57 protein-coding genes and 1 tRNA gene (2 of these 58 cut by a window edge) are annotated in these 57,671 nt (G+C 36.4%); 27 read left to right on the top strand and 31 right to left on the bottom strand.

The window, feature by feature from the left end:
* Positions 1-951, bottom strand: partial view of a ComEC/Rec2 family competence protein gene (locus tag IW15_RS18285; protein ID WP_034714325.1) — the 5' portion only. The gene continues 819 nt to the left of window position 1, outside the view; the window shows 951 of its 1,770 coding nt (coding positions 1-951); its start codon is at positions 949-951; its stop codon lies beyond the left edge, outside the window.
* A 134-nt stretch (positions 952-1,085) separates the two neighbouring features.
* Positions 1,086-2,189 carry a lipid-A-disaccharide synthase gene (gene lpxB, locus IW15_RS18280; RefSeq protein WP_034714323.1) on the bottom strand — a complete coding sequence of 368 codons (1,104 nt, stop codon included), beginning with the start codon at positions 2,187-2,189 and terminating at the stop codon, positions 1,086-1,088.
* A 79-nt stretch (positions 2,190-2,268) separates the two neighbouring features.
* On the opposite strand from lpxB, the gene IW15_RS18275 reads away from it, so the two are divergent.
* Positions 2,269-2,778 (top strand): DUF2480 family protein, encoded by a 510-nt coding sequence (locus IW15_RS18275; protein ID WP_034714321.1) that lies wholly within the window; start codon positions 2,269-2,271, stop codon positions 2,776-2,778.
* Between the two features lie 192 nt (positions 2,779-2,970).
* A complete protein-coding gene (locus tag IW15_RS18270; protein ID WP_034714319.1) occupies positions 2,971-3,627 on the top strand; it encodes a DUF937 domain-containing protein in 657 nt (218 codons plus the stop codon).
* Positions 3,628-3,687: 60 nt separating this feature from the next.
* On the opposite strand, the gene IW15_RS22390 is transcribed toward IW15_RS18270, so the two are convergent.
* Positions 3,688-3,804 carry a 30S ribosomal protein THX gene (locus IW15_RS22390; protein ID WP_084681486.1) on the bottom strand — a complete coding sequence of 39 codons (117 nt, stop codon included), beginning with the start codon at positions 3,802-3,804 and terminating at the stop codon, positions 3,688-3,690.
* 293 nt (positions 3,805-4,097) lie between these two features.
* Here IW15_RS22390 and IW15_RS18265 point away from each other — a divergent pair, with 293 nt between their 5' ends.
* The 3 genes from IW15_RS18265 to IW15_RS18255 all read left to right on the top strand — a co-directional run bounded on the left by IW15_RS18265 (position 4,098) and on the right by IW15_RS18255 (position 7,128).
* A complete protein-coding gene (locus IW15_RS18265) occupies positions 4,098-4,457 on the top strand; it encodes an ankyrin repeat domain-containing protein (RefSeq protein WP_034714317.1) in 360 nt (119 codons plus the stop codon).
* A gap of 141 nt (positions 4,458-4,598) precedes the next feature.
* On the top strand, positions 4,599-6,353 hold the full coding sequence (gene aspS, locus IW15_RS18260) for an aspartate--tRNA ligase (RefSeq protein WP_034714315.1): 1,755 nt from the start codon (positions 4,599-4,601) through the stop codon (positions 6,351-6,353).
* A 43-nt stretch (positions 6,354-6,396) separates the two neighbouring features.
* Positions 6,397-7,128 (top strand): carbon-nitrogen hydrolase family protein, encoded by a 732-nt coding sequence (locus IW15_RS18255; RefSeq protein ID WP_034714313.1) that lies wholly within the window; start codon positions 6,397-6,399, stop codon positions 7,126-7,128.
* A gap of 33 nt (positions 7,129-7,161) precedes the next feature.
* Here IW15_RS18255 and IW15_RS18250 read toward each other — a convergent pair whose 3' ends face one another.
* Together IW15_RS18250 and IW15_RS18245 are read right to left on the bottom strand one after the other, a co-directional pair.
* Positions 7,162-8,448, bottom strand: coding sequence for an adenylosuccinate synthase (locus IW15_RS18250; protein WP_034714312.1), 1,287 nt, complete (start codon positions 8,446-8,448; stop codon positions 7,162-7,164).
* Positions 8,449-8,519: 71 nt separating this feature from the next.
* Complete coding sequence (locus IW15_RS18245) at positions 8,520-9,089, bottom strand: Crp/Fnr family transcriptional regulator (RefSeq protein WP_034714392.1); 570 nt, start codon at positions 9,087-9,089, stop codon at positions 8,520-8,522.
* A 137-nt stretch (positions 9,090-9,226) separates the two neighbouring features.
* On the opposite strand from IW15_RS18245, the gene ku reads away from it, so the two are divergent.
* The 4 genes from ku to IW15_RS18225 all read left to right on the top strand — a co-directional run bounded on the left by ku (position 9,227) and on the right by IW15_RS18225 (position 13,113).
* Positions 9,227-10,012 (top strand): non-homologous end joining protein Ku, encoded by a 786-nt coding sequence (ku, locus tag IW15_RS18240; RefSeq protein ID WP_034714310.1) that lies wholly within the window; start codon positions 9,227-9,229, stop codon positions 10,010-10,012.
* Positions 10,012-10,614, top strand: a complete 603-nt coding sequence (locus IW15_RS18235; protein ID WP_034714308.1) for a DNA polymerase ligase N-terminal domain-containing protein — start codon at positions 10,012-10,014, stop codon at positions 10,612-10,614. Before ku ends, IW15_RS18235 begins: the two co-directional genes overlap by 1 nt.
* A 77-nt stretch (positions 10,615-10,691) precedes the next feature.
* A complete protein-coding gene (gene ligD, locus IW15_RS18230; protein ID WP_034714306.1) occupies positions 10,692-12,539 on the top strand; it encodes a DNA ligase D in 1,848 nt (615 codons plus the stop codon).
* A 34-nt stretch (positions 12,540-12,573) separates the two neighbouring features.
* Complete coding sequence (locus IW15_RS18225) at positions 12,574-13,113, top strand: hypothetical protein (protein ID WP_034714303.1); 540 nt, start codon at positions 12,574-12,576, stop codon at positions 13,111-13,113.
* Here the strand turns inward: IW15_RS18225 and IW15_RS18220 are convergent, their stop codons facing one another.
* The 4 genes from IW15_RS18220 to IW15_RS18205 form a co-directional block, all read right to left on the bottom strand.
* Positions 13,114-13,848: an SDR family NAD(P)-dependent oxidoreductase gene (locus tag IW15_RS18220; protein WP_034714301.1), complete on the bottom strand. Its 735-nt coding sequence runs from the start codon at positions 13,846-13,848 to the stop codon at positions 13,114-13,116.
* Positions 13,849-14,007: 159 nt separating this feature from the next.
* On the bottom strand, positions 14,008-14,376 hold the full coding sequence (gene yajC, locus IW15_RS18215; RefSeq protein WP_034714300.1) for a preprotein translocase subunit YajC: 369 nt from the start codon (positions 14,374-14,376) through the stop codon (positions 14,008-14,010).
* A gap of 10 nt (positions 14,377-14,386) precedes the next feature.
* Complete coding sequence (locus tag IW15_RS18210; RefSeq protein ID WP_034714299.1) at positions 14,387-14,899, bottom strand: DUF1573 domain-containing protein; 513 nt, start codon at positions 14,897-14,899, stop codon at positions 14,387-14,389.
* 1 nt (position 14,900) lies between these two features.
* Complete coding sequence (locus tag IW15_RS18205) at positions 14,901-15,806, bottom strand: transcription antitermination protein NusB (RefSeq protein WP_034714297.1); 906 nt, start codon at positions 15,804-15,806, stop codon at positions 14,901-14,903.
* Between the two features lie 91 nt (positions 15,807-15,897).
* Between IW15_RS18205 and IW15_RS18200 the strand changes: the two genes are divergently transcribed.
* Together IW15_RS18200 and IW15_RS18195 are read left to right on the top strand one after the other, a co-directional pair.
* Positions 15,898-17,559: an ABC transporter ATP-binding protein gene (locus IW15_RS18200; RefSeq protein ID WP_034714295.1), complete on the top strand. Its 1,662-nt coding sequence runs from the start codon at positions 15,898-15,900 to the stop codon at positions 17,557-17,559.
* 99 nt (positions 17,560-17,658) lie between these two features.
* On the top strand, positions 17,659-17,994 hold the full coding sequence (locus IW15_RS18195; RefSeq protein WP_034714292.1) for a DUF3276 family protein: 336 nt from the start codon (positions 17,659-17,661) through the stop codon (positions 17,992-17,994).
* A gap of 192 nt (positions 17,995-18,186) precedes the next feature.
* On the opposite strand, the gene IW15_RS22165 is transcribed toward IW15_RS18195, so the two are convergent.
* The 13 genes from IW15_RS22165 to IW15_RS18130 all read right to left on the bottom strand — a co-directional run bounded on the left by IW15_RS22165 (position 18,187) and on the right by IW15_RS18130 (position 34,723).
* Positions 18,187-23,223 carry a DUF4132 domain-containing protein gene (locus IW15_RS22165; protein WP_051882195.1) on the bottom strand — a complete coding sequence of 1,679 codons (5,037 nt, stop codon included), beginning with the start codon at positions 23,221-23,223 and terminating at the stop codon, positions 18,187-18,189.
* 26 nt (positions 23,224-23,249) lie between these two features.
* Positions 23,250-23,684, bottom strand: coding sequence for a hypothetical protein (locus tag IW15_RS22160; protein WP_051882194.1), 435 nt, complete (start codon positions 23,682-23,684; stop codon positions 23,250-23,252).
* A gap of 437 nt (positions 23,685-24,121) precedes the next feature.
* A tRNA-His gene (locus tag IW15_RS18180) sits at positions 24,122-24,197 on the bottom strand.
* 35 nt (positions 24,198-24,232) lie between these two features.
* Positions 24,233-24,952 carry a bacillithiol biosynthesis deacetylase BshB1 gene (gene bshB1, locus IW15_RS18175; protein ID WP_034714290.1) on the bottom strand — a complete coding sequence of 240 codons (720 nt, stop codon included), beginning with the start codon at positions 24,950-24,952 and terminating at the stop codon, positions 24,233-24,235.
* Positions 24,953-25,106: 154 nt separating this feature from the next.
* On the bottom strand, positions 25,107-26,756 hold the full coding sequence (locus tag IW15_RS18170; RefSeq protein ID WP_034714288.1) for a tetratricopeptide repeat protein: 1,650 nt from the start codon (positions 26,754-26,756) through the stop codon (positions 25,107-25,109).
* Between the two features lie 90 nt (positions 26,757-26,846).
* On the bottom strand, positions 26,847-27,719 hold the full coding sequence (locus tag IW15_RS18165) for a PstS family phosphate ABC transporter substrate-binding protein (RefSeq protein ID WP_034714286.1): 873 nt from the start codon (positions 27,717-27,719) through the stop codon (positions 26,847-26,849).
* A complete protein-coding gene (locus IW15_RS18160) occupies positions 27,709-27,906 on the bottom strand; it encodes a C4-dicarboxylate ABC transporter (RefSeq protein ID WP_228384396.1) in 198 nt (65 codons plus the stop codon). Before IW15_RS18160 ends, IW15_RS18165 begins: the two co-directional genes overlap by 11 nt.
* A gap of 75 nt (positions 27,907-27,981) precedes the next feature.
* The gene (locus tag IW15_RS18155) at positions 27,982-28,827 is read right to left on the bottom strand and encodes an energy transducer TonB (RefSeq protein WP_034714281.1); all 846 of its coding nucleotides are present in this window, start codon (positions 28,825-28,827) and stop codon (positions 27,982-27,984) included.
* A gap of 23 nt (positions 28,828-28,850) precedes the next feature.
* The gene (locus IW15_RS18150) at positions 28,851-29,423 is read right to left on the bottom strand and encodes an ExbD/TolR family protein (protein ID WP_034714279.1); all 573 of its coding nucleotides are present in this window, start codon (positions 29,421-29,423) and stop codon (positions 28,851-28,853) included.
* Positions 29,424-29,432: 9 nt separating this feature from the next.
* The gene (locus IW15_RS18145) at positions 29,433-30,038 is read right to left on the bottom strand and encodes an ExbD/TolR family protein (protein WP_034714277.1); all 606 of its coding nucleotides are present in this window, start codon (positions 30,036-30,038) and stop codon (positions 29,433-29,435) included.
* A 71-nt stretch (positions 30,039-30,109) separates the two neighbouring features.
* Complete coding sequence (locus IW15_RS18140; protein ID WP_034714275.1) at positions 30,110-30,973, bottom strand: MotA/TolQ/ExbB proton channel family protein; 864 nt, start codon at positions 30,971-30,973, stop codon at positions 30,110-30,112.
* Positions 30,974-31,213: 240 nt separating this feature from the next.
* The gene (gene leuS, locus IW15_RS18135; protein WP_034714273.1) at positions 31,214-34,060 is read right to left on the bottom strand and encodes a leucine--tRNA ligase; all 2,847 of its coding nucleotides are present in this window, start codon (positions 34,058-34,060) and stop codon (positions 31,214-31,216) included.
* A gap of 186 nt (positions 34,061-34,246) precedes the next feature.
* Positions 34,247-34,723: a lipocalin-like domain-containing protein gene (locus tag IW15_RS18130; protein ID WP_034714271.1), complete on the bottom strand. Its 477-nt coding sequence runs from the start codon at positions 34,721-34,723 to the stop codon at positions 34,247-34,249.
* Positions 34,724-34,927: 204 nt separating this feature from the next.
* Between IW15_RS18130 and IW15_RS18125 the strand changes: the two genes are divergently transcribed.
* From IW15_RS18125 to IW15_RS18115, 3 genes are read left to right on the top strand one after another with little or no spacing between them, the layout of a single operon-like run.
* Positions 34,928-35,905 (top strand): acyltransferase family protein, encoded by a 978-nt coding sequence (locus IW15_RS18125; RefSeq protein ID WP_051882192.1) that lies wholly within the window; start codon positions 34,928-34,930, stop codon positions 35,903-35,905.
* Positions 35,906-35,922: 17 nt separating this feature from the next.
* On the top strand, positions 35,923-36,678 hold the full coding sequence (locus IW15_RS18120) for a glycosyltransferase family 2 protein (RefSeq protein WP_034714269.1): 756 nt from the start codon (positions 35,923-35,925) through the stop codon (positions 36,676-36,678).
* A complete protein-coding gene (locus tag IW15_RS18115; protein WP_034714267.1) occupies positions 36,678-37,304 on the top strand; it encodes a hypothetical protein in 627 nt (208 codons plus the stop codon). Before IW15_RS18120 ends, IW15_RS18115 begins: the two co-directional genes overlap by 1 nt.
* Here the strand turns inward: IW15_RS18115 and IW15_RS18110 are convergent.
* The 5 genes from IW15_RS18110 to IW15_RS18090 form a co-directional block, all read right to left on the bottom strand.
* The gene (locus IW15_RS18110; RefSeq protein ID WP_051882190.1) at positions 37,296-38,528 is read right to left on the bottom strand and encodes a 3-deoxy-D-manno-octulosonic acid transferase; all 1,233 of its coding nucleotides are present in this window, start codon (positions 38,526-38,528) and stop codon (positions 37,296-37,298) included. The genes IW15_RS18115 and IW15_RS18110 overlap by 9 nt on opposite strands.
* A gap of 44 nt (positions 38,529-38,572) precedes the next feature.
* Complete coding sequence (locus IW15_RS18105) at positions 38,573-39,040, bottom strand: DUF1648 domain-containing protein (protein ID WP_034714263.1); 468 nt, start codon at positions 39,038-39,040, stop codon at positions 38,573-38,575.
* A gap of 17 nt (positions 39,041-39,057) precedes the next feature.
* Entirely contained in the window at positions 39,058-39,774 is a 717-nt protein-coding gene (locus IW15_RS18100; protein ID WP_034714261.1) for a C40 family peptidase, read from the bottom strand.
* Between the two features lie 66 nt (positions 39,775-39,840).
* Complete coding sequence (locus tag IW15_RS18095) at positions 39,841-40,488, bottom strand: O-methyltransferase (RefSeq protein WP_034714260.1); 648 nt, start codon at positions 40,486-40,488, stop codon at positions 39,841-39,843.
* A gap of 399 nt (positions 40,489-40,887) precedes the next feature.
* Positions 40,888-41,721 carry an OmpA family protein gene (locus tag IW15_RS18090; RefSeq protein ID WP_034714258.1) on the bottom strand — a complete coding sequence of 278 codons (834 nt, stop codon included), beginning with the start codon at positions 41,719-41,721 and terminating at the stop codon, positions 40,888-40,890.
* Positions 41,722-41,811: 90 nt separating this feature from the next.
* Between IW15_RS18090 and tilS the strand changes: the two genes are divergently transcribed.
* From tilS to IW15_RS18065, 5 genes are all read left to right on the top strand, one after another.
* Positions 41,812-43,143, top strand: a complete 1,332-nt coding sequence (tilS, locus tag IW15_RS18085) for a tRNA lysidine(34) synthetase TilS (protein ID WP_034714256.1) — start codon at positions 41,812-41,814, stop codon at positions 43,141-43,143.
* Between the two features lies 1 nt (position 43,144).
* Positions 43,145-45,217, top strand: coding sequence for a protein-disulfide reductase DsbD family protein (locus IW15_RS18080; protein WP_034714384.1), 2,073 nt, complete (start codon positions 43,145-43,147; stop codon positions 45,215-45,217).
* Between the two features lie 307 nt (positions 45,218-45,524).
* Entirely contained in the window at positions 45,525-46,037 is a 513-nt protein-coding gene (locus IW15_RS18075; protein WP_034714254.1) for an ExbD/TolR family protein, read from the top strand.
* An 84-nt stretch (positions 46,038-46,121) separates the two neighbouring features.
* On the top strand, positions 46,122-46,904 hold the full coding sequence (locus IW15_RS18070) for an alpha/beta fold hydrolase (protein ID WP_034714253.1): 783 nt from the start codon (positions 46,122-46,124) through the stop codon (positions 46,902-46,904).
* Between the two features lie 128 nt (positions 46,905-47,032).
* Positions 47,033-47,827, top strand: coding sequence for a patatin-like phospholipase family protein (locus IW15_RS18065; RefSeq protein WP_034714251.1), 795 nt, complete (start codon positions 47,033-47,035; stop codon positions 47,825-47,827).
* Positions 47,828-47,841: 14 nt separating this feature from the next.
* On the opposite strand, the gene IW15_RS18060 is transcribed toward IW15_RS18065, so the two are convergent.
* Positions 47,842-48,846 carry a DHH family phosphoesterase gene (locus tag IW15_RS18060; RefSeq protein ID WP_034714250.1) on the bottom strand — a complete coding sequence of 335 codons (1,005 nt, stop codon included), beginning with the start codon at positions 48,844-48,846 and terminating at the stop codon, positions 47,842-47,844.
* 226 nt (positions 48,847-49,072) lie between these two features.
* On the opposite strand from IW15_RS18060, the gene rpmH reads away from it, so the two are divergent.
* Together rpmH and IW15_RS18050 are read left to right on the top strand one after the other, a co-directional pair.
* Complete coding sequence (gene rpmH, locus IW15_RS18055) at positions 49,073-49,231, top strand: 50S ribosomal protein L34 (protein ID WP_034679005.1); 159 nt, start codon at positions 49,073-49,075, stop codon at positions 49,229-49,231.
* A 156-nt stretch (positions 49,232-49,387) separates the two neighbouring features.
* On the top strand, positions 49,388-50,098 hold the full coding sequence (locus tag IW15_RS18050; RefSeq protein WP_034714249.1) for a cell division ATP-binding protein FtsE: 711 nt from the start codon (positions 49,388-49,390) through the stop codon (positions 50,096-50,098).
* Here the strand turns inward: IW15_RS18050 and IW15_RS18045 are convergent, their stop codons facing one another.
* From IW15_RS18045 to IW15_RS18035, 3 genes are read right to left on the bottom strand one after another with little or no spacing between them, the layout of a single operon-like run.
* A complete protein-coding gene (locus tag IW15_RS18045; RefSeq protein WP_034714248.1) occupies positions 50,099-50,794 on the bottom strand; it encodes a tRNA1(Val) (adenine(37)-N6)-methyltransferase in 696 nt (231 codons plus the stop codon).
* Positions 50,794-52,248, bottom strand: a complete 1,455-nt coding sequence (locus IW15_RS18040) for a sensor histidine kinase (protein WP_034714245.1) — start codon at positions 52,246-52,248, stop codon at positions 50,794-50,796. The genes IW15_RS18045 and IW15_RS18040 overlap by 1 nt, the downstream gene beginning before the upstream one ends.
* The gene (locus IW15_RS18035) at positions 52,238-52,834 is read right to left on the bottom strand and encodes a riboflavin synthase (RefSeq protein WP_034714382.1); all 597 of its coding nucleotides are present in this window, start codon (positions 52,832-52,834) and stop codon (positions 52,238-52,240) included. Before IW15_RS18035 ends, IW15_RS18040 begins: the two co-directional genes overlap by 11 nt.
* A gap of 49 nt (positions 52,835-52,883) precedes the next feature.
* On the opposite strand from IW15_RS18035, the gene pdxA reads away from it, so the two are divergent.
* From pdxA to rocD, 6 genes are all read left to right on the top strand, one after another.
* Positions 52,884-53,975, top strand: coding sequence for a 4-hydroxythreonine-4-phosphate dehydrogenase PdxA (pdxA, locus tag IW15_RS18030; protein WP_034714243.1), 1,092 nt, complete (start codon positions 52,884-52,886; stop codon positions 53,973-53,975).
* 84 nt (positions 53,976-54,059) lie between these two features.
* Positions 54,060-54,590: a YceD family protein gene (locus IW15_RS18025; RefSeq protein WP_034714241.1), complete on the top strand. Its 531-nt coding sequence runs from the start codon at positions 54,060-54,062 to the stop codon at positions 54,588-54,590.
* A gap of 66 nt (positions 54,591-54,656) precedes the next feature.
* The gene (rpmF, locus tag IW15_RS18020; RefSeq protein ID WP_007843326.1) at positions 54,657-54,860 is read left to right on the top strand and encodes a 50S ribosomal protein L32; all 204 of its coding nucleotides are present in this window, start codon (positions 54,657-54,659) and stop codon (positions 54,858-54,860) included.
* 125 nt (positions 54,861-54,985) lie between these two features.
* On the top strand, positions 54,986-55,468 hold the full coding sequence (gene accB, locus IW15_RS18015; RefSeq protein ID WP_034714240.1) for an acetyl-CoA carboxylase biotin carboxyl carrier protein: 483 nt from the start codon (positions 54,986-54,988) through the stop codon (positions 55,466-55,468).
* A 95-nt stretch (positions 55,469-55,563) separates the two neighbouring features.
* Positions 55,564-56,919 carry an acetyl-CoA carboxylase biotin carboxylase subunit gene (gene accC / locus IW15_RS18010; RefSeq protein WP_034714238.1) on the top strand — a complete coding sequence of 452 codons (1,356 nt, stop codon included), beginning with the start codon at positions 55,564-55,566 and terminating at the stop codon, positions 56,917-56,919.
* A gap of 267 nt (positions 56,920-57,186) precedes the next feature.
* Positions 57,187-57,671: the beginning of an ornithine--oxo-acid transaminase gene (gene rocD / locus IW15_RS18005; protein ID WP_034714236.1), read on the top strand. It continues 763 nt past the right edge of the window; the window shows 485 of its 1,248 coding nt (coding positions 1-485); it begins with the start codon at positions 57,187-57,189; its stop codon lies beyond the right edge, outside the window.

Here is a 57,671-nt window from a genome sequence, read left to right as displayed (position 1 = left end):
GGAGTGAAGCAAATCCGGTTTACGCTGCAACAACTGGTACATAAAGTATACACTCAACATAATACAGGAACGCAATACGGAATTCCCCAACCCAATAAATAGAGTAAAAAGCCATATGAAAATGAGACTGGTAATGACCGCATATTTTCTGAACTTCAAAGGCAATATTTGAGTCAAAAGAAAGTAAAACAATCCGAAAATAACAACAATATGAGTTCCTGAAATCGCCAAAAAATGAACAAGACCTGATCTGTTAAAATCCTGTACGGTATTGCTGTCCATTTCGGTTCTGTCCGCCAGAATAATACCTTTTAAAAAATCCCGGCTTCGAATAGACATTTTCATAGCATCGATTTTCTGAAGCAGTTCCATCCTTTTTTGAGCCATCTTTTCACTTACATTCAAATCATTTCTTAGTGTAGAAGATAAGTCTCCACTGATATAATATTGAGAGTTTATGTGCTTACGCTGCAGATATTTGGCGTAATCAAACTGAAAATCATATTGGGGATGTTTGGGTATAGAAATGTAGGCTTCTGCCTTGTAATAATGATTAAAATCAAGCTCCTTACCATTCTTTGGAGTCTGTAAAATTGCATTCAAAGCTTCTTTCCCATCCTGAACAATTACTTCATATTTTTTATTTTTTTCAGTTGAATTTAATTTTTTTGAAATTTTAAAAATAATAATTTTCCGATCGGAAATCCGACTGTCTTTTGATGTAGAAATATTGAAAGAATGAAGTGTTATTCCGGCTCCAAAAAATAATATACCTAAGAGTACAGGTCTCAATCTAAATAAAAAATAAGAATGAAAAAAACTTGACAGGAGAATGAGCAAACAAAGCCCACAAATTATATAAATTGGGATATTACTCAATAAGAAATGATCCTGAAAGAAAATTCCAAGAATAAAACAGAGGGTCAGAATAAGAAGAGGCTGTTTACTCAACTGTAATTATTTTCTCCTCAAAATAATCAATTATCTGCTAACTGAATATCACTGAATTTGCAGGTTAAAAATAATTTTCACTGTAAACCAGATAATTGAACGCGTGATTTTTTCCTATAAAAATCGAATTCTCATTAAACTTTTAAAATCACCTCAGCAGCATGATCACTGGCTCCTTTTCCACCGAGTTTTTCTCTTAAAAGCTCATAATCCTTTAGTACCTGAGTTCTTTTCTCCCCTTTCAGTACTTTTTTAAGCTCTTCAACCAGGTTTTTAGTATTCAGGTCGTTCTGAATGAGTTCTTTCACCACTTCCCGATCCATGATCAGGTTGACCAATGAGATGTATTTGATATTTTTCACCAGCCTTTTTGCGATGGCATAAGAAACTTTGCTTCCGCGGTAGCAAACCACTTCTGGAATATCCAGCAATGCTGTTTCTAAGGTTGCCGTTCCAGAAGTCACTAAGGTAGCTTTTGAACACCTCAGCAGGTCATACGTTTTATTGGAAACGAAATGTACATTGTCGTCCACATATTTCTGGTAAAATTCTTTGGGAAGACTGGGTGCACCGGCAATCACAAATTGGTAATCTTTAAATTGCGGTCTCACTGAAAGCATAATTTCAAGCATTTTTTCCACTTCCTGTTTTCGGGAACCGGGTAAAAGCGCAATGATTTCTTTTTCGTTTAAACCATGTTCCTTTTTGAAGTTTTCAATGCTGATGTCCTGAAGATTTGAAATGGCATCAAGCAATGGATGACCCACAAAATGAGAATGCACACCATGCTTTTTATAGAACTCTTCCTCAAACGGAAGAATCACCATCATTTCATCTACATATTTTTTGATGATTTCGACCCTGCCCTCTTTCCAGGCCCAGAGTTGTGGGGAAATGTAGTAGACCACCTTAATCCCCAGTTCTTTCGCAAACTTGGCTATTCTCAGATTGAATCCCGGATAATCAACAAGAATTAAAACATCCGGTTTATTTTTTTTGATATCCTCTTTGCAGAATTTAATATTGTTCAATATCGTTTTTAAATTCATCGCAACCTCCAGAAATCCCATAAAAGCCAGATCACGGTAATGTTTTACCAATGTTCCTCCCTGCTGGGTCATAAGATCTCCACCCCAGAATCTAAACTCGGCAGCCGGATCTTTCTGTTGTAACGCTTTCATTAAATTGCTTCCGTGCAGATCTCCGGAAGCCTCTCCTGCAATAATGTAATACTTCATTTCTATGGTAAGGATAGAGAACAAATTAAGGCTTTATCGAATCTTAATTTGTAAATTTGTTCAAAGATAATGATAAAAAATGTCAGAAGAATTTGAAATCCGAAATAAAGTTGCGGAAAGCGGCCTGGTAAACTTTGACCTTTCAACACTTGTTCCTAAGGGAGTGAGAAAAGGCATTGACCTGAAAGATTTTCTGTTTCAGGAAATGATCCTGAAAGAAAAAGATTTCCGCGAAAAGGTAGAAGCGATTAACACTGAAGAATATGAGGGTGCCTATATTTACATCTACAATTCCGCAGATGCGATTGTTCCGCTGTGGGCTTATTTTGTATTGACTGCAAAACTTACAGATGTTGCCAAAAAAATTGTTTTCGGAAACCGTCAGGATCTGGAGGTTATTTTAATGCACAATGCCATCCAGACGTATGATTTTGATTTCATGAGAGGAAAAAGAGTTCTGGTAAAAGGCTGTACAGATAAAGACATTCCTGAAAATGCCTATATAGAATTGGTTGAACAGATTAAACCTATCGTAAAATCTCTGATGTTTGGGGAAGCATGTTCTAATGTGCCTATTATAAAGAATTAATACATAGATAAACATTCATCTTTCCTGTTCCTTAATTCAGATTTTATTTACTCCTGCAGAAGTCTTATGATCGCTCTTGCCGACTATCACGGAAGATCATAAACTTTAACAATAATTATAAGTTGAAAAAAATTTGGTATTCATATTTTTTAATAAATTTGATCAACTTAATATTTAAAAATAAACACAAACATGAGTTTAATCGATTTACTTACAGGAAATACCAGCAGCCAGGTTGCAGAACAGGCTGAAAACAAATTTGGGATCAGCAAGAACCAAATTATCGCTTTATTAGCAGTAGCTGCACCACTTGTTATTTCTCATCTTAGAAATAAATCACAGGATAGCAACGAAGCAGAAGCTCTAAATAATGCTTTGGATAAAGATCATGATGGAAGTATTTTAAATGATGCTTCACAGGCAGAAGCCAGACAAGCCGAAGGCGGATCTATTCTTAACCATGTTTTTGGTGGAGAAAAAGAAAATGTAGAAAACCAACTGTCTCAGAATACAGGAATCTCTATTGATAAAATCGGACCTATTCTTGCCATGCTCGCTCCTGTTATTATGGGATATATCGGACAGCAAAAGCAACAAAACAATGTTGGTGCCGGAGGATTGGGAGGTTTACTTGACGGCATTCTTGGAAATGCTTCAAATCAGGCTCAGGCTCAACAGTCAAGTCCATTGAATGACATCTTAGGAAGCGTTCTTGGAAACGGTCAGTCTTCATCATCAGGAAATCCTTTAAATGATATTTTAGGAAGTGTCTTAGGTGGTGGCGGACAGCAGCAGCAAGGAGGCGGCGGTTTAGGAAGTATCCTTGGAGGCCTTTTTGGAGGAAAATAATTGAATTTTAATACAATACACAAAAAATGGCGGAGATTAATCTTCGCCATTTTTATTTTATCAACTCTTTGCTTTCTCTGAAGCTACAGCAGTTTTGCCTTTCTTTCTAAGTCTTCTCTTACCATAACTTCCTGAATTGATTTTTCCTCTTTTTGATTTTTTGTCTCCTTTTCCCATAATGAAATATTTTATTGATGACTACTAATGTAAAAATAAGTCATCAATATCCAAAGCTACAGACTGTTAAACTTTTCATAATCGTTACTATTCTGGTGTGCATTTTATTAATTTAATGGCTAAAAGACACAAAGTATTTGCCTTGATTTAAAATAATTGCAGCGCTATAAAAATTATCACCTCAAATATCTTTAAACAAGGAAAAATGAAAAAAATATGAATATTTCATAGAAATTAATTATTAACATTATCAAAATTTAATTTAGATTTGTATATTCTTAAAAATGAAGTTCATGAAAAAAATAATCTCTACATTCTTTGTACTTGGAATTTCAATGGCTGCCAATATGCTATCTGCACAGGAATTAAGTACTCCACAGATGAAGGCTATTTACACAGACAATATTGATGTATTTAAAAAGCAGTTTGCGAAAGCAGACTATAACAAGTGTTTTGCGCTGAAGACAGATTCATTCAGTCCGCTTGGATTCAGTGCTATGTACGGTAAAAATCAGATTGTTAAATATCTTCTGGATAACAAAGCAGATATCAATAAGCCTTGTAATGAAAAAACGCCGCTTGATCTGGCCGAGTTAGGAGAAAGAAAGGAAACTGCAAAATTATTACTAGCAAAAGGAGCCGTTAGAAACTAAAAGCTCTAAATAATATTTGAAGACTTCCGAAAGGAAGTCTTTTTTTGTTTATACAACCTGCAAAAATCTTATCTTTGCAGTCTAAAATTGGGGCCTTTGTGTTCTCAATATCTAAAGTCTAATATCTAACATCTAAAACAAATGTTTCGATCACACACAAACGGAGAATTATCTCTAAAAAATCTTAATGAAGAAGTTACACTATCAGGATGGGTACAAACGATCCGTGATAAAGGATTTATGATTTGGATAGATCTTCGAGATCGTTACGGAATTACTCAATTGGTTTTTGATCAGGACCGTTCTTCTGCACAATTGATGGAAGAAGCTAAAAAACTTGGCCGTGAATTCGTTATTCAGGTAAGTGGAAAAGTCATTGAAAGAGTAAGCAAAAACCCTAATATTCCAACAGGAGAAATTGAAATTTTAGTTGAAAAATTAACGGTTCTTAATGAATCTCAACTACCGCCTTTCACAATTGAAGATGAAACGGATGGTGGAGAAGAAGTAAGAATGAAATACCGTTATCTGGATATCAGAAGAGCTCCGGTAAGAGATAAACTGATCTTCCGTCACAAAATGGCGCAAAAAGTAAGAAATTATCTTTCAGATGAAGGGTTTATCGAAGTGGAAACTCCGGTGTTAATCAAATCTACTCCGGAAGGAGCAAGAGACTTTGTGGTGCCGAGCAGAATGAACCCCGGACAATTCTACGCATTGCCACAATCTCCGCAAACTTTCAAACAATTGTTGATGGTAGGTGGAATGGATAAATATTTCCAGATTGTAAAATGTTTCCGTGATGAGGATCTGAGAGCCGACAGACAGCCGGAATTCACACAGATAGACTGTGAAATGGCGTTTGTAGAGCAGGAAGATGTAATGAATGTTTTTGAAGGAATGACCAAAACCCTGATCAAAGATATTACAGGTCAGGAATTCGGAACTTTCCCAAGAATGACATTCGCAGAAGCGATGCAGAAATACGGAAACGACAAACCGGACATCCGCTTCGGAATGGAGTTCGTAGAATTAAACGACTTAGTAAAAGGAAAAGATTTTAAAATATTTGATGACGCTGAATTGGTTGTCGGAATTAATGTAGAAGGATGTGCAGACTATACCAGAAAGCAGATCGACGAATTGGTGGATTGGGTAAAACGTCCACAAATCGGTGCTTCAGGAATGGTTTGGGCTAAGTTTCAGAATGACGGAGTGAAAACCTCATCTGTCAACAAATTCTATAACGAAGAAGATCTGGCGAAAATCATTGAAAAATTCGGAGCGAAAGAAGGTGACTTAATGCTGATCTTATCCGGAAACGAAAATAAAGTAAGAGCACAGCTTTCTGCCTTAAGAATGGAACTTGGAAACCGTTTGGGATTAAGAAAAGGAAATGTATTTGCACCACTTTGGGTAGTAGACTTCCCGTTATTGGAATTTGATGAAGAAAGCGGACGTTATCATGCCATGCACCATCCTTTCACCTCTCCAAAACCTGAAGATATCCATTTGCTGGAAACAGATCCCGGAAAAGCAAGAGCAAATGCTTACGATATGGTGTTGAACGGAAATGAGATCGGCGGTGGTTCTATCAGAATTTTCGATAAAGACTTACAGTCAAGAATGTTTGATTTACTAGGATTTACCAAAGAAGAAGCAGAAGCTCAGTTTGGATTCCTGATGAATGCCTTTAAATACGGAGCACCTCCTCACGGTGGTTTGGCTTTCGGATTTGACCGTTTGGTGGCCATCCTTGATGGAAATGAAGTGATCAGAGATTATATCGCATTCCCTAAAAATAATTCAGGACGTGATGTCATGATCGACGCACCGGCTGCGATTGCTGATGAACAGCTCGATGAATTGGAATTGAAATTAAATGTAAAAGCATAAATTAGAAGCGGAGATTTTTTCTCCGCTTTTTTAATGAAAAAAAATGAAAATAGCAGCAGCCCAAATCCAGCCTGTAAAAGGAAATATTCTTAAAAACATTGAAAATCACAACATATTAATCAACGCTGCCGTTGATCATCATGTTGATATGATTATCTTCCCCGAACTGTCCATTACCGGATATGAACCAGAATTGGCAGATCAGCTTTCCATTCATTATGAAGATTCTGTTTTAGACATTTTTCAAAAAACGGCAGACGAAAACAACATCAACATCACTGTGGGAATGCCTACAAAATATGATGACCGTTTATGCATCAGCAGTATTATATTCCAGCCGGGAAGAAAAAGAGAGGTGTATTCAAAACGCAATCTTTTCCCAACGGAAACTAGTGTTTTTTCAAAAGGTGATAGTTTCTGTCAGTTGGAAATAATACAGAATAAAATTTCATTGGCCATATGCTATGATTTATCGGATCCTTTGCATTCACAGGAAGCTCATCAAATAGGATCAAACATCTATACTGCAAGTGTTCTCAATTCTGTAAATGGTATTGACGAAGATCTTATTAAACTTTCCAATATTGCGGCAAAATATCACATGCATGTTGTAATGGCAAATTTCATAGGAGAATCCGGCGGCTATGAATGTGCCGGCAAATCTTCTGTATGGAGTAAAAACGGAACTCTTCTAGGACAACTCAATAGTGAAAATGCAGGAATCCTTATTTTAGACACTGATAATGAACAGGTAGAAAAAATGTATATCAACTAATATAAAAAAGCGGAGAAAAATTTCTCCGCTTTTTTATTCAACCAGCTCCAGCTCTTTCATTTTTATTATTTGCTCCCTTCCCGGTCCCGTTGAAAGATACCCTACAGAAACTCCCAGTTCTTCCTCTAAAAATGAAAGAAAATTCTTTAGTTCTTCAGGTAGTAAAGACGCTTCTTTAAGATTCGAAATATCCGCACTCCAGCTTTCCATCCATTTCAATACAGGACGGGCATTTTCAGGAAGTGATCCGGAAACGGTCTCAACTGTTCCGTCTTCCAGTTCATAATGGGTGCAGACTGCTATGGATTTCATTCCACTTAAAATATCCGCTTTGGTCAGAATCATCTGTGTAACCCCATTGATCATAATTGCATATCGTAAAGCCGGAAGATCCAGCCAGCCTATTCTTCTCGGACGTCCGGTATTAGAACCAAATTCATTGCCTTTCGTTCTGATTTCTTCTCCCAGTTCATCAAAAATCTCTGTCGGAAATACTCCGTTCCCAACTCTTGTACAGTAGGCTTTGGCAATACCAAATATCTCACCGATCTTTTTAGGTGAAACACCCAGTCCGCTGCAAGCTCCTGCCGCTGTGGTGGAAGAAGAGGTTACATAAGGATAAGTCCCGTGGTCTATATCCAGCATCGCCGCCTGAGAACCTTCTGCCAGAACCTTTTTTCCTTCAAACAAAGCAACATTCAAGAACAGTTCTGTTTCCGTACGGATGAATTTCTTTAAAAAATCGATGGCTTCAAAAAACTCAGTGCTGATTTCTTCTAGAGAAGGAAGGATCATATCTCCGCCGGCGAGCAATCGGTAATCTCTTTTCAGAATATGCTCTACCCTGCTTTTAAAATCCGTAGACTCTATATCGCCCACCCTTAGATTCTGTCTTAAAATCTTATTCGAATAGGCCTGTGCAATCCCATTTCGCGTAGTTCCGATCGTTGTATACTCCGGATTGTCTTCCATAAAGATATCCAAAAGCTTATAAGTAGGAAGGACCAGATGTGCTTTCCTTGAAATAATCAGATTTTTTTCCGGTTGTACAGTAGTATCAAATTCCTGTAAGTTTATAATTTCCTTTCTGAAGCTTACTGGATCCAGTACCGTCCCTGTTCCAATGACATTTTGAACTCCTTTCATAAAAATCCCCGAAGGAAGCGATTTCAATGTAATTCTTTTTCCATTGCGTTCTATACTGTGTCCGGCATTGGCTCCACCATTAAAACGAGCGGCAATGTCATATCCTTCACTGATAAGATCGATAAATTTTCCTTTACCTTCATCTCCCCACTGCAATCCTAATACAATATCCATATGTTACTTTTTATGGGACAAAGCTATTGCAAGTGCTTTACGCGGCAATTGTCATTTGACAAGAAAGGAGTTTACTGTACATTCTTCCTGATCCGGCTGAATGAGGATGGCGTAATTCCCAGGTAAGAAGCAAGCATCGCCTGAGGAACACGGTTAGCAAGTCCGGGATAGTGGTTCAAAAAATAAAGGTATCTGGATTTTGCATCAAGATTGAGCATCGTGCTTACCACTTTCAGCTTATTTTCAGCAACAAAAGCATGCAGCCTCGCAATTAAAACCGGCCAGACCGCAATCTCTTTTTCTAGTATTTTAAAATAATCAAAATCAAGAGTCAGTACAGTAGCATCTGTTATCGCCTCAATATATTCATTGGAAGGAATTTGATCTGCAAAACCATGAAAATCTCCGATGAACCGGCCTTCATAAATAAAATAACGGGTAAAATCATCGCCTTGTTTGTTATAATACAGTGACCGGAATACCCCTTCTTTTACAAAAGCTATGGTTTGACTGATCTTCCCGGCTTCCACAAAGATTTCTCCCTTCTGGATACTCATTTCCTGAATGCCTTTCGCAATCAGTAATTCCTCTTTTTCATTCAGGATTCCAAACTTTTTGATGTACGAGAACAGTTCTTCCATATTGCTGTTTATTGGAATTTTAAAGGTATTGAAATAGTCTTTAAAAGCAATGGTCAATTGACAACAAATCTTTAAAACCTTGGCAAAAAGCCCGTCTAATGGTACATTAATTGCTTGATTCTTAAAAACGTAAGACTATGAAAGCAATTTGGAACGGTGCTATTGGATTTGGCTTAGTGAATATTCCTGTTAAAATTTATTCTGCCACAGAAACCAGCAAACTGGATCTGGACATGCTGGATAAATCCGATTTTTCTAATATTAAATTCAAAAGAGTCAACGAAAAAACCGGGAAAGAAGTAAAATGGGAAAACATTGTCAAGGCTTACCTTATGGAGGATAAATATGTCGTCCTGGAAGATGAAGATTATGATAAAGCACTCCCTGAAAAAACTAAAATCCTTTCTATTGAGCATTTTGTAAAAGAATCAGAAGTAGACAGCGTTTATTTTGAAATGCCTTACTTTCTAGAACCTCAGAAAAATGGTGAAAATGCATACAGACTTTTGATAAAAGCCCTTCAGGAGACAAAAATGGCTGGAATAGGAACTTTTGTACTCCGGGAGAGTGAAGCTATAGGCATGATACGCCCGTATAACGATGAAATACTAGTCTTAAACCGCTTAAGATTCAATCAGGAGATCAGAGATTACAAAGAACTTAAAATCCCTGCTAAAAAGGCTCCAAAACCCGCCGAACTCAAAATAGCCAAAAGCCTTATCGGCCAGCTGTCGGAAACATTCGATCCCTCCGTGTATAAAGATACCTACTCTGAAGCGCTGCTAAAGATCATTAAACAGAAAGCCAAAGGCAAAAATGTGAAAACGAAAAAGGCTAAGCCTGTAAAAGAAGGCAAAGTGATTGATCTGATGGCCCAATTAAAAGCCAGTTTACAAAATTCCAAATCTAAAAATGCATCATAATGGCACTCAAAGATTATAACGAAAAACGAAAATTCGACGAAACCAGTGAACCCAAAGGAAAAACAAAAAAGAGTAAAGACAAGCTTGTTTTCGTGATTCAAAGGCATGCAGCGAGTCGGCTTCATTATGATTTCCGTCTGGAAATGGAAGGAGTTCTGAAAAGCTGGGCAGTTCCCAAAGGTCCGTCACTGGATCCCAAAGATAAACGTCTCGCCATGATGGTGGAAGATCACCCATATGATTATAAAGATTTTGAGGGGAACATTCCTGAGGGTAATTATGGCGCAGGCCAGGTGGAAGTCTGGGACAGCGGCACCTATGAACCTTTAGATGATAGCTCCCAGCTTTCGGATGAAAAAGAATTGCTGAAAGAATTAAAAGCCGGTTCGCTGAAATTTATTTTGCATGGTAAAAAGCTGAAAGGTGAATTTGCATTGGTTAAAATGAAAAATACTGAAAATAATGCATGGCTTTTAATTAAACATAAAGATGATTTTGCAGAAGAAAAATACGATGCAGAAGAAAACACCTCTCCAAAATCATTGGTAACGAAATTTCTAGAGGAAAAAAAAAGCCTAAAAAGCAGCAAAAAGAAGTCATAACATCAGAAACAAAACCTGCCTTTCAAAGATTTAATTCTTTAGTTGACGAAAAAAAATTAAAGAATTTCATCAAGCCCATGCTCGCAAAACTTTCTGAAAAAGCATTTGATGATGAAGACTGGATTTTTGAAATAAAATGGGATGGTTACAGAGCAGTCGCCGATCTCAGCCACAAAGTTCCGCTCTTCTATTCCCGAAACGGAATTTCCTTTCTGTCAAAATTTGAAAAAGTTACTAAGGATTTCAGCTCACAGAAACACAAAATGATCCTGGATGGCGAAATAGTTGCCTACGATGAAAACGGAAAACCGAATTTCCAGCTGTTGCAGCAAATTGGAGACAATCCTAATTTAGCCTTGTTATACCAGGTTTTTGATCTGCTTTGGCTGAATGGACATTCCACAGAGGAAATCCCACTTTTACAACGAAAAGAACTGTTAAAAGAAGCACTAGTAGAAACAGATTCTATTAAATACTGCGACCATATCCCGGAAAAAGGCATCGATTTTTTTAATCAAATGAAAAAAATGGAGCTGGAAGGAATGATTGCTAAAAAAGCAGATAGTCTCTATCTGGAAAATCACAGAAGCACTGACTGGCTTAAAATAAAATTTACGAATACAGAAGAAGCCATTATTTGTGGTTTTACAGAACCAAGAGGTTCAAGAGAAAGTTTTGGAGCGTTGATCTTAGGAAAGTATATTGACGGAAAATTAATTTATGCCGGACATACGGGAACAGGATTTAACAAAGAATCACTGAATTTACTTCATGAAAGACTAAAAAAAATAGTGGCAAAAAATGCTCCGTTTGAAACGATTCCTAAAACCAATATGCCCGTAACCTGGGTACAACCGGATCTGGTATGTGAGATTAAATATTCTGAGATTACGAAAGACGGTATTTTCCGACATCCTGTTTTTGTCGCGATCCGTGAAGATAAAAACCCTGAAGATAGTAATGAAAAACCTAAAGAAATGAAAGCTAAAACAACAACAAAAAACGCTGAAAAAGAAAAGGAAGTTACATTGAATAAACACACAGTAAAACTAACGCATCAGGATAAAATTTATTTTCCTAAAGATGGAATCACGAAAGGAGATGTTGTAGAATATTATCAGTCTGTAGCAGAATACATTCTTCCTTATCTTAAAAACAGGCCATTATCTTTAAACCGATTTCCCAATGGTATTGAAGAATCCGGTTTTTATCAGAAAGATGCGGGTGAAAATATACCTGACTGGATAAAAACCACAAAAGTATTTTCTGAATCTACTGACAAATACATAGACTATATTCTTTGTAATGATAAGGCAACATTGGCTTACCTCAACAATCTGGGGTGTATTGATCTGAATCCGTGGAACAGTTCGCTGCCGGATCTGGAACATCCGGATTATCTAGTACTGGACCTCGATCCATCCAAAAAAAATACGTTTGATGAGGTGATAGAAACAGCGCTGAAGGTGAATGAAGTCCTACAGTCTGTTAAAGTAAAAGGTTACTGCAAAACTTCCGGAAGTACAGGAATCCATATTTATATTCCGATGGGTGGAACATACGATTTTGACCAGGTGAAAGATTTCGCTCATATTCTGATGAAACAGGTGAATGAAAAACTACCCAAAACTACTACCCTTGAACGAAGCCTGCAGAAAAGAGACGACAAGAAAATCTATCTTGATTATCTTCAAAACCGATCTGGACAAACGTTAGCAAGTGTATACAGTATAAGACCTAAAGAAGGTGCTTCTGTGTCTATGCCTCTGGAATGGGAGGAGCTAAAACCAGGTTTGCTGCCAATAAATTTTACGATTCATAATGCACTTGAAAGAATTAAAGAAAAAGGAGATTTGTTTAAACCTGTTCTGGGTAAGGGAATTGATATGATAAAAGCGTTGGAGTTATTGCAGAATCTGAAGTAATTTATATATTTTTGTCAGCAATTATTAATAACAAGTGAGCCAAAATATTATTATAGAATTTGCCTTTAATGAAAAGAGAGAAAGAGAGAATCAAAAATTCTATTTTAATTATGTTTGGGGTAAAATTTTAAAAAACTGGATAAAGATTACGGCATGTTCTGCTGTATTTTTATTCCTTGGATTTTATCCAATAGAAAATTTTGACACTAGCTTTTTCTATTACTTCTTTAAATATGGCGGTATTTGTCTCACAGGATATTCTCTTGTTATGATTAATCAATATTTTGCATCCAAAAAGCATTTCAAAAAAGAAATTGATATATTGATTGAAAAATTCAGGATTAAAAATGAACCCCATTTTATTATTTTGAATGATCAAAGTATTGAATTTAAAAATCCTTTTACCACGATCAATACAGTTTGGGAAAATACTTCATATGTAATATCAGGGGACTATATTTTGATTATTCCTATAAACAGTTTAAACTACATCATCCATAAATCGGAAGTGAGTGTATTTGAATTTGAAACTATAATAGAATATCTTCACAAACATTCTAAACACCGGAAATAATTAAGGCAATTTCGCCACTAAACTCTCCGGCAATATTTTCAGAATGGTATAAATAATCTTCCATTTAAAATTCGGAACAATAGTGAAAGAATTTTCGGCATTGACGATATGTTTTGCTACATAATCCGGCTCCATGATCAAAGATTCATTCAACTCTAAACCTTTATTAATTTTGGTTCGGATATAGCCGATTACCAAAGCATTGACGGTGATATTTCTTGAAGCTAATTCCTGTCTCAGCCCTGCCAAATATTGGGTAAATGCTGCTTTGGTACTTCCATACACAAAATTACTTTTTCTTCCTCTCACTCCGGAAAGGGAAGACAGCCCGATAATTCTTTCCAGGTTGGTATTGCTCTCATCCATTGCGATAATATTCAGGATAGAAACAGCTCCCATATAATTGACCTGCATCATCTGCTGCGTACCTTTAAAGTCTCTTAACGCCTTTTCATTATCCACAAGAAAGCCAGCCGCATATACTGCAATATGAGGTTGTACAGGAAGTTCATCATAAAATTTCTGATGGGAATCAAAATCCACAGCATCAAAATACCGAATGTTAATTTTTGAAGCATCCAATGCATGATCTGTCACCAATTTTTCAAGTGAAGTCGTATCCCGTGAAGCTGCGATCACAGAAAAACCTTTTGCCAGATATTGAATGATGCATTGTTTGGCCACATCCGAATTGGCTCCTAGAATGAGAACGGTTTTGTTTGTGTTTTGATTCATAGCGCAAAGATATTTTATTTTGAGAAGAGTATGAAAAATGAATTTTAAGAGTTGGATTTTTTTTAAATTCGAATGTTATGAGATTGAGTTTATCCCTAAAAAGAATCGGCGCGGTGAACTTTGTTCACCGCGCCGATTTAAATATTTTCAAACTAAAAATTATTTCTTTTCAGTTTCGATTTCTTTTTTGTCTGCAGTTTTTTCAGCTGCTTTAGCTGCTTTTTCTCCAAAACGGGCATCAGTAAATTCTCTTGAAACCGCAGCTTTTTCGAATTTTAGCTTTCCGGATAATGTTTCAATTACGAAACCGTCATCCTGAATTTGAGCAATTCTTCCGTGAAGACCAGAAGTAAGCACTACTCTGCTTCCTACTTTCAGGGTTTCCTGAAAAGTTTTCTCCTGCTTCTGCTTTTTCATCTGTGGTCTTATCATTAGGAAATAAAACCCCACAAACATCACACCCATCATGATAAGCATCATTGGAGAGGATGATCCTCCTGGCGCTGCCTGTAAAAATATTGTTAACATATTGGTTGGATTAAGGTTGGATGTTCGCTGAGAACGTTAATTTGATCGGAGACTTGTCAACATTTGCAAATACATCTGCATATTTCTGAACGTTTCCGTCAAAGTTTGAAGAATCAAAATGAAGGGTAATTTTTCCTTTTTTACCTGGTAAGATAGGTTCTTTTGTAAAATCAGGAACGGTACATCCACATCCTGGCTTCACTTCAGAAATCACCAAAGGATTAGTTCCTGTATTGGTAATTTCATATATGTGTTGTACTTTATCTCCTTTTTTTACTTTTCCAAAATCGAAGTTGCTTTCTGATAAAGCAATCGATGTAGAAGGTTGGTCAGACTTCACCGGAGCAGCAACAGCAGTGGTTCCCGGAACAGCTGTAGAATCAGTGGTTGCAGGCATTGCAGCTGCAGCAGTAGAATCTGTAGGTACAGCATCAGCACCCTGAACTTCTTTATTTTCTTTTTTGCAAGAAACTAAACCAAAGCCTATAATAGACAAAGCGATAATTGATAACGTCTTTTTCATGTTAAATTCTATTTTGATCTTTACAATATTTATCTAAAATTCCATTGATAAAAATATTTGAACGGTCTGTGGCAAATACTTTAGCAATTTCTATATATTCATTAATAATTACTCTTGAAGGAGTCAAAGCAAAATGATCAAGTTCCGTAATGGCAGTGGTTAAAATCACCTTATCCATTAAAGCAACTCTTTCCAAGTCCCAGTTTTCCAATCTTTCAGATAATTTCTTTTCATTGCTTTCCCAGTTATTTAAGGTAGTCCTTAAAAGCTTTCCGGCAAAGTCATTATCATCTTCATCTTTAATCATCTTGATCAGAGTTCTGCTTTCCTCATCTTCTCTCAGGAAGCCTATTGTTTTCTGAACCATTGAATTTGAAATGTGAATATCATCATACCAGGTAAGCTCTTTATCTCCCAGATAATCATGAAAATCCTCATTTTCAGCAATGTATCTTAAAAACAACTTTCCAATGAATTTCTGGTCTTCTTCAAAAGAATACCCATCTTCTTTCATAAAGTCCTGATAACGTTTTCCTGCAGTGATTCTTTGGAATGTTTTTACCAATAAATCATCATGAAGATCCCATTTCAACTGTTTGTGCTGACCTGTAAAATACAATCTCTCAGGATTTTCTTCTATCTTGATCAGTACCTGATTGTTGATGAACTTTTGATTAGGATTTACATTCGCATCAGTTTTGATGTATTTGTTTTTACCAATTTCGATCTGATGTTCTGCAAGATCTTTAAGAGCAACCAAAAAGTTGAGCTGATAGATATACAGATAATAGATTTTTTCTATTCCAGAGAACATATTTTTCTCTAAAACATCAAACTTTATAGGATTTTGGTAGTATGAATACACGCTTTCTACCACTTTTTCACGGATTTGTCTTCTTCCTAACATTCAAAGAGCTTTTTTATGCGGGCAAAGATACGAAATTTAAAATTTATGAAATTCGTAGTCTGCTTCTATTTTTGTAATTTTGCAAAACTTTATGAAAGCGCTAAAAACTCTAAACCCCTATTTCTGGAAACATAAACTATTATTGTTTTGGGGATTGTTATTTATTATTGCCAGTAATTTCTTCAATATATATAAAGTTCAGTTTGTAGGAAAGTCCGTAGATGAGCTTACTAAAAGCGGGAATTTGGGCTTCAACAAGCAGGTATTAATTTATGTTGCTATTATTGTAGGGTGTTCGCTTTTAACCGGATTTTTTACGTTCATGATGAGACAGACCATTATTGTTGCCTCACGAAGAATTGAATATGAACTGAAAAATAAAATCTACAGACATTATCAGGATTTATCTCTTACCGATTATAAGCAAACGACTATTGGAGACTTAATGAACAGGTTAAGTGAAGATGTGGTGGCGGTAAGAATGTATTTAGGGCCCGGCGTTATGTATGTGGTCAACCTGGTGATATTATTAGTCATTACCAGTATCTATATGGTGAAGACGGATGCCTCCATGACGCTATGGACGTTGCTTCCCCTGCCTATTTTATCCTATATTATCTTTAAAGTAAGTTCGATCATCAACAAAAAGTCTAAGATCATGCAGAAAAGCCAGTCTGCTATTTCGACTTTCGTTCAGGATAGTTTTTCGGGAATCCGGGTGGTGAAATTTTTTGCCAAAGAAAAATATATTCAAAAAAATTACGGGATAAAAGTTACTGATTATCAAAACAAAGCGTTGGATCTGGCTAAAACCGAAGCGTATTTCTTTACCATTATTTTATTCGTCATCGGATTATTAAATGTTGCCGTTATTTTAATTGGCGGACAAAAATATATCGCCGGACAGTTAAGCGTAGGTAAAATTGCTGATTTCTTCATGTACATCAACATCCTGATCTGGCCATTTTCTATGGTAGGCTGGGTAACTTCGGTGAACCAGAGAGCAGAAGCTTCGATGCAGAGGATCAATGAATTTATGGATAAAAAGTCTGCCATCATCAATACAAGTTCAGACCATTCCCCTATCAAAGGGAGCATTGAGTTTAGAAATGTTTCCTATACGTATCCTAATACAGGAATCAAAGCACTGGAAAATCTGAGCTTTAAGATCGATGCAGGACAGTCTCTTGCGATTATGGGTAAAACAGGAAGTGGAAAATCAACCATCGCCTTGTTACTCTGCCGTCTTATTGATCCTACAGAAGGTGAAATTTTAATCGACGGTAAAAACCTCAAGGATCATAATCTAAATAATTACAGAAACTTTATCGGTTATATTCCCCAGGAAAGTTATCTGTTTTCTGATTCTATTGAAAACAATATTGGTTTCGCGATCGATCACCCTTCTCATGAAAAAGTGGTAGAATATTCTAAGATCGCAGACGTTCATAAAAACATTATAGAATTTAAAGACGAGTATAAAACACTGGTCGGTGAACGTGGCGTTATGCTTTCCGGTGGACAGAAACAAAGAATATGTATTGCAAGAGCTTTAATTAAAGACCCCAATATTATCATTTTTGATGATTCCCTTTCGGCATTAGACACTGAAACGGAACAGAATATCCTGGAAAATATCGCTGCAAAAATCCATAACGCAACATCCATAATCATCACACACAGAGAGTCTAGCGCTCAAAAAGCGGATAAAATCATTAACCTTACTGAAATTGCCAATTCTGTAACCGCTTAGCCGTTTCATTCTGAATTGTTAAATAAATCATAAAAAAAATTTTGTGATTAAAAGAAAACTTTTATATTTGTTCTTAACAAGATTAAAAAATATCTAACAATGAGTGAATACAAGGAACGCCATGAAAATGAAATTTTCACGAAGGTGTTAAAAGCAGGAAGAAGAACTTATTTCTTTGATGTGCGTGAGACGAAAGCAGGAGATTATTATCTTACGATTACCGAAAGCAAAAAGAATTTCGGAGATAATGGAGAAGCTACATTCGAGAAACATAAAATTTACCTTTATAAGGAAGATTTTAAAAGTTTTCAGGAGATGTTTAATGAATCCACAGATTTCATCATTAACGAAAAGGGTGAGGATGTTATATCAGAGAAACATGATAAAGACTTCAAAAGCAAATCTTACACTATAGATTCTGACGACGAAGTTTAATAAAAATGAATATCTAAAAACACAAGCATCTGAAAAAGGATGCTTTTTTAATGCTTATTTTTATACAATATACATGGTAAAATGTATAAATAAAAAGTATGATCATTTGTGGCCTTATACTTCTTTCAATAGATATAAAAAAAGAGTACACTCCTAAAAGTATACTCTCTCTATATGATACATTATTCTATTTTACACATACTCCCTTTTGATCTGTGAAAGAATGGTTGGATCCTGTATTTCATCGTCTTTGGCCAATAACAGAACTTTAGACATCACTTCAGCAGACTTCGGATCGTCATCTGCAAAGGGTAAAAACAGTCTGCCTCTATGCTGAGACTGAACAGCCAGTATCGACAGATATTTACCCGGAACCTGATGAACAACAGCACTTCCCAGGTGTACGCTGTATTCTGCCATTTTACCTTTTACCAACACATGCGTACCTTCAATACTTACATTATCCAATTTGAACAATCTGGCGGTTTCTTTCATCAATACAGCTCTCATTTCAATAGAAGAATGACTGGCTTCAGGGTCTACATCTCCTACGTGGGCTACTGATACCACCAGATCTATATCCCGCATCACTTCTGAAAACAGCCTTGGGTTAATATCTTCAAAAGGAATGTTCTTATGATCTTTCAATGAATGGAATTCTATGGTTTCCAACGTTGGACTTTCTACCTCTGCCGGTGAAAACCAGTTAGCCGCAGCATACAGCTTTACCTGGAAGCCTTCTTTATGATATACTTTTTGCAGCCCTTCTTCATAATCTACTTTCCACCCTCTTGTTTTCAGCAATGCGAGTGCCTGTTTCGGCTGAATCTGATGTCCTGCATATCGTCGCGATATTGATTTTTCCTGCAATTCATCAGGAGTTGGTACATATAACTCCCTAAATACCTGTTTGAACGGCTGTATCAGTTTTTCTGTAAAACAAAAATGCTGATATTCACTCCAGACCGCATGCTCGTGTAAATCTACACAATGGGCGATACGTAAGGTCGTATCCTCTCCTAGCTGCTGAATTTCACCCTGAGCTGTTACCAGATTTCCATCTTTAAAGAATCCTATTTTGTGATCACTGGAAATAAATATCAGTTTTTCCAAATGTCTTACGATGACAGGATGCTCAAATAAATTTTTGATCTCTGCAAGAAGAAATTCATCACCTCTGATCATCGCTTCTTCCAGTCCTTTTCGGGAACGGGTCCACTGTTCACGCATAATCTTCCGGTTATTTCCTAATTCTACCACCGACTTGTCTTTTTTAATCTTTGGCGGTATGGATTTCAATTGCTTATCATCCCTAAATACAACAATTTCGGCTTTCCCATCGGCTTCTATGACTAAACCTACCGTAACACCGTCAATCGTTACCTGTGTATCTTTTGATAAAAATCCCTGAATTTGGCGGGTTTCCATAGCCCAGGTCAATCGGATCGGATCCGGATATCCTGCATTTCTTGCTAAGTTTTCTAAAGCCACCCGGATCGCCAGCGCTTCACTCGACTGCTTCATGGAACCGAACTCCCGGCTTTCTTTTTTAAACTGCTGGATGTATTCATAGCGGCTCAATACATCTTTCTGAGGATTGGTTTTACTGAGCGGAACGAGTCCATATACCCGCAGATAATCCTGATCACGCTTGTCTTTTACTTTCGCGGTAACTTCTTTAATTTTTAAATCGCCTGTAAGCGTATCGGAATAGAGTCTTGCTCTTCTGTGTCCGTTTCCGTCGGAGATATATTTCGCAGATTCGTACAGCATTTCCCAGCGGGCTTTTCCTAATTCTTTATAAGCTTTTATGAACCATTCTTTATCTACTGCCCCATCCTGAAATTCCTGAACATCTACTGATGAATATTTTGCGACTTCACTTTCCAGTCCTGAATTCTGTGCCTGATAAGAAGTGGTTTTCGTATGTGCATGCATCCACCAGATTGCTGAGTCCAAGCCTTTCCAGCCTAAATAACTGCTGATCAGCTTTTGCCATTGCGGGGCATAGACAGCTGCCTGTATTAAACGTAGTTCTGCAATTTTCTCCTTTTTCATCATTTCATTGAATGATTCCTGTGTATCGCTTTCTAAAGGATGACAGTTGGATAAAAGATAGGAAAACAGCTTTTGTTTGGTCATACTTTCATTCCCATAGCTGTAGATATAATTGGCATATAATCCGGATTTGCCCAGCCCTTTCAGAAGCTGTACCAGACGATTCATTCCGTATATGGTTTGAAATTCCTGGACAAAATGGGAAACGGCAGTATTGGCATCCCCACGAATCAGCTCAATATCCAGGAAATTATTTTGTATTTCCTCAATCATCGGTTTTAGGAAAGGAAATATTTCCAGGTATTTTTCAAAATGATGGTATGATTCAACTCTTGTAAGATCGCGGATAGCAGATTCCGCCGTGAGAATTCCTTCATACAGCTCGCCTTTGGTAATGATGTTCAGTTCATAGGCCTTACAAAACAGATAGAAAGGAGGCACACTGATTTTGATGTTTTCCGGTAATCCATTATACTGCATCCATCGGTAAAAATTCCACTGTTTGATATGCTGTTCATCGGTAAGATTTTTTAAAGGAATCGCTCTCAAAAAGACATCGAAAAAGCCTAATTGCTGCCAGCCATTTCCTCTGTACGTATAATAATAGTCTTTATCATCTTTCCCTTTATAGTTGATAATATTCTCAGGAAGATGGGCAAACAGGGTGCTGCATGCATCAATTAAGAAGTCTGTTTTTTCTGCAAATACAAATTTATATTGTAGTGCTGTCAGAATTCTACTGATCGGATTATCCCAATAATAGTTTCCTTTCATTGGGTTAGGAATGATCTCCTTATGATAAAACACATAGCCATCCAGAAAATCTCTGAACACCTTTCTGTCGCAATTATCAATGAATGTCAATAAAAACAAATCCCGTGGCTGTAATCCTGAATCTTTATACCACTGTTCCCATACTTCATGCAACGGATAGTTTTCAGCCAATTGTTCAGGGGTAAAGCCTTCTGTTTTATTGACGATCTGGCGGAAGGAATTTCCCATCAGGACTTTTTCTTTAGCACCACTCCATTCCTCTGCTTCATATTCATGGTCTTTATGGCTCAGGAAAAGATCGTTCAACTTTTTTAATTCTGCTTTGATCTGATCCAGAGATTGCGTAAAACCATATTTATCTTTTTTGATAGCCTGCAGATATACTGAATCATTCTCTACTGCTGGCAGTTCAAACGTTGAAATTGCGGTAGGATCATAGAACCCGAATCCATTTTCTGCTGAAAGGAGTTTTTTATCTTCGGAAGGAGCAAGCTGATCGAGAAGGCTCTGTTCTCTTTCCGTTACCTTCGGTTTTTCAGCATACTGTTGCGTCCAGTTTCCAATTTGAGCGGATACTCTTTTATTTTTCTGAAGCTGAAGCATGATATCCAGCGAAGCCGTTCGTTGTTCAATGTCTCCCTGGGTCATTAGCTGATCAACCAATGGCGTAACTACTCCATCTTCCTGTTGCAATACAAGTTCAATCAGTTTCTTTCGAAGGGTTCCGCTTTTTCTTTTAAATAAATCAAAGAACCTCATTACCTCCTCTGTATGTAAAGGATTTTGCTGCAATACATTAATTCCCGAAGCTACCATAGATTCCCCGCGGTCTTTTATAATGGTAAAGGCAAATTCTTTCTGGAATGGAGTGACCGCTTTTTTCCTTTTTTCAAAATTATAGGAATAAGAATAGCAGTAAAAATCTTCTAAAATATTCCGTGTCAACAGTTCCCGCAGGGAAAGTTCAAACTGATCGAAATAGGAAAGTACGGTATCCAGTTTATTGCGGTCTTCTCCTACCAGATAGAACATGGAAGCATATAAACTGCTTTTATTGAAAGTGGCATTCAGCCATGAGAATATCTTTCCTTCAAATTTCTTTTCCTTTATTTCAATCTTTTGAGTCAGGGCATGCAGCTTCTCAAAGAAATCCGGATAATCTGCATGATTGATGAAAAATTTTGATTTTACATTGACACTTAATAATTCTGATAAAGGTTCTCCCGCAAATGCCAGCACCTGCACATCACCTTCCAGTATGGCCTTATAATACAATGGCATCTGAATGTAAGGATCCTGAGTTTCTGCTGCGAACTTTATGGCCAGACATTTCTTTTCTATACTTCCGGTATCAAACAGCTGGTGCAGATATGGAATAGTTTTTTCCACATCCCATACGGCCTGTACCCAGAGTGCCATATAAACTTCATTATTATTTTTACTTTTTACAGCATTCGGAATCTGTTCCGGATTATTGAAATAGGTATGAGCCAATGACACAATATTTTTCACCACGGATTCTTTCTCCGTATCCCAGCCTAAACCGGTCCAGCTATCTATGGAACGGACAACGGATGAGAAGCGTGTAAGTTTATGTTCTATGATTACATTGGTTATGTATTCCAAAGCGCCTATACTGGTTTCATCCAAGGCTTCCAATACTGTTTGCCTCAGTCCTTCCTGCCGCTGTGCCGCAAGCAGAAGCTTTTCTACCAATTCCCAGCATCGCTGCTGTTCGCTGTTAAGTAATGCTTTAATGATGTTCCGGGATACTTTTCCCTCGGGATGTTTATTGAAAATAATATCTTCAATTAATTGATAAATGGCTGTATTTCCTGTATCTATTGCGGTGGACCAAAGATAAAACTGATGCGAATTATTGGATAATGCAGTATCATAAATGATTTGCTCTTCCAAGGTAAGGTTATAATGCTGTTCCCCATTATCATAAGAATAGACGCTTGGAAGCTGCAACAGATTTCCCACTAAATTTAACTGGTTAAGCAGTGTAAATCTACTATTATTGGGCGCACGAAATGAACGGCGGTAGTATCCCGTCTGGTACATTTTATAAGGCATTTTATTCCAGGCATGCTTCACCAGCTCTGCATGATCTCCAAAAAAATAAACCAATAGTTTATAATATTCTTCGTCTTCCCAAATATCAGAGTGTGTAAGTTTTTTAATTTTTTCAGCCTGCTCGCTGCCCAAGGTTAAATCCTGGTAATAGTTGGTCTTTCCAACGATCAACAATCCTAATTCTGCAACTTCTTTTTTAAGTTTGAGCTGTGAATTTTGTAATCCCGGATCGGCTTCTATTTGGTCTTTGAGTTCTTTCCGTAAATTCCTGTAATGATTGACCGCTTTTTTCGGTTCTAATTTTTCTGTGATTTCCATGTATTTTGAGATTCAGTGTCTTTAATTTACCAATAACTTCCTGCCAGAAATGTAAGCCTGATGAAAACGAATGTATGCTGCAAGCTTAGGTCTATGATTTGTGTTAAACTTTCGAGTTGCTCGTCATTGTAAAATACAGCAAACATGCCATCTTCAAAAGCTTGTACAGCATTTTCTTGCGCCTTTTGAAGATCAGCTTTCTTTTGATTATAAATGCTTCCAAAACCTACCTTTCCGGTATCGGTAAGGATATTCAGATAGTTTTCCATAGGAATTTTGGCATAATCCTGTTCTTCCAGCTCAAATGATTTTACATTAAATGTTTCTACCTGCTGCTGAACAATTAATTGCAGCAGTTTTTCTACTGAGATATCGGTGTCCTGATATTCAATGTCAATTTTTTGTTCTGAGAGGATGGGATGCTTCTTTCCGAGCTGCTTTACGGTAACTTTTATTTCCATAGCTGAAGTTAATCACCATAAATGTAGTAATTTTTTTTTCTGTGGTACATGACGTTTGGCAGGGATTAAGGATAATAACCTGAGCTTGGAATAAGATATTTTGTTTTTTTTGATAATGTCAGGAAGTCTGGAGCCGGAAGAGGGAAGTTAATAAATGAGACTACCCTAGCCCCGATTGTAGCGGAAATCCTTTTTTGAAAAAAAAGATTGCAGTGGAAAGCGGGAAATAGCTTCGAAAGAAACAAGGTAAATCATTCAATCGCTTTAAAAGGAGTATAAAAAATAACTGAATTGTATCTCGTGAGCCCCCAACTTTGTCATCTGAAATGAAATTCTGCACTGTAATTTTAACATTCTCATCTCTATATTCCTGAAAAATATAGTTTTAGAATGGAGGTAAAATAAAAAAGTACACTTATAAAAAGTGTACTTTTTTTGGGTGAATGAGGGGTCTCGAACCCCCGACCTTCGGAACCACAATCCGACGCTCTAACCAACTGAGCTACAATCACCGTTTTGTGGTTGCAAATATAGGGAAGATTTTTTAATTACCAAACAATTCCTTCAAAATTTTTCATCGCAATGAGCTTCTCTGACGTAAATCCCTCAGCATAAGCCACTCCCGATAAACGTCCAAGATCTTGTGCACGGTAGGTTAAGCTTTCATAGAAGTCTTTCGTTGCAATTGGAGTAACCGGTTCCTTAGAAGTCGGATCATAAAACTGTGTTTTGAAAGCCATACATGCTTCGATCTTCTTATCAAGATGCTCTGAAATGTCAATCACGAATTCAGGTTTGATATCTTTCCACTGGATATAGTGAAAAATATGCTTGGGTCTCCATACCTCCTGATTTTCTCCTTCGTGTACGGTTTCAATTTTTCTCAGGCCGGCTAAAAAGCACGCATCCGATACTAATTTCGCTGCTTTTGCATGATCCGGATGTCTATCATCAATCGCATTGGCTAAGACGATTTCCGGGCGGTATCTGCGAATCATTTTTACGATCTCCATCTGGTATTCTTCAGAATTCACCAGAAAGCCATCTTTCATTCCAAGATTTACTCTTGCAGCTACTCCTAGAATTTTGGCAGCGTCTAAAGCTTCCACTCTTCTGGTCTCATCTGTACCTCTGGTTCCGAGTTCTCCTTTGGTGAGGTCAACAATAACACATGTTTTTCCTTCTGAAATCAATTTAGCAACAGTGCCTCCACATCCTAATTCTACATCGTCGGGATGGGCACCAAAGGCAAGTATATCTGTTTTCATCTATTCTTTTTATTTTTAATTTGTCAGATGGAAGCCCAATAATTTTCTAATTTTCAACTCCGGGCGTTTCCTATTTTCAAAGATAAGATTTAAAGTAAAAACTTCCCAAACATTACGAATGGGAAGTTATACTATCTATAATTTAAAATTTAAATTATTTGTTGAGTTCTGCATTTAATTTTACAGCATCCTGGTAAGTAGGATCTAACTGAAGAGATTTTGCAACATAATCTTTAGCTTTAGCCACATCAGAAGTTTTGCTGATATAAGCCACAGCGAAATAGGCATATGATAAAATCTGCTTGTTCGCTTCCTGATCAGCAGGTTTTACTGTAGCAATGAATTTTTCATAGGCTAATTTAGCTGCTTCATTGTTTCCTGCTTGCTGATAAGAATATCCCTGGCTGTAATAAGCCGGTGCCCAATCTGGAAGAAGTACAATTACTTTCTGCCATGTAAGGATTGCTCCATTCCAGTTTTTTGCATCCTGGTAAGCAGTTGCCAGTTTGTATAAAACATCTGTATTCTTAGGATCTGCAGCAGCCTGCTTTTTCAATGCATCGATAGTAGCATTGGTAGGTCCTGAATCTGCATCAGCCTGAGAAGCTCCTCCTCCGGAGATCTTAGCCAGCTCCATATCCCATTTCATTGTCTCATCTTTTGCTGCTTTTGCAATTGCTATTTTTTGCTGTGCTTCAGCATTTAATGCAGATTTTTTAGCTGCATCTGTTTCTGTTTTTGCTAATCCTGCAGCAATAAGTCCTTGTAATCCCTGGTCAGAAGGCTGTACTCTTGACTGCTCTGCCTGAGAAACGAAAGTATCCATATTTTGCTTAGCATCGGCATATTTTCCGTCTGCATACAATTGGTATGCTCTTAATTTGAATTTAATAGGATCATTGATCTTATCAAAAATTTTATCTAATACAGCCTTAGAATTCGTATAATCTTCATTGGTGAAATACAATTTTGAGATTTCCAATAAAGTATACGGATCTTCATCGGCATATTTTGTATAGTTGATCAAATCCTGAGTTGCTTTTGCATTCTCCTGGTATCTGATGTCATATGAAGCTAATGCTTTATAAGCAGGCGCATACGTAGGATCTACCGCAATGGCTTTATCTATGCTTTCTTTTGCTTTTTGCCATAATTGAGCAGCCATCCAAAGCGTACCCATTCTTGTGTATACAGATGCTTTGTTTTTAGCAAGTGGTAATGCTTTGTCATAAGCAGACATTGCATCTCCCGGATTTTTCTTTAATCTGTATGCGTCCCCTAGTGTATAGTAATAATTAGCCGGAACTTCTTTTTTCTGAGCTCTTTCAATTGCTTTATTCAGGAATTGAATAGCAAGGTCAGGAGAGTTGTTCTTTTCAAATAAAGTCAAAGCTTCTGCAGCTCTGAACAATACTTCAGCATCCTTCTCTTTAGAGTCAGTTACAACTTTTTGAATTTCAGCGATAGCACTTTTGTCTCCTTTTCCTAATTTGACTGTTGCCAGACCAATTTTGTTAAGGTAGCTTTTACTGTCTGCAGCAAGTCCTTTATTAAAACTTTCTGTTGCTTTAGCGTAATCCGGATCACCTTGTCTTAGGAAAGTATTTCCTAAATAAAAATAATTTTCTGCAGTAGGTGCTTTCGCAATCATGTCAGTAAAATTAGTTTTAGCTTGTGCATACTTATCACTATCCACACTGTTTATACCATCCTGCAACGTCTGTGCACTGGCAAAGTTGGCAAAAAATACCACAGCTGCTCCAAAAGCAATCTTCTTTACATTCATATTCATTATATCTTTCATTTTATATTTTTCTAAATTGAGTTATATTCTACACAATTTTTAGACCAAAATAGTGTAATTATATGGGGTATAATGTTAATTTATATTTCTTTAACGCATTTGCACCTCTCTTTTGTACAAATTATAGGGCTGCAGTCCTTCTTTTTCGACGATCATCTGGCCTAACTGTGTACATGAGTATCTGATAAAGCCATTGGCTATGTTAAATCCACCTTCGTTGGTTAAGAAATAAAGTACTCTCGTAAAAGGATATTTCATTCCACGTAATTGGGTAACATCAGCGGTATAGAGTTTTCCATTTTTTTCAATAGGAAGGATTTTAACCATCTCTCTTAATTTCTCTGCTGTTTTATCGTAAGGACGGCTGAAAGTATTCAATCCTACTACTCCAATTTTATTTGGATACTTATTTAATTGCTCTATAATATTTTGATTTCCTGAAATAATTGAGAATTTTAAATCTTTAGGCAGCTTTCCTATCTTCTGGGCTACAAAATTTAAATTACTGGAATTGGTTCCGTCAAAAATAAAGTCTTTAGCATCCGACTGAAGTCCATTGGTAATTTCATCCATTGAAATACTTGTTTTAGATGATTCTTTAGGAACCACAAAAACTACAGCATCTGCTGCAAACCTCGCTGGGATGAATTTCAGATCTACTTTATCTTCGTATGCTTTAGTCTCTTTTGCAGAAAGATCTCTGGACAGCACTATTATTTTAGCTTTACCATCAACCAGGTCTACAAAACCCAGGTCTTCTTTCTTGGTCGTAACTTTAATGTGTGTTTCAGGATAACTGGCCATATAACCATCTGCAAGTGCTTCTGTGACGCTTTTAAACGATTCATCAGTAAAGATGGTAAGATCACCTTTATTATAAGATATGGAATCATCTACTTTTTTACAGCTTAGAGAAATAATACTGAAGACAGAAACTAGTACATATTTAATACTATTCTTCATCATTGGAATTTTTAATTTTTAAAATCGCTCTGTATATTCTGAATAAACCATAAAGAATAATAAGCGCACCTAAAGGATAGGCAACGGCAGGCTCCACGATTGTAAAGAAGAATTTATAGACAATAACTACAATTCCCAATACAATATAAAAAAATCCGGTAACTAAGGATAACCATTTGAACATCATAAAACAAAAATACCAAAAAAAATAAAAAGAGAAGCATATGCCTCTCTTTTTATTTAATATGTTTGAATATTAATTTTATTCAAAGTTCATTGTAAACGGAACGCTATAGTAAGATCTAACGCTCTCCCCGTTTCTTTTCGCAGGAGTCCATTTTTTCAATTTCTTAACTACACGTATTGCTTCGTTATTGAAGTCTGCATTTGGAGATTTCTCTTCAATCACAACTCCGGAAACACTTCCGTCTCTTTCTACAACGAATTTCAGTTTCGCTCTAAGCTGCCCTTCTCCCCCTTCCATTAAAGAAGTATCAAAGTTCTCCCCTAGGAATTTTCTCAATGCTGCCATACCTCCAGGATAATCTGCAGACTGGTCTACATCTTTGTAGATTTCATTCGGGTTGTTGCTTGGCTTCACTTCTGCTGCCGTAGATTTAGTTCCTGTTGAAGGCGGCGGTGGCGGCGGTGCATATGCAGGAGCTTTCACCCCTTCTTGATTCTGCAAACCAGTCGTAGTTTCTAACTGCTTAGAAATTGGCGGTGGTGGAGTTTCAATTTTTGGAGCTTTTACCGGCTCCGGAACTACATTCTGAATAACCTCAACTTTCTCTTCCTCTTTTGGAGGTGGTGGTGGTGGTGGAGGTGGTTCGTCTTTTGGTTGCTCAATAATTTTATCTTCCTGAAGAACGTCTACCAAATCTGCTTTCACTTCCTTTGTAGGTGGAGCAGTAAGGTTCTTAATGGTAAGATAAATAAAAGGAGACAAAGCCAAAACTAAGAATATAGAAGTACCAATAATAAAAGACTTGGTTAAAATCTTAGAATACTGATGTCTGATATCATAGGCACCATATTCCTTATTTCTATTTTCAAATACAATCTCGTCTAAGGTAAGATTTTGATTGTATATATTTTCATCTGCCATTGATTTACAATTTTAGGGTTAAATTACTTTGTTGCAGGTGCAGCCGGAGTTCCGGATTTACCTACTTTCTTTTCATAAATAGCTTTTTCCCAAGGCTTCACATCGGTAACACCGTATTGTTCGCTCTTTGTAATTGCCATTTCGTCAATAATATCAACAAAGTTCTTATACACAGCATCATCAGTCGGTTTGATAATCACAGTAAATTTTGTTTTATCTGCCGCATTTGCTTTTGCCTGCTCAATTACCTTTCTGATTCCCTCTCTATCATATGATGTTTCATTAAGATTTTGGTCAGTCAGTGATGTATTATCCTGCTGATGCCAAAAAATCTTATTGTCTTTACCTAATAACAAAGAAATAGAGTTCGAAAGTTTAATTTCAGTTGGAGGTGGTTTCGGCGTATCTTTTTTAGGTTTTGCCGGTAGCCCCAAGTCCATCACATTTGGTTTACTAAACGTTGAAGTAAACATAAAGAACATCAATAATAAGAAATTCAAATCTACCATCGGAGTCATATCGACTCTGGGGTTATTTTTCTTGGAACGTACCTTACCGCCTTTGGCGCCTTTTTCCTGTACTTGTACTTCTGCCATTTCTTTTTATTAATTAGGTTTACCTTCTTGTGACGTAATCAACCAAAATTTAAGAAAATCGATATCTCTTAAACCCTCAAATAAACTTTTAATTTTAGGATACTGTGTTGTAACGTCTCCCTTGATTGCTAATTTGTAATCAGGATTAACACTTAAACTCTGTTGTACCCAGTCAATTAATTGCTGATTTGTACTATCCATAGGAATCCCTTTAGGACTCTTGAAATTCTTCTGCTCATCTTCCGGCATATCCAAATAGCTTTTCAACTGGCTCATAGGAACTCCAATTGACTGAACTTTTTGGAATGCAGCTTTTTCGTTGTTATCAAAAGTCATATTATACTTTTGACCCATTTTATTTAAAAGCTCTAATCTCTCTGATGCATTTTCTACCGGCTGAAAATAAAATTTTCCGTCAGGAGTAGCATTAATAGTCATTAAACTTGCATCAGGAAGTAATTTCTCTGAGATTGAAGATGGCGGTTTGATCTGCTCCACATCAGGTTTTTTAAACTGCGTGGTCATAATAAAGAACGTAAGTAATAGGAACGTAACGTCGCACATCGCCGTCATATCCGTTACTACTCCATGTCTTTTTGGTTTTATTCTCGCCATTATTATTTATATAATTATTAAAACTTCTTATTTAATTTGAATTGACCACAATCCTTTTGTAAAGAATTGAATTAGTGGAATTCAGCAAAAGACTGTTGGATGCTCATTGCGATCTCGTCGATCTTATAAGTTAATCCATCAATTTTAGATGTAAAGAAGTTATAAAGAATAATAGCTACAGCTGAAGTACCAATACCTAAAGCGGTGTTGATCAATGCTTCTGAAATACCGATAGAAAGGGCAGCAGCATCAGGAGTACCTCCACTAGCTCCTAAAGCGAAGAACGCTCTAATCATCCCAATTACCGTACCTAAAAGTGCTACTAACGTTGCAACAGTACCTAAAGTAGAAAGAATCATCATGTTTTTCTCTAACATTGGCATCTCAAGCGTTGTAGCTTCTTCGATAGCTTTGTTAAGAGCAACCATTTTTTGTTCTTTGTTTAATGTAGTATCATGAGCTAATGCTTTGTAAGTCGTAAGACCTTCTTTTACTACATTACCTACAGATCCTTGTTGTCTGTCACACTCTTCTAAAGCTTCATCAATTTTGTTTTGATTTAATAAGCTTCTGATTTTAACAACAAAGTTGTCTACATTTCCTGCACCTGATGCTTTGTTTAGTACAAAATATCTTTCGAATGAGAAAACGATTACCGTGATCATGAATGTAACAAGTAATGGTACGATGACACCTCCCATGTAAATCATCCCTAAGAATCCTTGAGGATGCATTTCTTTCCCTTCAACATCGGAGAAAGCTACTGATGCTCCAGATAATCTAGGATCAGCTTTAAAATTTCCCGGACTACCAAGTACAAATAACCAAATACAAATTCCTATAACCAATAGAATAGGAATAATAACAGCCGGGTTTAAACCTCCTGCCTTTCTAGCAACAACTTGCTCATCATTTTTTGAAACATTCATTTCCATATTTAACTAAATTATATTGTTTTAAAATTTTACAGGGTGTAAATTAAAGGCAAAATTAATTAAAATGCAAGAGTCTTAAATAAACATTTTGCTTTTTTTTGATAAAGAAAATTTAATACGATTTCGATATTATAATTATTTTCAAATATTTTATTTATTTTTCTCATTTTTAACATTTACGTTAAAATATTAAAAAAATAAGACCCTCATTTTTTTTAATTTCCCAATGTTAATTTTCTTTTAAATTACGATATTCACAATTCGGTGATGCACCACAATAATTTTTTTAGGGGTTTTTCCTTCCAAAATTTGTTGCATCTTTTCATCAGCAATCACAGAATCCTCCACTTCTTTGGCCGATAACTGTGCTGAAAGTGAAATTTTAAACTTCATTTTACCATTTACACTCACCGGGTATTCAATTTCGTCTTCTACCAGATAATCTTCATTCAACGCAGGGAATGCTTCAAACTCAATAGAAGTGGTATGTCCCAGCTGACTCCAAAGCTCTTCACAGATATGAGGCGCATACGGAGAGATGATAACGGCTAATGGTTCTAAAATATTGCGCTTGTTGCATCTTATTTTCTGAAGTTCATTCACAGCAATCATAAATGAAGATACAGAGGTGTTGAAAGAGAAATTCTCGATATCAAAAACCACCTTTTTTATTAAGGTATGCAATACTTTATATTCTGCTTTGGTAGGTTCTTTATCAGAAACCTCAAAAACATCACCATTGAAATATAAGTTCCAGAATTTTTTAAGGAAACCGTACACTCCGCTTAACCCCTGGGTATTCCAAGGCTTGGATTGTTCTAACGGACCTAAGAACATTTCATACAGTCTCAATCCGTCTGCTCCATATTCATTACAGATGTCATCAGGGTTGACTACATTATATTTTGACTTGGACATTTTTTCTACTTCACGGTCTGTGATGTATTTTCCATCTTCAAGGATAAATTCTGCTGCTGCATAATCCGGTCTCCAGGATTTGAAAGCTTCTGTGTCTAATTCATCTGAGGTTCCTTTTAATAAGGATACATCAACATGAATTTTCTGAGTTTGATATTCATGAGCAAGATTTTTGGAAACATAGGTATTGGTTCCATCGATTCTATACACAAAAGCACTCATCCCCAAAATCATCCCCTGGTTGATCAATTTTTGGAATGGCTCTTCCTGATTGATATAACCACGGTCTTTCATAAACATATTCCAGAAACGGGAATACAATAAATGTCCGGTAGCATGTTCGCTCCCGCCGATATAAAGATCTACCTGTCCCCAATAATCAACCAGTTCTTTTTTAGCAAAAACCTTATCGTTGTGAGGATTCATATATCGCAAGAAATACCATGAGCTTCCAGCCCAACCCGGCATGGTAGATAATTCTAACGGAAATATTGTTTTGTCATCAATTAAATCTGTTGCTACGACTTTTTGATTTTCTTCATCCCAGGCGAATGTTTTTGCATTTCCTAGTGGCGGATCTCCATCTTCTGTCGGCAAGTATTTTTCAACCTCAGGAAGTTCCAATGGTAAGGCAGCGTTTGGCAATGTATACGGCATCCCATCCTTATAATATATAGGAACCGGCTCCCCCCAATAACGCTGTCTTGAGAAAATCGCATCACGCTGTCTGTAATTGGTTGTTCCATGACCGATGGCCTTTTTTTCAACAGCATCTATAATTAATGTTTTTGCTTCTTCATAGCTTAAGCCATTTAAGAAATCAGAATTTACGCAGGTACTTGTTTTAGAATCAAAAGATTTTTCCTGAACATCTTCTTCCGTTTCAACAACTTTTTTAATTTCTAAATTAAATTTCTTTGCAAATCTGTGATCTCTCTCATCATGAGCAGGAACCGCCATTACTGCTCCCGTTCCATAACCCATCAGTACGTAATCTGAAATATAAATCGGCATTCTTTCATTGCTGAAAGGATTGATTGCATAAGTTCCGGTAAAAGCACCGCTTACGTTTTTCACGTCAGCCATTCGGTCTCTTTCTGTTTTCTTGGAAGTTTCTTCAATATAATGGTCCACTTCTGCTTTCTGAGCTTCAGTAGTTATGGTTTCTACTAATGGATTTTCCGGAGCCAATACCATAAAGGTTGCTCCAAAAATGGTATCAGGTCTTGTTGTGAAAACTTCGATATGACTTTCAGGAGCTGATTCTCCATTTTTGTCTTCAGGTTTCTGATATTCTATTTCAAATTTCACCTGAGCTCCCTGGGATTTCCCAATCCAGTATTCCTGAGCATCTTTCAACGGCTGTGGCCAATCCAATGTTTTCAGTCCCTGTAATAATCTTTCTGAGTATGCAGAAATTCTCATACTCCACTGCATCATTTTTTTCTGAAATACGGGATATCCTCCTCTCTCAGATTTTCCGTCTTTTACTTCGTCATTGGCCAATACGGTTCCTAAGGCAGGACACCAGTTGACCGTTGTTTCTGCTCTGTAAGACAATCGATAATTTAAAAGGATATCTTCTTTATCAATTTCAGAAGCATTATTCCATTCTTCAGCGGTGAAGTTTAATTCTTCGTTTTGATTGGCGTTTACTCCTTCCGATCCTTTTTCTGCAAAATGCTGAATCAGAGTTTCGATAGGTTCCGCCTTATCTGTATTTTTATTATACCATGAATGGAACAGCTGAATAAAGATCCACTGCGTCCATTTATAATAAGAAGCATCGGAAGTTCTCACCTCTCTGCTCCAATCGAATGAAAAGCCAATTTTTCTTAACTGCTCTTCGTATCTTGTAATATTTTGTTCCGTAGTAATAGCAGGATGCTGCCCCGTCTGAATTGCATACTGCTCAGCAGGAAGGCCAAAACTGTCATATCCAACCGGGTGAAGAACATTAAAACCCTGATGTCTTTTATATCTTGCATAAATATCCGAGGCAATATATCCCAGCGGGTGCCCCACATGAAGTCCCGCTCCGGATGGGTACGGAAACATATCGAGAACATAAAATTTAGGTTTATCTGTGTTATCGGAAGTTTTATAGGTCTGATTTTCTTCCCAGTATTTCTGCCACTTTTTTTCTATCTGCTGATGATCGTAAAACACTTTATATTAGATGTTAGATGTTAGACTTTGGATATTAAATTGTATTTCTATTAAATCCATTTTCACAAAAATAATGATTTTAAAAGAAATAGAACTTTAATTTTAAATTAATTATAAAGAGACGCTTCATAAAAAAAGTCCCATCCGAAGATGAGACCTGATATTGTATATTTCATTGATTATTCCTTATTGAGGAATTCTCTTGAAAGTATAGGTTCTTGTTTTATACACACTCGGGTCTGCCGTATTTTCCCTGATAGCAAGGTTTAATGTAGTTTCATTAAGGGTTGTAATGCTACCATTTGAAGGTTCTACGGTTCCCTGATATTTTATCTGTACCGTTTTACCGCTTTTATCATAAGTATAGGTAAAGGTTCTATCCGGAGACAACGCTGCACACTGTCCAGGTGTTGTAGAATCTCCCCATTCAGTTCTCTTTCCTGTTGCTTCAGGATTGAATGTCCATCTGGATTGCTTCTGACAGTCAGAATACGTAATCAGATCAGACACCGGCTGTTCTCCGGTCTCGATCGTGGTTACCACTTCTTTTAGTGGCTGCCATACCCCGACAAGCGGATATTCAACGGTAGTATCGTCATCTTTATTACATCCTGTAGCTATAAATAATGATAAACCTGCAAATAGTAATGCTAATTTCTTCATGTATCAAATTTTTCAATCGCTAAAATTATAATTTTTTTGAATTATATAACTATTTTTTACCGAAAATTATTTTAAAAAGCTGTATTTCTGTATATTTTAAACAATTAATCATAAAAGTCTTCTTAATTAACAAATATTGAACGCTGGAATAGATCTGATATTTTATTAAAAAAGCTATTTTTGCACAAAACAATGCAAACGCAAATGCAAGACATAACGAAAAATAATTTTGACTTTTTAAGGGTTCTCCTCGCCTTTATCGTTTTCCTGGGACATTTGGGAACGCTCAGCGCCTCGCAAGACCTCAAAATTTTTGAACATAGCCCTATAGAAATTGCCGTGTTCGGATTTTTTGTTGTCAGTGGATTTCTTATCGCAAGAAGTTATGACCGATCTTCCAGTTTAAAAAGCTATCTGAAAAAGAGAATCCTGAGAATTGTTCCGGCTTATTTATTGGTTGTATTTTTATGTGCCCTATTATTAAGCTTGGTCAGTACACTTTCTTTGTATGATTATTTCACTAATACTCAGGTTTATAAATATCTTTTCTGGAATTCTTTGTTCCTGAATTTCAAAGCACCCTGGCTTCCGGGGGTTTTTGGCAATCAGGCTGTCAACGGAGCTCTTTGGACACTCAAGGTAGAAATGTGCTATTATTTTTGCGTCCCGTTATTATTTTTGCTTTTCGGTAAAAACAATAAATACAGAAATATCAGTTTAACAGTAATCTATTTCTTATCACTGGTTTATCTTAATTATTTTGAGTCAATACATAAAATTTCAATCGCAAAACAAATTCCGGGAGTACTGTGCTATTTCATCCCAGGAATGTTGATTTATTTTAATTTTGATACATTTATTAAATATAAAAATCCACTTTTTATTATCGCTATCATTACCGTTTGGATTGATTTAATTTTAGATATAAAATTAGTTTCTCCGATGATGATCGGAATTATCGTACTTTATATTGCATATTCATTTAAATTCTTAAATAATTTCGGGAAATACGGAGATTTCACATACGGAATTTACATTTTTCACTTCCCAATCATCAGGACATTTACTACCCTGGGGCTATTTGAACATTATAATCCTTTTGTAATGGCCTTTATATGTATGCTGGTGGTTATTGGTGTCGGCGTTAGTTCATGGCATTTTTATGAGAAAAAATTTTTATAATTAATTTTAAAGCACGAATGAAAGACCTTATCTCCATTATCACCCCCTGTTACAATTCCGCCGAGTTTATTGAGGAAACGATACAGTCTGTACTGAACCAGACCTATCAAAACTGGGAATGGCTGATTACTGATGATTTATCTAAGGACAATACAGTCGAAATTATTAAAGGATATAATGACCCGAGAATAAAACTCCATGTTCTGGAAAAAAATGGCGGCGCAGGAAATGCAAGAAACAACAGCCTTGAAAGAGCTCAGGGAAGATATATTGCCTTTCTGGATTCTGATGATTACTGGTACCCGGAATACCTGGAAACCATGACGGATTATATGCAGGAACACCATGCAGAGCTTGTATACTGCAACTATTCAAGATGTGATGAACAGCTAAAGCCTATTTTAAAAGATTTCGTGGCAGATAAAGTCGTTACCTTTTCTAATCTTCTAAAAACCTGCAGGCTTGCTCCGGTTTCCACGATGTATGATACTAAAAGGGTTGGGAAGTTTTTGTTCCCAATCAAAAGTAAACGGGAAGATCATGTGATGTGGCTGAATTTACTAAAGGCTATTCCTGAAGGACATCCTCTACCAAAGACTCTTGCCAAATACAGAATGCGCGAGAACAGCGTTTCGAGAAAGAAAAAAAATATTATTAAAGACCAATATCTGGTGTATAAAGATTTTATGGGATTCTCTTCATTAAAATCCCTGTATTATACGGCCAACTGGGCTCTTAACGGATTTTTAAAGTATTCAAAAATTTTCAACTAATGGAATATTCAAAAGAATTTAAAGCAGCATTAAGTAATTTTTCCGCTGTTGAAAAAGACCGTCTTATTTTCAGGCTGCTGAAAAAAGATAAGCTGCTGTCTAAAAAATTATATTTTGAACTTATTGATCAGGAAACAACAGATGATAAGAGGAACGCCATGGAAGAAAACGTTCAGGAGAAAGTTCTTATGGCGTGCAATTATATTGGAAATCAAAAATATTTTCTGGGGATCATCCGTAAAATAAGTGCAGAAATTACAGAACACGTTAAAATAACTACGGATAAATTTGGGGATGTTTCCCTTAACCTGCTGCTTATTGACAAAATTCTTGAGCATAGTGAGGAACTGAGCAGACAAAGGTTTGACAATGTCTACAAGCTATACCTGTATCTGATTAATAAACTGTTCAAGTGTTTAGTATTGGCGAAAAAACTGGATGAAGATTACTGGATGGAAATTGATGAGCTGTTAGAGAGTCTGAAAAAAAATATCTTCACCAACCATTATTTCGAAAAACTATGCGTCAATAACAGTTTTGATTTCAACTGGCTTCAATGTGAAAATATTCCCGATCATTTGGATCTGGTGATCAAAGAAATAAAAAGTCAGGGTTTTTTACGATAGAATTTTTTTGATAATCATCTCTGTAGAATTGGGATTTTCATCAACAAATTTCCTTGCATTTTCAGACATTTCGTTCAATACTTCTTCATTATTGAGAAGAAAAAGGATAAATTCTGATGCCTGAGACTTGTCTTCAACAGATTTACCTCCATTCATAGAAATTAATGCATCAGCCTCCGGATTTTTCCTGTATTGATTTCCGAAAACAACGGGTACTCCAAAAGTAGCCGCTTCCAAAATATTATGCAGCCCTGCCTCATGAAATCCGCCCCCTACCACCGCAATATCTGCATAGGAATATAATTTTGATAACAAACCTATACTGTTTATAATGAGTAGCTGTTGGTTGTTGGCTAAAGGTTGCTGGTTATGGATTTCACTATACAGCAATGCATCGGGGAAAAGCTGTTTTAAATGAGTAACTCTTTTTAAATCGTGAGGAGCTATGATGATCTTTACGGTATAATTTTTTTGAGAAATAATGGCGACAATCTTTTCCTCTTCCTGCCATGAACTGCCGAAAACAATCGCCCTATGCTCTCCTATAAAATCTGCAATATAATCCACATGATTGTTTCGGTTTCTGAGTTGTCTTACCCTGTCAAATCTGGTATCTCCGGTTACTGAAGACTGCACCAAACCAACACTTTTAGCCAAAGCCAGGGAAAAGGGTGTCTGATGAAAAAACCAGTCGACGTCTGCCTTGAGCTGCTTGACAAACCATTTTCCATAGGAGGTAAAGAATGACTGTCTTTCATAGAACAGCGCAGAAACTACATAGATCCTGGTATTCTGTTTTTTCAGCTCAGAAAGAAGGTTATACCAATAATCATATTTTACCGTAAAAAATAGTTCCGTATGAAATTGAGAAATAAACTCTTTTACCGTACTTTTTTTATCGAAAGGCAAATAACAGACAGCATCTGCCATATGTTTTTTCTTAATTACATTTTCATATCCGGAAGGCGAAAAAAACGTAATCAGAATTTTATGTCCGGGAAAATTTTCTTTTAATTTTTCCAGCACCGGAAGTCCCTGTTCATACTCACCCAAACTGGCGGCATGCATCCAGATTACTTTATCTATTTTAGAAAATGCAGCTTTCACTACCTCTAGAGACTGCTTCCTTCCCTCAACGCCTTTTTTAGTTTTATCATTAAACCATGAAAAAACCTTCATTCCGAGAATGAGCAGATTGACAAATATGTTATATAAAAAAGACATTCAGATGAGTTTTCGATTTCTATGTGATAACTATGATAAACAGATTATTTAAATTGAGCCGCAATAATTACAACAACGATTACACTTCCAAGAACTGAGAACAGCATAGTAGCCACAGAAGCTTTCGGTTTGGCATTTTCATCAAAAGCATATCTTATCATAAGATCCTGGCTATTGAGAAAAATAAATAAAACTAACATGAGAATCCACCTTAAAAAGATGGTCATAATAAGAAACTGGTTTTCTTTGTTGGATTCTGTAATTTCAACAGGGAAATTGGATGATTCCGGATATCTTGTGATGTACATGAAGATAAGATAAAGCAGAACTCCCATTACAGGCATTAAAAAGATAAAAGCCTTATTTCCAAAATTGTCAGCTTTACCATCCAGATCAAAATGAACAGGAATTCTTTGAGGTAAGGTTTTATAATTTTTTATTGTCAACCCCCATAAAAAAGCAACCAATCCGAAATTAATACAATCAAAAATCGTCAAAATCACTTCTTTCATCTCAATTCTTTTATGATTTAAAGTACATTTTTAATAACCCTCAATTTATGGGTGTGCTTATTCATTTCTTTATTGAAGATTCCTGTGGAATCCAGTGTATCAATTCTCACTTTTCCCGAAGCATGGATAATCTTCTGATTTTCCAGCATAATTCCTACATGAATAATTTTTCCTTCAGGATTTTCAAAAAAAGCTAAATCTCCCGGCCGACTTTCTTCTACAAACGTTAATGCCTCCCCTACTTCCGCCTGCTGAGAAGCATCTCTGGGAAGTTTAATATTATGAATTTTGTATATCAACTGGGTAAAACCAGAACAGTCTACGGCAAAATAACTTTTCCCGCCCCATAAATAAGGTACGTTCAGGAATTCTCTGGCTGCTAAAGCAATACTTTCGCGAGGTTCATGGCTTCTTCTGGAGGCTACCACAGGAAATTCTACTTCAGAACCCATTGACAATAATGTTTTTCCGTCATTCATAAGTACTGACGAAAAATCTTCTGTTACCACCGTAATCTTTCTTTTTGCCAGTTCTTCGTCTGTTACAGGTTTGATCTGCTTCGTATCCATCCATCCTTCATAGCCGTCATAATGCATTTTTATTTTGGTCCAGTTTTTATCTACTTCCAAAATATCAGCACTTTCACCAAACAATATTTCCGTAACGATTTCTGCCCGGTCAGAATTTTCTGCCCGAACCGGCGCTACTGTAACAATACAAATTCCTTTATTCATTAATTATAGATTAAAAAATTGAACGATTAAAAAGATTAAAAAATTAGATCCAGCTAAATCTTTCAATTATTTCCTGCGAAGGAAATTGACTCCATCCCGCAAAGGTAAAATAAGATTTTCAAAATCTTCGTCTTTTGCAATCAAATCATTGAGTTCCTTAATAACCTGCGTAGATCTTTGTTTTGGATTTTCTTCCAATACTTTTCCGTACCACAGAACATTATCAAACATCACCACAGATCCTGATCTGGTTCTCGGTTTGATCAGTCTGAAATATTCCGCATAATTTTCTTTATCGGCATCAATGAAAACGAGATCAAAAATCTCATCCGTGTTTTTTAAAAACTCTTTAGCATCAAGCAGTTTAAAATCAATCTGATCCACATATTCACTTTCTGCAAAATATTTTCTGGGCAGATAGGCAAGATCTTCATTCACGTCCAATGTGGTAATTTTTCCATCTTTAGTCATACCCGCGGCAAGACAAAGCGTTGCATATCCTGTAAAGGTTCCTACTTCCAGAATATTTTTAGGCTGCATCATCTGAGAAACTATGGTCAACAATCTTCCCTGCTGATATCCTGAGATCATGTGAGGCTGTGTTGTTTTCTGGTAGGTTTCTCTTCTTAATTTTTTCAGAATTTCAGGTTCTGAGGAAGCATGAGTTTCCAGGTACCTGTCCATTTCTGCATTTTTTTCTTCGAAAAAGCTCATTCTACAAATTTTGTAATTCAAATTTACTTAAATATAAGCAAAAAGCACGAATGATCATTACAATATCAAATCACAAAATAGGGAAAGCCCCATAAAAAATACCGTGAAAACCCGGATATGATGTATCTGTTCTTTGTCATAGCTTTGCAAAGAACAAAGGGTAAAAACACTAAGTGATCACACATGAACGTCGCTGAAAAACAAATTAACGTGAAGAATCAGAAAACCGCATTGCTGAAAAGTAAGGCGGCTTCTTCTTTTAAGAAAACTAAACCTGAAATATCCAATTCAATTTTACAACGAGTCATTTCTCTGCTGAGAAAAGAAGAATTAATCTGATTAAAAAAATAAATCCCGAATGACTTCGGGATTTATTTTTTTATGGTAAACCAAATGAGATTATTTTTTTGGAGCAATATCCATCAGCTTCATGAATTCATCAAGTTTCGGCATAATGATGATTTCTGTTCTTCTGTTTTCTGCTCTTCCTGAAACACTCATGTTCGTTGCTTTAGGATTGTATTCAGAACGTCCACCCGCTGTAATTCTTGCAGGATCTACACCAAACTGAGACTGAAGAACTTTAGCCACTGCAGTACCACGCAATGCAGAAAGATCCCAGTTGTCTTTTGGTAAATTCGGAGAACTTAAAGGAGCATTATCCGTATTTCCTTCAATCAATACTGAATATTTATCATAATCGTTGATCACTTTCGCTACTTTTCCTAACACCTCCTGAGCGGCAGGAAGTACGTTATAATCTCCTGTTTTATAAAGCATTTTATCAGAAAGTGAAATCATCACCACTCCTTTCAATACTTTTACCTGGACATCGTCGTCAGTTACATTATCCAATGATCTTTTCAGCTTGTTAGACAATGCTAAATTTAAGCTGTCATTTTTAGCGTTATTAGAAATAAGCTGTTTGATATAGGAATTGGAAGCGTTGATCTCTCCTACCAATTTATCAATATTTGATGAACTTTTCCCTGTATTTGCCAAACAGGCATCTAATGATGATTTTAATGCATCATGCTGACTTTTTAGTAAATTATTCTCACCTGACAATGCAGAGTTCTGAGACTTTAAATCCTGGATTTCTCTTTGTCTTTCTCCAATATTCTCAATACACTGCTTATAGTTTGTGCTCAAAGCATCATACTGCTTTTTGCTGATACAAGATGTCATTCCCAACACCATTGCAGAAACTGCTAAAATTTTAAAAATCTTCATAAGTAATCATTTTTAGACGTATCAAAGTTAGGGAAATTCAATTGAATTATATGAGTTATCTTTGTACAAAAGAAATTCTCAACATTCCCATTGAAAAAAGCAAGTTTTAAAAATCAGTTAGAAAATCTGGTTAATTCTCCTGAAAACCACACCTTTCTTTTAGCCGTGAGCGGTGGTGCTGATTCCATGGTTTTACTCAGTTTATTCGAATCTTTCAGCTCTTCCCAAAAAGAAAAACTGAAATTTCAGGTCGCCCATATCAATTATAAACTTCGCGGTCAGGATTCTGATCTGGATCAAAAAGTAGTGCAGGATTTTTGTGAGAAAAATCATATTCAGTTTCACCTGTATGAAGTTTCTGAACAGGACCGTAAACCGGAGCATTCCATTCAACTTTGGGCCAGAGAGCTTCGATATGCTTTTTTCAAAGAGATCCGGGAAAAAGAAAACCTTGAATTCCTGGTAACGGCACATCATCTTAATGATCAGTTGGAAACGTTCATCATCCATTTATCAAAAGCATCCGGTATTAAAGGATTAAGCGGAATTCCTGCAACCGACCGTAATATTCTCCGTCCGCTGCTTTCCTTCACAAAAGAGGAAATTTATAAGTTTGCAGAAGAAAATTCTATCGAATACAGAGAAGATCTTTCCAATAAGAAAAGTGATTATCTAAGGAATAAAATCCGGAATGAAATTGTTCCCAAACTGTTAGAAACGAATGAGCATTTTTTAGAAAATTTTAAAAAAAGTTCTTCTTATCTGAATCAGACTAAAGATTTTGTGGAAAAACAAATTACAGCGATAGAAAGCGGCCTCAGTATATTTAACAAAGACCATAAAACGCTATCAAAAGAGAAGCTGGATAGGGAAAGTGATTTTGTAAAGTTTGAAATTTTAAAAAAGTATGGTTTTAACCAGGAAGAAGAAATTTCGAAAATTTTTACCGCAACTAACGGAAGCTCTTTCTATTCAAAAGAATATCAATTGATTATTCATAAAGACGAATTGATATTAATTCCTAAAAGTGAAGAAAAAAAACTCCCCGGTGAAATTCTTCTGATTGAAAATTTCGATTTTTCTAAAAACCAAATCATCATTAATCTCGAAAATACCATTGATGATATTGACGAAATCAATAAGACCTTTGAATGGGATTTTGATGCTGAAAAACTGCAGTTTCCGTTGCGTTTACGAAGACAACAGAATGGTGATGAGTTTTTTCCCTGTGGGTTTTCAGGGAAAAAGAAAGTTTCTAAGTTTTTTAGGGACGAAAAATTATCTATTTTAGCAAGGCAAAAAATCTGGATTCTTACTGATGGTCATAATGCTGTACTTGGCGTTATACCATTCAGGCAGGACAGGAGAAATGCACGTGAGGAAAGAACAAAAAGTATTCTCAAAATTTGTAATGAAAAGTAAAATGAAATTTAGAAACTGGTTTTTATTAATTCTGTTATTCTTATTCACAGGAATTAATGCACAAATAAAAAATCCCGTAAAATTTAAATTTACCATCAATGATCTGGGCAACAATCAATACGAGGCAGTCCTGAATGCAACGATGGAAAGCGGCTGGCATATTTATTCCAAAGATCTTCCTGAAGACACAGGAATTCCTACCGAATATAAAGTTTCGGGGAAAAATATCGAACTGATCGGAAAATTCACCGAAACCGGTAAAAAACACGAAGAGTTTTCTGAAGCTTTTGGCGGAAAAATTGTTTTCTATTCCAATGCGGCAGGGTTCAAACAGAAATTCAAATTAAAAGATCCGGCTAAGCCTGCTGATGTAACGTCTGAAATCACTTATCAGACGTGTGATGACAGAGTTTGTCTGGCTCCCAATACATTAGAATTCAATCAGAAAGTTACCCCAAAAGGAGTACCTGAAGAAGTTGTTCCTGAAACCACAGCCACTGCTAATACGAAAGATTCTGTAAAAACAGCAGAAACTGTTGTGGATCATCCTGCCACAGCGGAAATGACCATTACAGAAACTTCAAAACTTGATCCTAAAAAATTAAAGATTGAAACACTGGATTTCAAAAAACCTTTAACCGATTGCGGAACAGCCTCAACGAAAGTGGATGAAAACTACTGGACGTATCTTTTCTTAGGATTTATCGGTGGTTTGATTGCTTTATTAACCCCTTGCGTTTTCCCTATGATTCCGTTAACGGTTTCATTCTTTACGAAAGGAAATAAAAACAAGGCAAAAGGAAAAAGAGATGCTCTTATCTATGGATTTTTCATCCTTCTTATTTTTGTTCTATTAAGCGTTCCGTTCCATATTATTGACGGGATTGCAGGAAATATATTCAATGAAATATCAACCAGCATCTGGCTGAATATTGCTTTCTTCATCATATTTATATTCTTCGCAGGGAGTTTCTTCGGATATTATGACATCACATTACCAAGTTCCATCGCCAATAAATCTTCTAAAGCAGAGGAAGCTGGCGGGATTATCGGTATTTTCTTTATGGCTTTAACACTTGTAATTGTTTCATTCTCATGTACAGGTCCGATTCTGGGAAGCTTACTGGGAAGCGCGGTTACAGGTTCCACAAATGTCCCGATGTTGCTGACTTTTGCATTGGCAGGTTTCGGATTGGCATGGGCAATTATTTTCGGTCTGTTGGCATTATTCCCACAGGCACTTCAAAGCCTTCCAAAATCAGGAGGATGGATGAATACGGTAAAAGTGGTTTTAGGTTTTGTAGAACTGGCTTTAGCTTTAAAATTTTTATCCAAAGCAGACTTAGTTTCTAAAACATTCTTCTTAAAAAGAGAATTGTTCATAGCCATCTGGATTATTATCGCCATAGGTTTAGCCTTATACTTATTTGGACTGATCAGATTCCCGCATGACGACAAAAAACCAAAAATTTCTATCGGAAGAAAAATCCTGGGTATAATGGGAGTAGGATTTGTGATCTATCTGATTCAGGGATTAATTCCTTCAGAACGACCAAAACTTCAGTTATTAAGCGGTATTCTGCCTCCATTGAACGTTAGCTATTTCCATGATGAAAAAGACGGCATATTGGGAATGCATCCTGAACATGACTTCTTCACCGCGATTGAAATTGCTAAAAAAGAAAACAAACCTATCCTGATTGACTTTACAGGCTACGGGTGCGAAAACTGTAGAAAAATGGAAGAATTTGTATGGAGCGAACCTGATATCTTACCTATTCTTCAAAATGATATTGTACTTGCTTCCCTGTATGTGGATGATAAGGAAGAGCTTCCTGAAGCTGAACAGACTAAAATCGACCTTGGAGAAGGACAGGTGAAAAAAGTAAAAACAATCGGTGACCGATGGAGTTTATTCCAACAGGTAAATTTCAATAACAATTCCCAGCCGCATTATGTTTTGGTAACTCCGGACGGAAAAGTCATCAATACTCCTGTATCGGGATACATGCCGAAAGAGGATTTCAAAAAATTCCTTGAATGTGGAGTGGATTACTTAAAAAAAAATAAATAAGATTCAATCTTCAAAATAAGCAGGCCTTATCAATTCATTTTGATAAGGCTTTTTTTATGAAAACCTATTCAGTAATAGCGGTAAAAAACTTCAAAACGATGACAATCAAACAAGAAACAGATACTTAAAATATCATAAAATCATAATAATTTAAAAACAAAATACACATTAACACATAAACCATTCAATGATTTTAAACAATTTCTAATATTTCGATAATTCAGGCATAAACTTTGTATTCTTTCCACAAATAAAGAATCACAGTTCACTCTTTATTAATACTGTTTAACACCAAAAAAAATGTATTATGGCTGAAGTAATTACAAAAGAAACGCAAGGCGGGAAATCAAAAAGAAAAACAATTAAGGTTGATATGACGCCCATGGTAGATTTAAATTTCCTGCTGCTCATGTTCTTCATGTTCACAGCGAGTTTTTCAAAACCCAATGTTATGGACCTGGGACTGCCTGCAAAAGGTCCCCATTCAACTACTGTAGTCAATGACAAAAACCAGGTAACTTTTATTCTTGGGAAAGATAATCGGGTATTTTATCATCAGAGCAATGCCAATGAGCTCAATGCAGGGAATTTAAAAGAGACGGACTTCAGCGGAGTGAAAATTTCAAATATCATTTCTGAAGCTTACAAAAAAGCTCCTAATCCTGAAAACTTCACCATCATTGTAAAACCTACTGATGAAGCCAACTATAAAAATTTCGTAGACGTAATAGACAATATTGCGATCTCCAAAAAGGAACGCTACGGGATTACAGATATTAAGCCGTGGGAAAAGAAAGTATACAACGAATTAACAAAATAATACAGAAGAGCATTTTTTAAATGCTCTTTTTTATATACATTTGAAAAGATATTTAATCTTTTTAAATGTTAGAACTTTGAAATTATGCTGAACTTTGAACGAAAAGGAAACGGAAAAGAAATATTAGTACTGCTTCACGGATTTATGGAAAACCTGTCAATCTGGAGTGATATGCAGCCTCATCTTTCTGAAAATTTTTCGCTGGTAAAGATTGATCTTCCCGGCCACGGACAGTCTGATATCTTAGCAGAGGTTCATACAATGGAATTAATGGCAGAGGAAGTAAAAAAGGTGTTAGACCACCAGAAATTAGAAAAAGTGCATCTGCTGGGGCATTCTATGGGCGGCTATGTATCATTGGCTTTCGCTGAAAAGTTTCCTGATTCTTTAAAAAGCTTAACACTATTCTTTTCCACCTATTTTCCCGATGATGAAGAAAAGAAAAACCAGCGTATCAAGAGCTACAGGATTATTTCTGACTCTTTCTCCCATTATGCAAGAGTGGGCATCCCCAACCTTTTTAATCCGAATGAAAGAGATATTCTTGAAGGAAAAATAGAAACGGCTTTAGCAACTGCCCTTTCAACCAACAACCAGGGTGCTTTGGCCTGTGTAAAAGGGATGGTGGAAAGAACCGACAAAAAACATGTATTGGAAAATCTGGATTCAAAGATTTTAGTAATAGCCGGAAAACACGACAATGCCGTAAAAACAGAAACTATTATCAAAAACCTTCCGGACAGAACCAATATAAAATCCTATATTCTGGACTGCGGCCATAACGGTCATTGGGAGAAACCCTCCATCTGCGCTGCAATTATTAATACCGAACTGCTGCATAATCTTCCTAAAAAATTAGTGTTGTAGAGAGAGAGGGGGCAGATTCCAGACTTTCCATCATACTTTACAATCGAAAAAAGGTAAAAAAACAGAACTGGAAGACTAAAGAACAGGTATCAAAAAATCTTGTATCTTAGTAGAGAACAATTTTGCCAATGGGTTTATTCTCTTTCACTAAAAAGAAACCGCCAGTAATAGGCCTTACGCTTTCCGGCGGCGGCATGCGCGGGATCGCTCATATTGCTGTTCTTAAAGCTCTAGAAGAATACAATTTAAAACCGCACATTATCTCGGGTACCAGTGCGGGTTCTATCGTTGGCGCATTTTATTCTTTCGGGAAAACCCCGGATGAAATGATGGAAATTGTAAAATCTACCACTTTCTTTTCCCGGTCTTATTTAAAGCTTTCCAAAAACGGACTTTTCAGTTCGAATTTTATTTTAAAACTTCTTCAGGACCATTTTCCGGAAGATGATTTTAAAATTTTAAAAATTCCGGTGTATGTAACGGCTACAGAAATGACGCATGGAATTGTAGATTATTTTTCAGAAGGAAAACTTTTTGCTCCGCTGTTAGCCTCCTCAAGTGTGCCTTTTATACTGCCACCTGTAAGAATAGGCGAAAAAATATATATTGATGGAGGTGTTTTAGATAACCTGCCTATAGAACCTATTATTGATAAATGCGACTTTCTGATCGCCTCTCATGTCAATTCAATAAGCTATGACGAACTGAAAAAAATGAGTCTGATGAAGGAATTCGATAGAATCCTGCATTTGGCTATTGCAAAATCAGTTTATTCCAAAGTAAAGCACTGCGATATATTTTTAGACCCTCCGAGAATGACAAAATTCAGTCTTTTCAATAAAAAATTTATGGACGAAATGTTTCAGCAGGTATATGAATACACCTGCCTGGAATTGGAAGATAAAGGGTATCGTAAAGTATAAGTGTGTGAAAATCTTTAAAGATTCTCTCCTTCCAGTCTTTTCTTGAAAGTTTCAATCGTATCAAGAAGCGGCTCATTAGACTTTCCTCCTGCTGCATTGATGTGCCCGCCTCCACTGAAATATTTTCTGGAAAACTGGTTCACATCTACATCATCTTTACTTCTGAAAGAGATTTTAATGAAATCCTCATACAGGTCTTCCATGAAAAATGCCGCCATTCTCACTCCGACAATACTCAGTCCATAGTTAACGAAACCTTCTGTATCTCCTTTCTGGAAGCCATATTCTTTCAACTCATTTCTCGTCAGGTACAGAACCGCTACTTTACCGTCGTTTACCACTTCTATTCGTCCTAAAATAAGAGCAAGCAGATGAAGACGGGAAACCGTATTCGTATCCCAGGTATTGGATGTGATCACAGAAGGATCCGCTCCTTTTTCGATAAGATTGGCAATAATTCTATGGGTATCAGCACTTGTAGAGCGGAAACGGAAACCACCGGTATCGGTCATAATTCCCGTATAAAGACATTCCGCAATATCTTTATTCACCAAATGCTCGTCATTCATCGCTTCGATAAAATGGTAAATCATCTGGCAGGTGGCCGGGATAATAGTATCAGAATATACGAAATCAAACTGTTCCGGCTGTTGGTGATGGTCGATAAGGATTTTCTTAGCTCTTGCATTGACAAGCCAGTCACCCAGAATTCCGATTCTCGAAGGAGAATTAAAATCCAGACAGAAAATAACCTCTGCTTCGTTGATTAAATCAAAGGCAATCTTTCTTTTGTATTCGGCTACAATATTCTTTTTAGCATCAGGCATCCACTTCAGAAACTTAGGAAAATCATTAGGTACCACAACTTCCGCCTCGATCCCTTTTGCATGCAGATAATGCTTCAGTCCCAAGCTGGAACCTACAGCATCCCCATCGGGATTATAGTGGGTAATAATAACGATTTTGCGTCCAGGAGTAAGGAGAGTATTGATTTCTAAAAGTTCCGCCGGTGTAAACATTTATGCTTCTTTAAAATTGAGTTTCCAAAGATAGAGCTTTTATATAAATCATCAGGATAATTTTTAAGGTTCCGGAATTTCGTTTCTATAAAGTGTTTGCCGATTCTCTCTTTTAAAACATGCTAAAATATTTGAAAAAAAGGCAATTAAAATTTGTATCTTATAAAAAAACCTATATCTTTGCAACCTGAAAATTAATAGATAATTACGATTTAAACATATAGTAATGAGTAAAAGAACATTCCAGCCATCAGAAAGAAAGAAAAGAAACAAACACGGTTTCAGAGAAAGAATGTCAACGCCAAACGGAAGAAGAGTTTTGGCTGCAAGAAGAGCTAAAGGCAGAAAGAGTTTAACTGTTAGTTCTGCAAGAGCTAAGAGATAATTTCTTTAGTTACCCATATACAAATCATGCTTGAAAAGAAGTTTTTCAGGCATTTTTTGTTGTTAAAATATAATAAAATTTACGTTCTTTAGTATTCTTTTTTCTATTTTTAAAATCTGAAAAAAATTTTTAGAAATAGCCTCTTAAAATTCAATTATGCCACATACAAATATCTCCGGAGATAATATCATAAGTTTACAGCACGCCAAGATTGCCCAAAAAAACTTCACCGTTCTTTCTGATGTAAACCTTAACATCAAAAAAGGAAGATTCTGTTATCTTATCGGGAAAACAGGTTCCGGGAAAAGTTCTCTTTTGAAGACACTTTACGGACATATTCCTTTAGCATCAGGACATGGAGCAGTCGTTGGTTTTGATCTGGCGAAAATGAGAACCTCTGATATCCCGAATCTTAGGAGAAAATTAGGAATTGTATTTCAGGATTTTCAATTGCTTTCAGACAGAACGGTAGAGAAAAATCTGAAATTCGTTCTTGAAGCTACCGGATGGAGCGATAAAATAAAGATGGAAGACCGTATTAACGAAGTTCTTGGAAGCGTTAATATGAAAAGTAAAAAGCATAAAATGCCTCACGAACTTTCCGGTGGAGAGCAGCAGCGTATTGCCATTGCAAGAGCTTTATTAAATCATCCTGATCTTATCTTAGCCGATGAACCTACAGGAAATCTTGATCCTGAAACGTCTAACGAAATTATGACCTTACTGAAGCAGGTAGCTCTTGAAAACGGAGCAGCGGTAGTAATGGCAACACACGATTACCATATGATCCAAAACTTCCCGGGAGAAGCGATCAGATGTGAAGACGGAAAGGTTTCTGTATTGGATACCGCAGAATTATTTGAATAATTATTTACCGAAAACATGAAACTCTTTGGTGAGTTCAAGATATTGGTCCGAGTATTTTCTCGGACTTTTTTCTATCACAAAATCAGATTCTTCAAGCGGCTTTTCTATTAAAGAAAACTCAAGAATCACCCTTTTTGCATTAGAATGCTCTATTCCCTTAATGTTAATTTTTCGGTGTAAAAACAAAAGGTTTCCTGTTGCCGTTTTAACGAAATCATCACCGGCATCAGCAGGAATAATAACGGAAAAAATTCCTTTTTCGGAAAGGATTTCTGAAGATTTTGAAATTAACTGCTTAAAATTAAGCTCTACAGTCTGCCGTGCAATTTTATCTTTATCAGATCCGGATTCCTCGAAATAAGGCGGGTTGGAAACAATAAGATCAAACTTTTCTTCTGTTTCAAATGTTTTAAAATCCTGTAACTGATTTTTTAATCTGCCAGCGAAAATAGAATGTTCAAAATTCTGTCTGGTAAGTGCTACAGCATCTTCATTGATATCAATCCCTAAAAATGCTGCTTCAGGATTCCGTTGTGCAAGCATTAATGAAATTAATCCGGTTCCGGTCCCCACCTCTAATACACGCAAAGCTTCACCGACATTCGTCAACGAGCCTAGCAAAACGCCATCAGTGCCCACGCGAAAGACTTCTTTCGACTGTATAATTTCGAAATATTTAAAAGTAAAAGGTTTCACTATAAATTGGTAGGGAGTGTAATGGTGAATGTTGAACCTTTTCCGACTTCTGATTTTACAGAAATCTCTCCTTTATAATCTTCAATCATTTTTCTTACCATGGATAAGCCGAGTCCCATTCCACTGTTTTTTGAAGTAAAATTAGGTTCAAAAATTCTTTCGTACATATTTTCCGGGATACCCACCCCATTATCCTGAACGGAGACCATCACTCTTCTCTGGTGCTGTTCTACATCCACATTAATGATAAGTTTTCTCTCTTCGCTTTCCGCCTGTTTGGCATTGGTAACAAGATTGGTAATAATTCTGGAAAGGTAAATCCTGTCCATATTAATCATGATGTTACTCTTATTAGAATGCATAAAAATACTGTCGTCATTGAAAACACGGAGAATATCTTCGACTTCTGTATTTAAATTAATGACTTCATTATTCTTTTCAGGAAGTTTGGCAAATTCTGAAAACGCTGATGCAACCGTAGCGATCAAATCAATCTGATCGACCATCGTTTTACTCATCTGTTTTACTCTTTCTCTTACATTGGGATCTTCGGGATCAAACTTTCTTTCAAAATTCTGAATGGTCAATTTCATCGGGGTCAGCGGGTTTTTAACCTCATGAGCTACCTGCTTTGCCATTTCGCGCCACGCTTCTTCAGAGGCTTTGAAACGCAATCTTTCCTTTTGATCCTGAATTTGGAGAATCATTCTGTTATAAGCTCTTGCCAAAGCATTCAACTCATCATTTTTATAGTATCTGATAGGACGCATTTCATTTTCAAACAAGGTAATACGGGTAATCATATCAGAAAACTTTGTGATTGTTTTGGCAAGACTGTTGGAAGTAACCCAGCTAATCCAGATACTGAACAGAATCAGAAATATGTCGACTAAAAGAATGTATTTTATGTATTGATGAAGAACATCAAGATAGGCAGATTCATTATGATACAGAGGAATATATACGATCCCGATAGGTTCAAGCTCATTATTTTTTAAAAGCAGGTAAGATGAAGTAAGTCCAGCATCTTTCGTTTTGTCATACCCTTTGATATCAACCCGCGCATCCGTCGCTAAAATCCTGTTGACAATACTTACAGGGATTACTTTCTGCTCAATCAGGTTTTTATCCTTATTTGAAAGCAGATATTTGCCGGACAAATCATAAATAACAATATCATGCTGATTAATATCTGCTATTTCGAAGATTTTATTTTCTAATACCTTTGGAAGATCTTTTGTCTCAACCAGCGTACGGCTTACGGCATAATCCATATAACGCATTACCGCATTGGTCTTCTCCTGCATATCAATACTGCTCTGCTGCATTGAATTTTTTCGCAGGACAAAATAAGGAACCAGCGAAGTAGCGACAACACTTAAAAAACATACCAGTAAGAACCCGAAAAAGACCCGGTTCCTTAAGCTATATCCTTTGTATTTACTAATTGCCATTCTGTTTATTAATTAACCTAGCAATATACTTACCAATAATATCAAATTCCAAATTAACTTGATCTCCAATTTTCAAATGCTGCATGTTGGTGAACTCCCACGTATAAGGAATGATCGCTACAGAAAATTGAAAATCTTCACTTTTTGCTACGGTTAAACTGATCCCGTTTACTGTAATGGATCCCTGAGGAACCGTTACAAAACTGCCATCTGACTGATAGGTAATAGTTATAAAATAGCTCCCGTCTTTATTTTCAATTCCGGTAACTTCTCCAGTTTTGTCAACATGTCCTTGAACAATATGGCCGTCTAATCTCCCATCCATTTTCATGCATCGCTCAAGATTAACCACGCTTCCCGTCTCCCATTTTCCAAGATTGGTCTTTTCTAAGGTTTCGTTGATTGCTGTTACGACATATTGATCACCTTTAATCTCCACCACTGTTAAGCAACAGCCGTTATGGGCAAGGCTTTGGTCTATTTTTAACTCGTTCGTAAAAGGGCATGTTAAAGTGAAATCGATATTGCTTCCTTTTTCTTCAATCTTTTCAATAACTCCAACTGCTTCAATAATTCCTGTGAACATATTATTTTTTGCTAAATTTGTAAAATTATAATCTTCAAAGATAATCAAAATGAGCCCAAAAAACCATAAAGTACGAGTAGGAATTTCAATTGGTGATTTCAACGGCATCGGCCCGGAAATCATTATAAAGTCCCTGAAAGACAAAACCATCACCGATTTTTTTACTCCTGTTATTTTTGGTTCTGGAAAACTATTCACCTATCAGAAAAATATTTTCAAGATTAATCTGAATTTCAACTACATCAATGAGGCTTCCCAGGCACAGGCAGGGAAACTCAATATGATCAATCTTGTGAAAGACAATGTAAATGTAGAGTTGGGAAAACCCACTGAAGAATCCACCAGAATGGCCATTGATTCTCTGGAAGCTGCAACCGAAGCTTTAATGAAAGGAGAGATCGATGTTCTTGTAACCGCTCCTATCAACAAAGACGAAATGATGAAAATGGGCTTTAAACATGCTGGGCATACAGGATATTTTGAAGAGAAATTTGATAAAAAAGGGCTGATGTTTTTAGTAACTGAAGATCTGAAAGTAGCAGTTTCCACCCATCATATTCCTATTGCAAAGGTTGCTGAAAATATTTCCAAAGAGAAGATCAAAAAGCAGATCAGGGCTCTTAACCAAACTTTAATTGAGGATTTCTGTATTTCGAAACCTAAAATTGCTGTTTTAGGATTAAATCCACATTCCGGTGACGGTGGTGTGATTGGAACTGAAGAGATAGAAATTATAAGCCCTGCTATCAAAGAACTTTCAGACAATGGAATTTTAGCTTTCGGGCCATATCCTGCCGACAGCTTCTTCCAGCCAAGCAAATACAGAAGTTTTGATGCTGTTTTAGCCATGTACCATGATCAGGGATTGGCTCCTTTTAAAACATTAGCCTATGAAGAAGGGGTAAATTATACTGCGGGACTTCCTTTTATCAGAACTTCTCCGGATCATGGAGTAGCCTATGATATTGCAGGAAAAAACGTTGCCGATGAACAGAGTTTTATGGAAGCTATTTTCACTGCTATTAAAATTTTCAAGAACAGAAGTGAATACAACGATCTTATGGCCAACCGCATGCAACCGCGAAAAATGGTTGTAGACAATGGAATCGACGAAGATCTGCCAGATGAAACTGATGCATAAATCATTAAAACAAATTTTAAATTAATTTGTTAGGTAAATTATTTGTTATTTTAAAAAAATTGCATATTTTTGCACACTCATTTTATGGACAAGTTAAGAAACTACGACGTAAGCTTTCCCGGACTTAAAAACGGAAAGCACCAGTTCAAATTTGAGATAGATAAATCGTTCTTTCAATTATTTGACACCGAGCAAGAATTCACAAATCCTAAAATTACAGCAGATGTTTTATTAGATAAGCATACTACTTTTTTAGAATTTGAAATTAAAACAAAAGGTACTGTAGACCTCGTTTGTGATATTACAAACGAAGATTTTCAGCATGCTGTTGAAAACCAAATCAATGTTCTGGTAAAGTTTGGAGAAGAATACGATGATAGTGATGAAGATGTAATCACCATTCCTATCGGAGATCATGCTTTCAATACCGCACAGTTGATTTACGAAAATGTGGCCCTTTCCATTCCTATGAAAAAGGTTTCACCCAACGTAAGTGATGAAGATCTGGAGATTCTTGAAAAATTCAGTCCGAAAGATATTGAAGAGGTGGAAGAAGAGGAAGAAAAAAGTGATCCAAGATGGGAGGCACTTAAGAAGTTAAGAGATAAAAATTAAAAATAATTTAAATATGATGAGATGATACATCTCATCGCTCATCAAATTAAATAAAGTTATTACAAAATGGCACATCCAAAGAGAAGACAGTCGTCCACAAGAAGAGATAAGAGAAGAACGCATTACAAAGCTGTAGTTCCTCAATTAGCAAAAGATGCAACTACAGGTGAACTTCACCTTTATCATAGAGCTCACTGGCATGAAGGAAAACTTTACTACAGAGGTAAAGTAGTATTGGAAAAAGAAGTAGCAACTACTGAAGAAAACTAAGAGTCAAATTTTCAAAAAAGACTCATTTTAATACAAAAACCGTCCAATTTTGATAAAATTAGACGGTTTTTTGTTGTTTTTTGTGTTTTTTTGGTATCTTTGACCCAAAATCAAATATCAAATTTATGGACATTAAAGACATACAAAATCTTATCAAGTTTGTATCTAAGGCTGAAGTTTCAGAAGTAAAATATAAAACTAAAGATTTCGAAATCACTATTAAAACTCCATTAGCTGGAAGCGAAGTTACGTATGCACAGCCTGCAGTTTACCATACAGCGCCTCAGCAAGCAGCAGCTCCTGCACAAGCTCCGGCTGTTTCAGGTACTCCTGTTGAGAAAGCAGATGCTGCATCTGATGACAGCAAATATATAACGATCAAGTCTCCAATGATCGGTACTTTCTACAGAAAACCATCTCCAGATAAAGATGTATTTGTAAATGTAGGTGACGAAGTTTCTAACGGAAAAATCGTATGTGTAATTGAAGCAATGAAATTATTCAACCAGATTGAATCTGAAGTAAGCGGAAAAATCGTTAAGATTTTAGTAGACGACGCTACTCCGGTAGAATACGACCAACCTTTATTCTTAGTAGACCCATCTTAAGGAATTTTAAATTACAGATTATAAATTTTAGATGAATCTTTTTTCATTTAAAATAATTTAAAATTCAAAATTTATAATTTAAAATTTTCGAAGAGATGTTCAAAAAAATATTAATAGCCAATCGTGGCGAAATTGCAATGCGTATTCTTCGTACTTGCAAAGAAATGGGAATCAAGACCGTTGCAGTATATTCTACTGCGGATAAAGACAGCCTTCACGTAAGGTTTGCTGATGAAGCGGTATGTATTGGTCCTGCGATGAGTAAAGACTCATATCTTAAAATTCCTAACATCATTGCAGCAGCAGAAATTACCAATGCTGATGCCATCCACCCAGGTTACGGATTCTTATCTGAAAATGCGAACTTCTCCAGAATCTGCCAGAAAAATGGCATCAAATTCATTGGAGCATCCCCTGAACAGATCGAAAAAATGGGTGACAAAGCTAACGCTAAAGCAACCATGAAAGCAGCCGGTGTACCATGTGTACCTGGTTCTGAAGGTCTTATCGAATCTTACGAACACGCTGTGAAAACTGCTGAAGAAACAGGATATCCTGTGATGATCAAAGCAACAGCCGGTGGTGGTGGAAAAGGGATGAGAGCCGTATGGAAAGCAGAAGATCTTAAAGAACACTGGGAATCTGCTATTCAGGAAGCAGTAGCAGCCTTCGGAAACGGAGGAATGTATATGGAAAAACTGATTGAAGAACCTAGACATATTGAAATTCAGGTTGCAGGAGACCAGTTCGGTAAAGCTTGCCACCTTTCTGAAAGAGATTGTTCTGTACAGAGAAGAAATCAGAAATTAACGGAAGAAACGCCTTCTCCATTCATGACTGACGAACTTCGTGAGAAAATGGGTAATGCCGCTGTAAAAGCAGCAGAATTCATTGGATATGAAGGAGTAGGAACGATTGAATTCCTGGTAGACAAGCACAGAAATTTCTATTTCATGGAAATGAATACCAGAATCCAGGTAGAACACCCGATCACTGAACAGGTTATTGATTATGACTTAATCAGAGAGCAGATTCTTTTGGCTGCAGGAACACCTATCTCAGGAATCAACTATTATCCGAAGTTACATTCAATTGAATGCAGAATTAACGCTGAGGATCCTTATGCTGATTTCAGACCTTCTCCGGGAAAAATCACAGGATTAAACATCCCTGGTGGACACGGAATCAGAGTTGATACTCACGTATATTCAGGATATACAATCCCTTCTAACTACGACTCAATGATTGCTAAGCTGATCACTACGGCGCAGACCCGTGAGGAAGCAATTGCAAAAATGAAACGAGCGTTGGAAGAATTCTATATTGAAGGAGTAAAAACAACCATTCCTTTCCACAGACAGTTGATGGATAATGAAGATTATCTTTCAGGAAACTATACCACGAAATTCATGGAGAGTTTTATAATGGATAAAAAGTATGATAACCACTAGGATTATCATCCAGTAATATATTGAAAGCGGCCTCAAATGAGGCCGCTTTTTTATTATAGAACAACCTTGTTAAGGATTTCAATTTAAATCTTAAATACGCATTTTAATATTGATTGTTTTAAAACTTATATGAAAAGGTGATGTCTCCTACCTCACTCCAAAATAGTGTTTAACCTATCAAACTGATAACCGGAACCTTGTATTATTTCATAGTTCTAAGACAGAAAATCATATACAAATTCATAACTTTGTAGAAAACCAAAATATATGTCAACAGCAACAGTAAAAAATTCACAGTATTTCATTGACCTTGAAGACAAACACGGAGCACACAACTACCACCCTCTTCCCGTTGTATTAGACAAAGGCGAAGGCGTTTTCGTTTGGGATGTGGAAGGCAAGAGATATTATGATTTTCTTTCTGCTTATTCCGCTGTAAACCAAGGACATTCACACCCTAAAATTGTTAACGCATTAGTAGAGCAGGCTAAAAAGCTGGCTTTAACGTCAAGAGCATTTTACAATTCTCAATTAGGAGAATATGAACAGAAAATCACTACCCTGTTCGGTTTCGATAAAGTACTTCCAATGAATTCCGGAGCTGAAGCTGTGGAAACGGCTGTAAAATTAGCCAGAAAATGGAGCTACGAAGTAAAAGGTATTGCAGAAAATGCAGCGAAAATAATCGTTTGCGAAAATAATTTCCACGGAAGAACCACCACTATCGTTTCTTTCTCTAATGATCCTGATGC

It is taken from the genome of Chryseobacterium soli (genome assembly GCF_000737705.1).
GTDB classification, from domain to species: Bacteria; Bacteroidota; Bacteroidia; order Flavobacteriales; family Weeksellaceae; genus Chryseobacterium; species Chryseobacterium soli.
Note: the sequence above shows the minus strand (reverse complement) of the source record. Positions and strands in the feature narration are given on the sequence as shown.

Excerpts from the sequence above, each read along its gene's own strand:
- IW15_RS18145 (WP_034714277.1), bottom strand. The coding sequence starts at position 30,038 with ATGGCGAGAATAAAACCAAAAAGACATGGAGTAGTAACGGATATGACG.
- IW15_RS18025 (WP_034714241.1), top strand. The coding sequence starts at position 54,060 with ATGGACAAGTTAAGAAACTACGACGTAAGCTTTCCCGGACTTAAAAAC.
- IW15_RS18195 (WP_034714292.1), top strand. The coding sequence starts at position 17,659 with ATGAGTGAATACAAGGAACGCCATGAAAATGAAATTTTCACGAAGGTG.
- IW15_RS18105 (WP_034714263.1), bottom strand. The coding sequence starts at position 39,040 with ATGAAAGAAGTGATTTTGACGATTTTTGATTGTATTAATTTCGGATTG.
- IW15_RS18100 (WP_034714261.1), bottom strand. The coding sequence starts at position 39,774 with ATGAATAAAGGAATTTGTATTGTTACAGTAGCGCCGGTTCGGGCAGAA.
- IW15_RS18125 (WP_051882192.1), top strand. The coding sequence starts at position 34,928 with ATGCAAGACATAACGAAAAATAATTTTGACTTTTTAAGGGTTCTCCTC.
- IW15_RS18065 (WP_034714251.1), top strand. The coding sequence starts at position 47,033 with ATGGGTTTATTCTCTTTCACTAAAAAGAAACCGCCAGTAATAGGCCTT.
- rpmH (WP_034679005.1), top strand. The coding sequence starts at position 49,073 with ATGAGTAAAAGAACATTCCAGCCATCAGAAAGAAAGAAAAGAAACAAA.
- IW15_RS18040 (WP_034714245.1), bottom strand. The coding sequence starts at position 52,248 with ATGGCAATTAGTAAATACAAAGGATATAGCTTAAGGAACCGGGTCTTT.
- IW15_RS18120 (WP_034714269.1), top strand. The coding sequence starts at position 35,923 with ATGAAAGACCTTATCTCCATTATCACCCCCTGTTACAATTCCGCCGAG.
- IW15_RS18090 (WP_034714258.1), bottom strand. The coding sequence starts at position 41,721 with ATGAAGATTTTTAAAATTTTAGCAGTTTCTGCAATGGTGTTGGGAATG.
- IW15_RS18070 (WP_034714253.1), top strand. The coding sequence starts at position 46,122 with ATGCTGAACTTTGAACGAAAAGGAAACGGAAAAGAAATATTAGTACTG.
- IW15_RS18220 (WP_034714301.1), bottom strand. The coding sequence starts at position 13,848 with ATGAATCAAAACACAAACAAAACCGTTCTCATTCTAGGAGCCAATTCG.
- IW15_RS18205 (WP_034714297.1), bottom strand. The coding sequence starts at position 15,806 with ATGTTAGGAAGAAGACAAATCCGTGAAAAAGTGGTAGAAAGCGTGTAT.
- IW15_RS18245 (WP_034714392.1), bottom strand. The coding sequence starts at position 9,089 with ATGGAAGAACTGTTCTCGTACATCAAAAAGTTTGGAATCCTGAATGAA.
- aspS (WP_034714315.1), top strand. The coding sequence starts at position 4,599 with ATGTTTCGATCACACACAAACGGAGAATTATCTCTAAAAAATCTTAAT.
- IW15_RS22165 (WP_051882195.1), bottom strand. The coding sequence starts at position 23,223 with ATGGAAATCACAGAAAAATTAGAACCGAAAAAAGCGGTCAATCATTAC.
- IW15_RS18035 (WP_034714382.1), bottom strand. The coding sequence starts at position 52,834 with ATGTTCACAGGAATTATTGAAGCAGTTGGAGTTATTGAAAAGATTGAA.
- IW15_RS22160 (WP_051882194.1), bottom strand. The coding sequence starts at position 23,684 with ATGGAAATAAAAGTTACCGTAAAGCAGCTCGGAAAGAAGCATCCCATC.
- lpxB (WP_034714323.1), bottom strand. The coding sequence starts at position 2,189 with ATGAAGTATTACATTATTGCAGGAGAGGCTTCCGGAGATCTGCACGGA.
- IW15_RS18115 (WP_034714267.1), top strand. The coding sequence starts at position 36,678 with ATGGAATATTCAAAAGAATTTAAAGCAGCATTAAGTAATTTTTCCGCT.
- rpmF (WP_007843326.1), top strand. The coding sequence starts at position 54,657 with ATGGCACATCCAAAGAGAAGACAGTCGTCCACAAGAAGAGATAAGAGA.
- IW15_RS18160 (WP_228384396.1), bottom strand. The coding sequence starts at position 27,906 with ATGATGTTCAAATGGTTATCCTTAGTTACCGGATTTTTTTATATTGTA.
- yajC (WP_034714300.1), bottom strand. The coding sequence starts at position 14,376 with ATGTTAACAATATTTTTACAGGCAGCGCCAGGAGGATCATCCTCTCCA.
- pdxA (WP_034714243.1), top strand. The coding sequence starts at position 52,884 with ATGAGCCCAAAAAACCATAAAGTACGAGTAGGAATTTCAATTGGTGAT.
- IW15_RS18155 (WP_034714281.1), bottom strand. The coding sequence starts at position 28,827 with ATGGCAGATGAAAATATATACAATCAAAATCTTACCTTAGACGAGATT.
- IW15_RS18170 (WP_034714288.1), bottom strand. The coding sequence starts at position 26,756 with ATGAAAGATATAATGAATATGAATGTAAAGAAGATTGCTTTTGGAGCA.
- bshB1 (WP_034714290.1), bottom strand. The coding sequence starts at position 24,952 with ATGAAAACAGATATACTTGCCTTTGGTGCCCATCCCGACGATGTAGAA.
- ku (WP_034714310.1), top strand. The coding sequence starts at position 9,227 with ATGAAAGCAATTTGGAACGGTGCTATTGGATTTGGCTTAGTGAATATT.
- ligD (WP_034714306.1), top strand. The coding sequence starts at position 10,692 with ATGCTCGCAAAACTTTCTGAAAAAGCATTTGATGATGAAGACTGGATT.
- accB (WP_034714240.1), top strand. The coding sequence starts at position 54,986 with ATGGACATTAAAGACATACAAAATCTTATCAAGTTTGTATCTAAGGCT.
- IW15_RS18050 (WP_034714249.1), top strand. The coding sequence starts at position 49,388 with ATGCCACATACAAATATCTCCGGAGATAATATCATAAGTTTACAGCAC.
- IW15_RS18150 (WP_034714279.1), bottom strand. The coding sequence starts at position 29,423 with ATGGCAGAAGTACAAGTACAGGAAAAAGGCGCCAAAGGCGGTAAGGTA.
- IW15_RS18250 (WP_034714312.1), bottom strand. The coding sequence starts at position 8,448 with ATGGATATTGTATTAGGATTGCAGTGGGGAGATGAAGGTAAAGGAAAA.
- IW15_RS18210 (WP_034714299.1), bottom strand. The coding sequence starts at position 14,899 with ATGAAAAAGACGTTATCAATTATCGCTTTGTCTATTATAGGCTTTGGT.
- IW15_RS22390 (WP_084681486.1), bottom strand. The coding sequence starts at position 3,804 with ATGGGAAAAGGAGACAAAAAATCAAAAAGAGGAAAAATCAATTCAGGA.
- accC (WP_034714238.1), top strand. The coding sequence starts at position 55,564 with ATGTTCAAAAAAATATTAATAGCCAATCGTGGCGAAATTGCAATGCGT.
- IW15_RS18075 (WP_034714254.1), top strand. The coding sequence starts at position 45,525 with ATGGCTGAAGTAATTACAAAAGAAACGCAAGGCGGGAAATCAAAAAGA.
- IW15_RS18080 (WP_034714384.1), top strand. The coding sequence starts at position 43,145 with ATGAAATTTAGAAACTGGTTTTTATTAATTCTGTTATTCTTATTCACA.
- IW15_RS18265 (WP_034714317.1), top strand. The coding sequence starts at position 4,098 with ATGAAAAAAATAATCTCTACATTCTTTGTACTTGGAATTTCAATGGCT.
- IW15_RS18200 (WP_034714295.1), top strand. The coding sequence starts at position 15,898 with ATGAAAGCGCTAAAAACTCTAAACCCCTATTTCTGGAAACATAAACTA.
- IW15_RS18130 (WP_034714271.1), bottom strand. The coding sequence starts at position 34,723 with ATGAAGAAATTAGCATTACTATTTGCAGGTTTATCATTATTTATAGCT.
- IW15_RS18270 (WP_034714319.1), top strand. The coding sequence starts at position 2,971 with ATGAGTTTAATCGATTTACTTACAGGAAATACCAGCAGCCAGGTTGCA.
- IW15_RS18095 (WP_034714260.1), bottom strand. The coding sequence starts at position 40,488 with ATGAGCTTTTTCGAAGAAAAAAATGCAGAAATGGACAGGTACCTGGAA.
- IW15_RS18275 (WP_034714321.1), top strand. The coding sequence starts at position 2,269 with ATGTCAGAAGAATTTGAAATCCGAAATAAAGTTGCGGAAAGCGGCCTG.
- IW15_RS18060 (WP_034714250.1), bottom strand. The coding sequence starts at position 48,846 with ATGTTTACACCGGCGGAACTTTTAGAAATCAATACTCTCCTTACTCCT.
- IW15_RS18235 (WP_034714308.1), top strand. The coding sequence starts at position 10,012 with ATGGCACTCAAAGATTATAACGAAAAACGAAAATTCGACGAAACCAGT.
- IW15_RS18165 (WP_034714286.1), bottom strand. The coding sequence starts at position 27,719 with ATGAAGAATAGTATTAAATATGTACTAGTTTCTGTCTTCAGTATTATT.
- IW15_RS18255 (WP_034714313.1), top strand. The coding sequence starts at position 6,397 with ATGAAAATAGCAGCAGCCCAAATCCAGCCTGTAAAAGGAAATATTCTT.
- IW15_RS18110 (WP_051882190.1), bottom strand. The coding sequence starts at position 38,528 with ATGTCTTTTTTATATAACATATTTGTCAATCTGCTCATTCTCGGAATG.
- IW15_RS18140 (WP_034714275.1), bottom strand. The coding sequence starts at position 30,973 with ATGGAAATGAATGTTTCAAAAAATGATGAGCAAGTTGTTGCTAGAAAG.